General features: G+C 64.2%; 58 protein-coding genes. 31 read left to right on the top strand and 27 right to left on the bottom strand.

Annotation, left to right across the window (positions count from 1 at the left end; translation table 11 throughout):
* The first annotated feature begins 242 nt into the window (after positions 1-242).
* The 3 genes from FJ951_RS17550 to FJ951_RS17540 are packed head-to-tail and all read left to right on the top strand — an operon-like array spanning position 243 to position 3,968.
* Complete coding sequence (locus FJ951_RS17550) at positions 243-2,270, top strand: AAA family ATPase (RefSeq protein ID WP_181172250.1); 2,028 nt, start codon at positions 243-245, stop codon at positions 2,268-2,270.
* A complete protein-coding gene (locus FJ951_RS17545) occupies positions 2,267-2,911 on the top strand; it encodes a hypothetical protein (protein WP_140516285.1) in 645 nt (214 codons plus the stop codon). Before FJ951_RS17550 ends, FJ951_RS17545 begins: the two co-directional genes overlap by 4 nt.
* On the top strand, positions 2,898-3,968 hold the full coding sequence (locus FJ951_RS17540; RefSeq protein ID WP_140516283.1) for a hypothetical protein: 1,071 nt from the start codon (positions 2,898-2,900) through the stop codon (positions 3,966-3,968). Before FJ951_RS17545 ends, FJ951_RS17540 begins: the two co-directional genes overlap by 14 nt.
* On the opposite strand, the gene FJ951_RS17535 is transcribed toward FJ951_RS17540, so the two are convergent.
* Together FJ951_RS17535 and FJ951_RS17530 are read right to left on the bottom strand one after the other, a co-directional pair.
* The gene (locus FJ951_RS17535) at positions 3,961-5,247 is read right to left on the bottom strand and encodes a hypothetical protein (protein ID WP_140516281.1); all 1,287 of its coding nucleotides are present in this window, start codon (positions 5,245-5,247) and stop codon (positions 3,961-3,963) included. The two genes, FJ951_RS17540 and FJ951_RS17535, sit on opposite strands and share 8 nt — an antisense overlap.
* A gap of 226 nt (positions 5,248-5,473) precedes the next feature.
* Positions 5,474-5,953: a DOPA 4,5-dioxygenase family protein gene (locus tag FJ951_RS17530; RefSeq protein ID WP_140516279.1), complete on the bottom strand. Its 480-nt coding sequence runs from the start codon at positions 5,951-5,953 to the stop codon at positions 5,474-5,476.
* A 393-nt stretch (positions 5,954-6,346) separates the two neighbouring features.
* Here FJ951_RS17530 and FJ951_RS17525 point away from each other — a divergent pair, with 393 nt between their 5' ends.
* Positions 6,347-7,180 carry a methyltransferase domain-containing protein gene (locus tag FJ951_RS17525; RefSeq protein ID WP_246671745.1) on the top strand — a complete coding sequence of 278 codons (834 nt, stop codon included), beginning with the start codon at positions 6,347-6,349 and terminating at the stop codon, positions 7,178-7,180.
* Positions 7,181-7,381: 201 nt separating this feature from the next.
* Positions 7,382-7,525: a hypothetical protein gene (locus FJ951_RS28485; protein ID WP_181167671.1), complete on the top strand. Its 144-nt coding sequence runs from the start codon at positions 7,382-7,384 to the stop codon at positions 7,523-7,525.
* 9 nt (positions 7,526-7,534) lie between these two features.
* Here FJ951_RS28485 and FJ951_RS17520 read toward each other — a convergent pair whose 3' ends face one another.
* From FJ951_RS17520 to FJ951_RS17510, 3 genes are all read right to left on the bottom strand, one after another.
* Positions 7,535-9,742, bottom strand: coding sequence for a cation:proton antiporter (locus tag FJ951_RS17520; RefSeq protein WP_246671747.1), 2,208 nt, complete (start codon positions 9,740-9,742; stop codon positions 7,535-7,537).
* Positions 9,743-10,207: 465 nt separating this feature from the next.
* Positions 10,208-11,482: a DUF763 domain-containing protein gene (locus FJ951_RS17515; RefSeq protein ID WP_140516275.1), complete on the bottom strand. Its 1,275-nt coding sequence runs from the start codon at positions 11,480-11,482 to the stop codon at positions 10,208-10,210.
* 162 nt (positions 11,483-11,644) lie between these two features.
* On the bottom strand, positions 11,645-12,337 hold the full coding sequence (locus FJ951_RS17510) for a DUF2270 domain-containing protein (protein WP_140499219.1): 693 nt from the start codon (positions 12,335-12,337) through the stop codon (positions 11,645-11,647).
* Between the two features lie 228 nt (positions 12,338-12,565).
* On the opposite strand from FJ951_RS17510, the gene FJ951_RS17505 reads away from it, so the two are divergent.
* The 7 genes from FJ951_RS17505 to FJ951_RS17475 all read left to right on the top strand — a co-directional run bounded on the left by FJ951_RS17505 (position 12,566) and on the right by FJ951_RS17475 (position 15,867).
* The gene (locus tag FJ951_RS17505) at positions 12,566-13,297 is read left to right on the top strand and encodes a gamma-glutamylcyclotransferase (protein WP_140516273.1); all 732 of its coding nucleotides are present in this window, start codon (positions 12,566-12,568) and stop codon (positions 13,295-13,297) included.
* A 130-nt stretch (positions 13,298-13,427) separates the two neighbouring features.
* Positions 13,428-13,751 carry a metalloregulator ArsR/SmtB family transcription factor gene (locus FJ951_RS17500; protein ID WP_140516271.1) on the top strand — a complete coding sequence of 108 codons (324 nt, stop codon included), beginning with the start codon at positions 13,428-13,430 and terminating at the stop codon, positions 13,749-13,751.
* Entirely contained in the window at positions 13,748-14,179 is a 432-nt protein-coding gene (locus FJ951_RS17495) for an SRPBCC domain-containing protein (RefSeq protein ID WP_140516269.1), read from the top strand. The genes FJ951_RS17500 and FJ951_RS17495 overlap by 4 nt, the downstream gene beginning before the upstream one ends.
* Positions 14,180-14,252: 73 nt before the next feature.
* A complete protein-coding gene (locus FJ951_RS17490; RefSeq protein ID WP_140516267.1) occupies positions 14,253-14,645 on the top strand; it encodes a VOC family protein in 393 nt (130 codons plus the stop codon).
* Between the two features lie 34 nt (positions 14,646-14,679).
* Entirely contained in the window at positions 14,680-14,904 is a 225-nt protein-coding gene (locus FJ951_RS17485) for a hypothetical protein (RefSeq protein ID WP_140516265.1), read from the top strand.
* A gap of 11 nt (positions 14,905-14,915) precedes the next feature.
* Complete coding sequence (locus tag FJ951_RS17480) at positions 14,916-15,371, top strand: DUF1801 domain-containing protein (RefSeq protein WP_140516263.1); 456 nt, start codon at positions 14,916-14,918, stop codon at positions 15,369-15,371.
* A gap of 97 nt (positions 15,372-15,468) precedes the next feature.
* Positions 15,469-15,867, top strand: coding sequence for a DUF1801 domain-containing protein (locus FJ951_RS17475; RefSeq protein ID WP_140516262.1), 399 nt, complete (start codon positions 15,469-15,471; stop codon positions 15,865-15,867).
* A 73-nt stretch (positions 15,868-15,940) separates the two neighbouring features.
* On the opposite strand, the gene FJ951_RS17470 is transcribed toward FJ951_RS17475, so the two are convergent.
* The 5 genes from FJ951_RS17470 to FJ951_RS17450 all read right to left on the bottom strand — a co-directional run bounded on the left by FJ951_RS17470 (position 15,941) and on the right by FJ951_RS17450 (position 22,463).
* Positions 15,941-17,923: a glycoside hydrolase family 127 protein gene (locus FJ951_RS17470; protein ID WP_140516260.1), complete on the bottom strand. Its 1,983-nt coding sequence runs from the start codon at positions 17,921-17,923 to the stop codon at positions 15,941-15,943.
* 21 nt (positions 17,924-17,944) lie between these two features.
* Entirely contained in the window at positions 17,945-18,802 is an 858-nt protein-coding gene (locus FJ951_RS17465) for a carbohydrate ABC transporter permease (protein ID WP_140516258.1), read from the bottom strand.
* On the bottom strand, positions 18,802-19,728 hold the full coding sequence (locus FJ951_RS17460) for a sugar ABC transporter permease (RefSeq protein ID WP_140516256.1): 927 nt from the start codon (positions 19,726-19,728) through the stop codon (positions 18,802-18,804). The genes FJ951_RS17465 and FJ951_RS17460 overlap by 1 nt, the downstream gene beginning before the upstream one ends.
* A 374-nt stretch (positions 19,729-20,102) precedes the next feature.
* Positions 20,103-21,350, bottom strand: coding sequence for a sugar ABC transporter substrate-binding protein (locus FJ951_RS17455; protein WP_140516254.1), 1,248 nt, complete (start codon positions 21,348-21,350; stop codon positions 20,103-20,105).
* Between the two features lie 63 nt (positions 21,351-21,413).
* A complete protein-coding gene (locus FJ951_RS17450; RefSeq protein ID WP_140516252.1) occupies positions 21,414-22,463 on the bottom strand; it encodes a LacI family DNA-binding transcriptional regulator in 1,050 nt (349 codons plus the stop codon).
* Between the two features lie 730 nt (positions 22,464-23,193).
* On the opposite strand from FJ951_RS17450, the gene FJ951_RS17445 reads away from it, so the two are divergent.
* Positions 23,194-23,400 carry a hypothetical protein gene (locus FJ951_RS17445; RefSeq protein ID WP_140516250.1) on the top strand — a complete coding sequence of 69 codons (207 nt, stop codon included), beginning with the start codon at positions 23,194-23,196 and terminating at the stop codon, positions 23,398-23,400.
* Positions 23,401-23,405: 5 nt separating this feature from the next.
* The gene (locus FJ951_RS17440) at positions 23,406-23,597 is read left to right on the top strand and encodes a hypothetical protein (protein ID WP_140516248.1); all 192 of its coding nucleotides are present in this window, start codon (positions 23,406-23,408) and stop codon (positions 23,595-23,597) included.
* A 23-nt stretch (positions 23,598-23,620) separates the two neighbouring features.
* Here FJ951_RS17440 and FJ951_RS17435 read toward each other — a convergent pair whose 3' ends face one another.
* Positions 23,621-23,887: a DUF1488 domain-containing protein gene (locus FJ951_RS17435; RefSeq protein WP_140499190.1), complete on the bottom strand. Its 267-nt coding sequence runs from the start codon at positions 23,885-23,887 to the stop codon at positions 23,621-23,623.
* Positions 23,884-24,132, bottom strand: a complete 249-nt coding sequence (locus tag FJ951_RS17430) for a hypothetical protein (protein WP_140499188.1) — start codon at positions 24,130-24,132, stop codon at positions 23,884-23,886. Before FJ951_RS17430 ends, FJ951_RS17435 begins: the two co-directional genes overlap by 4 nt.
* 244 nt (positions 24,133-24,376) lie before the next feature.
* On the opposite strand from FJ951_RS17430, the gene FJ951_RS17425 reads away from it, so the two are divergent.
* From FJ951_RS17425 to FJ951_RS28480, 3 genes are all read left to right on the top strand, one after another.
* On the top strand, positions 24,377-24,691 hold the full coding sequence (locus tag FJ951_RS17425) for a co-chaperone GroES (protein ID WP_140516246.1): 315 nt from the start codon (positions 24,377-24,379) through the stop codon (positions 24,689-24,691).
* Between the two features lie 60 nt (positions 24,692-24,751).
* A complete protein-coding gene (gene groL, locus FJ951_RS17420) occupies positions 24,752-26,380 on the top strand; it encodes a chaperonin GroEL (RefSeq protein WP_140516244.1) in 1,629 nt (542 codons plus the stop codon).
* Positions 26,381-26,529: 149 nt separating this feature from the next.
* On the top strand, positions 26,530-26,688 hold the full coding sequence (locus FJ951_RS28480) for a hypothetical protein (protein ID WP_181171590.1): 159 nt from the start codon (positions 26,530-26,532) through the stop codon (positions 26,686-26,688).
* 17 nt (positions 26,689-26,705) lie between these two features.
* Here FJ951_RS28480 and FJ951_RS17415 read toward each other — a convergent pair whose 3' ends face one another.
* Complete coding sequence (locus FJ951_RS17415) at positions 26,706-27,119, bottom strand: NUDIX domain-containing protein (protein ID WP_140516243.1); 414 nt, start codon at positions 27,117-27,119, stop codon at positions 26,706-26,708.
* A gap of 75 nt (positions 27,120-27,194) precedes the next feature.
* Between FJ951_RS17415 and FJ951_RS17410 the strand changes: the two genes are divergently transcribed.
* The gene (locus FJ951_RS17410) at positions 27,195-27,692 is read left to right on the top strand and encodes a GAF domain-containing protein (protein ID WP_140516241.1); all 498 of its coding nucleotides are present in this window, start codon (positions 27,195-27,197) and stop codon (positions 27,690-27,692) included.
* Between the two features lie 94 nt (positions 27,693-27,786).
* Here the strand turns inward: FJ951_RS17410 and FJ951_RS17405 are convergent, their stop codons facing one another.
* The gene (locus tag FJ951_RS17405; RefSeq protein WP_140516240.1) at positions 27,787-28,851 is read right to left on the bottom strand and encodes a YeiH family protein; all 1,065 of its coding nucleotides are present in this window, start codon (positions 28,849-28,851) and stop codon (positions 27,787-27,789) included.
* A gap of 415 nt (positions 28,852-29,266) precedes the next feature.
* On the opposite strand from FJ951_RS17405, the gene FJ951_RS17400 reads away from it, so the two are divergent.
* From FJ951_RS17400 to FJ951_RS17380, 5 genes are all read left to right on the top strand, one after another.
* Positions 29,267-29,734 (top strand): GNAT family N-acetyltransferase, encoded by a 468-nt coding sequence (locus FJ951_RS17400; RefSeq protein WP_140516238.1) that lies wholly within the window; start codon positions 29,267-29,269, stop codon positions 29,732-29,734.
* 20 nt (positions 29,735-29,754) lie between these two features.
* The gene (locus tag FJ951_RS17395; RefSeq protein ID WP_140516236.1) at positions 29,755-30,138 is read left to right on the top strand and encodes an ACT domain-containing protein; all 384 of its coding nucleotides are present in this window, start codon (positions 29,755-29,757) and stop codon (positions 30,136-30,138) included.
* Between the two features lie 153 nt (positions 30,139-30,291).
* Positions 30,292-31,725: an aldehyde dehydrogenase family protein gene (locus FJ951_RS17390; RefSeq protein WP_140516235.1), complete on the top strand. Its 1,434-nt coding sequence runs from the start codon at positions 30,292-30,294 to the stop codon at positions 31,723-31,725.
* A 296-nt stretch (positions 31,726-32,021) separates the two neighbouring features.
* Positions 32,022-32,432 carry an MbcA/ParS/Xre antitoxin family protein gene (locus FJ951_RS17385; RefSeq protein WP_140516233.1) on the top strand — a complete coding sequence of 137 codons (411 nt, stop codon included), beginning with the start codon at positions 32,022-32,024 and terminating at the stop codon, positions 32,430-32,432.
* A complete protein-coding gene (locus FJ951_RS17380) occupies positions 32,426-33,124 on the top strand; it encodes an RES family NAD+ phosphorylase (protein ID WP_140516231.1) in 699 nt (232 codons plus the stop codon). Before FJ951_RS17385 ends, FJ951_RS17380 begins: the two co-directional genes overlap by 7 nt.
* 15 nt (positions 33,125-33,139) lie before the next feature.
* Here the strand turns inward: FJ951_RS17380 and FJ951_RS17375 are convergent, their stop codons facing one another.
* The 7 genes from FJ951_RS17375 to FJ951_RS17350 all read right to left on the bottom strand — a co-directional run bounded on the left by FJ951_RS17375 (position 33,140) and on the right by FJ951_RS17350 (position 37,898).
* Entirely contained in the window at positions 33,140-33,883 is a 744-nt protein-coding gene (locus FJ951_RS17375; protein ID WP_140499166.1) for an amino acid ABC transporter ATP-binding protein, read from the bottom strand.
* 25 nt (positions 33,884-33,908) lie between these two features.
* Complete coding sequence (locus tag FJ951_RS17370; RefSeq protein WP_140516229.1) at positions 33,909-34,583, bottom strand: amino acid ABC transporter permease; 675 nt, start codon at positions 34,581-34,583, stop codon at positions 33,909-33,911.
* A complete protein-coding gene (locus tag FJ951_RS17365) occupies positions 34,580-35,251 on the bottom strand; it encodes an amino acid ABC transporter permease (RefSeq protein ID WP_140516227.1) in 672 nt (223 codons plus the stop codon). Before FJ951_RS17365 ends, FJ951_RS17370 begins: the two co-directional genes overlap by 4 nt.
* 120 nt (positions 35,252-35,371) lie before the next feature.
* The gene (locus FJ951_RS17360) at positions 35,372-36,160 is read right to left on the bottom strand and encodes an ABC transporter substrate-binding protein (RefSeq protein WP_140516312.1); all 789 of its coding nucleotides are present in this window, start codon (positions 36,158-36,160) and stop codon (positions 35,372-35,374) included.
* Between the two features lie 110 nt (positions 36,161-36,270).
* On the bottom strand, positions 36,271-36,396 hold the full coding sequence (locus FJ951_RS29020) for a hypothetical protein (RefSeq protein WP_263486469.1): 126 nt from the start codon (positions 36,394-36,396) through the stop codon (positions 36,271-36,273).
* Positions 36,393-36,899, bottom strand: a complete 507-nt coding sequence (locus FJ951_RS17355; RefSeq protein ID WP_140499160.1) for an Lrp/AsnC family transcriptional regulator — start codon at positions 36,897-36,899, stop codon at positions 36,393-36,395. Before FJ951_RS17355 ends, FJ951_RS29020 begins: the two co-directional genes overlap by 4 nt.
* 126 nt (positions 36,900-37,025) lie before the next feature.
* Complete coding sequence (locus FJ951_RS17350; protein ID WP_140516225.1) at positions 37,026-37,898, bottom strand: LysR substrate-binding domain-containing protein; 873 nt, start codon at positions 37,896-37,898, stop codon at positions 37,026-37,028.
* A 171-nt stretch (positions 37,899-38,069) separates the two neighbouring features.
* Here FJ951_RS17350 and FJ951_RS17345 point away from each other — a divergent pair, with 171 nt between their 5' ends.
* Together FJ951_RS17345 and FJ951_RS17340 are read left to right on the top strand one after the other, a co-directional pair.
* A complete protein-coding gene (locus tag FJ951_RS17345; protein ID WP_140516223.1) occupies positions 38,070-38,282 on the top strand; it encodes a hypothetical protein in 213 nt (70 codons plus the stop codon).
* Between the two features lie 21 nt (positions 38,283-38,303).
* Positions 38,304-39,053, top strand: a complete 750-nt coding sequence (locus tag FJ951_RS17340; RefSeq protein ID WP_140516221.1) for a sulfite exporter TauE/SafE family protein — start codon at positions 38,304-38,306, stop codon at positions 39,051-39,053.
* Between the two features lie 36 nt (positions 39,054-39,089).
* Here FJ951_RS17340 and FJ951_RS17335 read toward each other — a convergent pair whose 3' ends face one another.
* Positions 39,090-39,539, bottom strand: a complete 450-nt coding sequence (locus tag FJ951_RS17335) for a universal stress protein (RefSeq protein WP_140499152.1) — start codon at positions 39,537-39,539, stop codon at positions 39,090-39,092.
* A 214-nt stretch (positions 39,540-39,753) separates the two neighbouring features.
* Between FJ951_RS17335 and FJ951_RS17330 the strand changes: the two genes are divergently transcribed.
* The gene (locus FJ951_RS17330; protein ID WP_140516219.1) at positions 39,754-40,335 is read left to right on the top strand and encodes a histidine phosphatase family protein; all 582 of its coding nucleotides are present in this window, start codon (positions 39,754-39,756) and stop codon (positions 40,333-40,335) included.
* 6 nt (positions 40,336-40,341) lie between these two features.
* Here the strand turns inward: FJ951_RS17330 and FJ951_RS17325 are convergent, their stop codons facing one another.
* The 3 genes from FJ951_RS17325 to FJ951_RS17315 form a co-directional block, all read right to left on the bottom strand.
* Positions 40,342-40,743 carry a VOC family protein gene (locus tag FJ951_RS17325; RefSeq protein ID WP_140516217.1) on the bottom strand — a complete coding sequence of 134 codons (402 nt, stop codon included), beginning with the start codon at positions 40,741-40,743 and terminating at the stop codon, positions 40,342-40,344.
* Between the two features lie 143 nt (positions 40,744-40,886).
* Entirely contained in the window at positions 40,887-41,618 is a 732-nt protein-coding gene (locus FJ951_RS17320; protein WP_140516215.1) for a pseudouridine synthase, read from the bottom strand.
* 125 nt (positions 41,619-41,743) lie between these two features.
* Positions 41,744-42,628 (bottom strand): aldo/keto reductase family oxidoreductase, encoded by an 885-nt coding sequence (locus FJ951_RS17315; RefSeq protein ID WP_140516213.1) that lies wholly within the window; start codon positions 42,626-42,628, stop codon positions 41,744-41,746.
* 95 nt (positions 42,629-42,723) lie between these two features.
* Between FJ951_RS17315 and FJ951_RS17310 the strand changes: the two genes are divergently transcribed.
* Positions 42,724-43,623 (top strand): LysR family transcriptional regulator, encoded by a 900-nt coding sequence (locus FJ951_RS17310; protein ID WP_140516211.1) that lies wholly within the window; start codon positions 42,724-42,726, stop codon positions 43,621-43,623.
* Positions 43,624-43,707: 84 nt separating this feature from the next.
* On the opposite strand, the gene FJ951_RS17305 is transcribed toward FJ951_RS17310, so the two are convergent.
* The gene (locus tag FJ951_RS17305) at positions 43,708-44,553 is read right to left on the bottom strand and encodes a helix-turn-helix transcriptional regulator (RefSeq protein ID WP_181167669.1); all 846 of its coding nucleotides are present in this window, start codon (positions 44,551-44,553) and stop codon (positions 43,708-43,710) included.
* Positions 44,554-44,643: 90 nt separating this feature from the next.
* Between FJ951_RS17305 and FJ951_RS17300 the strand changes: the two genes are divergently transcribed.
* A complete protein-coding gene (locus FJ951_RS17300; protein ID WP_140516207.1) occupies positions 44,644-45,534 on the top strand; it encodes an SDR family oxidoreductase in 891 nt (296 codons plus the stop codon).
* An 18-nt stretch (positions 45,535-45,552) separates the two neighbouring features.
* Here the strand turns inward: FJ951_RS17300 and FJ951_RS17295 are convergent, their stop codons facing one another.
* Positions 45,553-46,245, bottom strand: coding sequence for a RibD family protein (locus tag FJ951_RS17295; protein ID WP_140516205.1), 693 nt, complete (start codon positions 46,243-46,245; stop codon positions 45,553-45,555).
* Positions 46,246-46,563: 318 nt separating this feature from the next.
* On the opposite strand from FJ951_RS17295, the gene FJ951_RS17290 reads away from it, so the two are divergent.
* The 3 genes from FJ951_RS17290 (at position 46,564) to FJ951_RS17275 (ending at position 50,323) form a co-directional block, all read left to right on the top strand.
* On the top strand, positions 46,564-47,511 hold the full coding sequence (locus FJ951_RS17290) for a substrate-binding domain-containing protein (protein WP_140516203.1): 948 nt from the start codon (positions 46,564-46,566) through the stop codon (positions 47,509-47,511).
* Positions 47,512-47,744: 233 nt separating this feature from the next.
* Entirely contained in the window at positions 47,745-49,310 is a 1,566-nt protein-coding gene (locus FJ951_RS17280; RefSeq protein ID WP_140516201.1) for a sugar ABC transporter ATP-binding protein, read from the top strand.
* Positions 49,307-50,323, top strand: coding sequence for an ABC transporter permease (locus FJ951_RS17275; protein WP_140516199.1), 1,017 nt, complete (start codon positions 49,307-49,309; stop codon positions 50,321-50,323). Before FJ951_RS17280 ends, FJ951_RS17275 begins: the two co-directional genes overlap by 4 nt.
* Positions 50,324-50,425 lie beyond the last annotated feature (102 nt).

Raw genomic sequence — 50,425 nt, 5'->3', positions numbered from 1 at the left:
GTTGGGTGGGGGGTGAGGGGGGAGGCTGCCAGGACGTATGGTGTATAGAATGGCCGCTTCGCGCCTCATTTCGGCCGTTCAGACCGTCTCAGCGAACTGCTAGTAGCGGCTGTTACGCGGAACGTTCATGCAGACTACTTTTGAGGTGGGAAGCGGATCAGCCGTGGCTGGCAATACCGAGACATTCACCCGTTGCGATTTTTGATCTAAGCGCTACGATAGCATCGGGGGCTCGCACAGCATTGGTAGATTTTCCATCGTTCAGCACGCTTGAGGTCAGAAACTACCGGCTCTTCCCTGGAAGCGACGGGACAAACGGCATTAGCTTTTCCTTCAAATCGGGCATCTCGGTGTTTGCCGGCGTCAATGGTCTCGGCAAAACTACCCTCATCAACATCTTGTTTCGTCTTGTTGTCGGGCCCTTTGATCTTCCGAAGATTGAAAACGCGGCAAGGTTTGGTTCGACGGCACGGGTAAAAGAAATTCCATGGCCGGCCCGAAGAGATTACTTCTCACGCCGGGTGGCCGATAAAGCAAAAGATGCCACCGCGCGCCTAGAATTTGAAATCGGGGACGACGCCTACTCAGTTACCCGTTCGCTGGCAGACTGCCGTCTGCTAGCCGCCTCCAAGAATGGAACAGCTATCGCCGTCGGCGACGCGAATGAAGATCGGTACAAGGTTTCAGTCGTGGCGTCCGCGGGGTTGGGAAGCTTTATCGATTTCCTGACGGCTGTTAAATTTCTGACGTTCTTCAATGAAGAACGCCGTGACATTCTGTGGGATGATCAAGCCCAGAGGCAGTTCTTTCGTATCCTCTTCACTTCACCAGAGACTTCAGCCGCGTGGGTGAAGTTAGAAGCAGAAATCGGTAGTGCCGACAGCGCAGCGCGAAATGCCTCGACGTTTGCCAGTCGACTTGAGAACGAAGTCAGGCAGCTAGAAAGCCTACTCACAAACAATGTGGGCGTCACGGCCCAATTAGCTGCTGCCCAAGCGCTTCTAGATGCAGAGTTGCTCCGCCAGAAGGAGCTGGAGGAAACTGCCTTCGAAAGGCGATCCAGTGTGGCCAAGCTTGCCCGGCAGGTTGAGCGGTCTAAGTTGCGGGAAGACGACGCGCGCCGAGAGTTGGAAGAGCTGCGATATTCGGCGCTCGGTCGCCTCTTCCCCAAACTGGACGAAACTGCGCAATACGTCCTCACGCACCTGTTTGCAAATGGCGATTGCCTTGCGTGCGGAGCGGATGCCAAAGCAGAGATCGCACGGCTCGAACATGCCATTCATGTTGGAACCTGCGCGATATGTGGGGCACCGCCAGATAGGCAAGCCCGCCCTCAACAATCCGACCAAGTGGTTCCAGTACACCAAATCGAGCAAAAGAAACTTGATAAGGCACGTGCAGCACTCGACACAGCCAAAGTCGAACGAGAAGCGTCCGAGATTGCGGAAGCCAATGCGCGCGCGGACCTCATCGCGGTGAACGGTGAACTAGATGCCCTTGCTAAAAGCATTGATCAGCGGCGGCTCGAAAATGCAACGCTCCGGACAAGGCTGCCACCTGATCCACAACAGATCGCCGACAAGAAAAAGAACTTAGAGGGTGCGAGGAGTTATCAGCACGATCAAGAGCAGGAACGCGCAGAAGCGGAGCGAAGATACCAAATACTGCTGACGCAGACCGAGGAACAGTTCAGGCAGGCCGCAGTAGCCGTCTCACCAAAGTTTCAGGTACTGGCGACCGCCTTTCTTGAGGAAACCTGCGCCTTGAGCTTCAGGCTCGTCGAGGATCGCCCGAGTCAGAGTGGCGCGAGGTTCATGTATCCATCTCTCAAGTTCGAGATGTCTGCCGCGGCATTTGAAACGCCCCAGTTTCGAGAACGGCCAGATGATGTCTCCGAGAGCCAAAGAGAATTTGTAGACCTCGCCTTCCGGATGGCGCTGATCGAAGCCGCCTCTGAACGACAATCTGCGACGCTCGTAATCGAAACGCCCGAAGCCAGCTTGGATGCGATCTTTATGCGGAAGGCGGGCACTATGCTTCGACAATTTGCCAGTCAAGGGCGCAAGATCGTTGTCACGTCTAATCTCACCAGTTCGGTGATGTTGCCGTCACTGCTCGGCGACCAAACGGACGACGATCATGAGATCGAAGAGCGGTGGAGCCGAGTGCTCAACCTACTGAAAATCGCTGCCCCAAATGCCGCCGTTCGCCATTTTGAGGGCGAATATCACACATTCTTAGACAAGGGTGTCAGGGGATTAGGCGCGTGAACGACACGACAGTAGCCAAGCACCGCATTCGACTTCTTCAGTTGCTAGAGGCGTCGGAGCGGGCTGCACTTGCCCCAATCGGCACTGACAAGTTGCATTCCTTTGCCTATCTCTCGGATGTACTTAGCCAAGTTTGGGGGCTAGCGCCCTTTGATAACCGAATACTGAAGACAGGACGCTCCCCTTTCTACCCAGATCTCCAACGAGAGTTGGACGCCTTGGTAGCTATGGGATTAGTTGAAGTCACGAACCTGAGCTATCGACGATTACCTGATCAGTCGCTTGCGTTTTATGCCAGGTATGCGCTCAACTTTCACTCGGCCCATTGTAATGGGCTTCGTACAGCCCTCGCAACGGACCCCGATGCCCTACTAACGCAGAGCTATTTGGACGAATTGGCGCAGGCTCTCGCGTCGCTTCGTGATGAGGACATATCCGGGGCGGCGACCGAAGACGCTACCTATCATGACCCCAAAGTGGAAAGAGGGGATGTGATTTACTTTAACGATCCTAGGAGTTTGCGAACTACGTTGGCTACTGAAGCCTTTCGTGAGGTCTTCCCGGAAGTGGAGCTATCTCCGTCGCAACGCCTCTACATGTACGCGCATTATCTGGGGCAGAAAGTTCATGCCGCTGGATAAGAGTTTCGTGGACGGCCTACTCGAAGACGTAGCTTTTCGAGCGGGGGCAGCACAGGGTCTAATGCGATCCGCAGATGCCCCGGACAAGCAATCAGAGTTCTTTGAGAACGTTCGAAATACCCTGCTGAGATCCTTGGAAATCGACGTAGAGGAGGTTTGGGCTCCGGCGCTGTTTGTGCTGGCGGAGACGCCTCGCGTCACCGCCGGCAAGTATGGGCAGCCTACAAAATTGCAAGACCTGGATCTCCAATCGCCGCAGCAATGGTCTGGGAAGCTAGTCTTTGCAGCGCAGCACGGCTCAAACGGCTGGGCTGTGCCGATTCCAGAAGGCTCAGTGGCCGGCGCGGTAAATGCGCTCATTTCCGGAGGCGATGGCCATCATCCCGCAGTGACCTTTTACCCCGAGAAGCGAGTTCTTGGCTGTTCAGCGACAGGAGTGGGTTCAGAAGAGAAGACGCTTCGACTTTCATTGCCCAAAGCGTCGAGGCAGGTAACGCTGAACGATCTTCGTGAGGTCATGGAACTCGTTCGGCAAGAGGGCCTGTTGATCCCTGACATCTGCCCACCTCAAGTATGGCAGAAGCCCAACGGTTACGTTCCGGGACCCGAGACAGAGAGAGTTCTTCAGTGGTGCTTGGCAGCTGAAATGCGCGGTTACTTCCGACCGATCCTCATTCAACGCGAACAGGCAGTAAACGTTGGGCGGATCGACATCCTGTTTACCGATCCCACCGCTCAGCCAAACGCGAGACACCCTGCCGTCGTTGAGGTTAAGGTACTCAGGAGTTTCGGCTCCACGGAATTACCCATCTCACCTTCAACCAATCTCTACTCCCTGGTAAAGGGTATGGGGCAGGCGAAAGCATATCGAAGGGTCAAGAAGGCGAAGCTTGGTGCTCTTGCGGTCTTTGACCTGCGTAAGATTAAAACCGACCTTCTCGCTTCGGCCTTCGTTCAGAAGGCTGCGGATCGCTTCTATGATGAGCAGATGGAAACGATCATGCTGCCTATGTACGGCGTGGTCGAACACGCGCAGGCCGAAATGGCAGCTAACTAGACTTTTTCAGAGCGATCAGCGTTTCCGGAAGCTCCGGCCGACCGCCTTGTTGCGGAGATGCGCGCATCGAACGGAACGGATTAGAATAGAGCACGTCAAGACCGATGGTCGGACCCAGTTCACAAAGAATTTGAGCAACTGGAATGTCGATCCCCGCGTATCGGCTGTCACCCACCACCATGTAAATTCGGCCAGAGGTTGCGAGCAGGTTGTGGAGCGCGGTCATGATTGCGACCATGTCGTCAAAGTACGCCGAGACCATTTCTGGAATATCTCGGTTCCAAAGTTGTTTTCTGTTGGACGTGAGTCGGGCCACAATGTCGGCAAGAGTGGTATTGCTGACGCTCGAGGTCATGTCTCGCTTGATTTGGACATGGCTTCGTATAGTGGATTCTCGCAATGATCTGTTCGCTTCGGGCGTTGTCAAGTATCCGAGCACCCAGAGCTCGAGATTGTACACGTCGGTGTAGTCAAACGAATTTGGGTAAGGGGGGGAAAACACTGCCAGTTGAGCTTCGGCACACTCGCCAAGGCGCACGCGAGCATCGCCCCGTAGTACACGATAATCCCGTTGCATTCTATTTTCAAACCGCTTGAGATCAAAAAGAGCGGAGACGACTTTCTCCGAGAAAAGGCCATCAACTGACGCCGCACTTGCGCTCTTATTCACGCCCCCGCGCCGGTACCGCCGGCCCTTGCCGCTGACCACCACATTGCTAACCTGAAGCAATATGCCAGCGAGCAGAACCTTAAATAGGCGTTGGGCTTCCGAGTTCTCGAGGTTCGAAATGGCCGCCACATATGCATGCAGCCTTTGGGCGACTTCCCGGCTGAAGATGTAGCGTCCTGCTCTGCCCGGCTCAACAAACGTGTCGGGCATACCGGGTAACGGAGTTTGGACTGGCTTGGCCTCTGCGACGTCGGAGCAGATTTGTCCGAATGCATGCGAGACGGCATCAAGGTCGTACCGAGCAATCTTCGTTTCAATAAGATCAGAAAGGTAGGGATTTACTTCGATCGTGGTCGGCATGACGCCGAGAAACTGTGCGGCGAGCGCGCTCGTTCCAGATCCTCCGAAGGGGTCGACCAAGTGGCGAACGGGTTCACCCCTAGCAGCTGAGGTCTCGCTTACTGCCATTTCGATCAGTTCGGGCGCAAATGCCTCTTTGAATGTGCGCCAACCTTGAAAGGGTAAGTTTGAGGAGCCATGATTGGTCCCTATTACCTTCACAAGCCGGCCATTTGTCCAGCTCTGGAACGTAGTGAAATGCGAGTTCAACGATCAGCCTCTGCCCAATTTTTCCCACGCCGAGGGTATCGACACTTCGTAAACATTAAAGTGCGTCGAGGCCAGAGGGTGAATGAGCCTTCGCTGACCGCGTCGCTGGACAGCAGTTGTTCGTCAGATCAACTTTGAAATACCAACACTGCTGCTAATCGTTGAACGCTCAAAGCAGGAAACGTGCAGCTTATGGCCCTTCGTGGCAATTGGCACGCTCGAATACCTAACGTCCGCTAACGACCGGCCACTCTCCGAGACCTGACAGTCGGCTACCGGCCCAAAGGCTGATATTAATCTTCACCTCCAGCGCATCTTCCGCCTCATCCTCCTCGCCCAGAACCTCCCCGTGCACCGCCAGCGGCCGCCCGATCCAGATCGGGTCGACCAGATGGTCGCGTTTGGGGTTGGTCGTGTTGGGGTGGATGAGGATGCTCAGACCGTTGTGGTTCAGCATCAGCCAGGGCACCAGCGTGGCGAAAATTTCGATGGCGAAGGAGATTTGGTACATGGCCTGCTGATGCGGGCCGACCGGCTCGTCGCGCCAGTTGCCCAGGCGCACGCGGAAGCGCTCGCCGATGCGCAGGCGCAGCCATTCGGCGTGGCGCCGCTGCGCCTCTCCGTCATAGTAGATGTGGGCGTGATAGCTGGCGATCTCGGCGAGCGGCCTGGGCTGTCCGGCCGGTGTTGAACTGGCTTTGCCCATCCCGATGCTCCCCTCCGCCTGGTGTCCAGCGAAACTCTAGCCGAAGCACGGAGTTGTTGTCTGTAGCGGTGATCGGCCAGGGCGTTTCCAGCAGGCGATGACATGGCCCGGCTCGACCCCTTGGCCACGGGTCCGCCGTATGGCGGTGAATGCTCAGGCCGTGCGAGTTGCCGGACCAGACTGCGGATCGCTTGTAGCGCCTACAACGCGACGCCGCATTCAGATGCCTGTTTTGGGATCAACGTCGTTGTGGCCGACGCGCGACGCGTCCTGTCCATCCAACGTTCAAATGAAGAGAGCAATCACCAGCGTTGGTCCCACTTAGCTTCGTGGGCATTGCGTGATGCCGCTCGGTGCGCTTCTATCCGTGGCGCGCCATCGGGGGGTAATCATTTGTCTGCCAGGAACCAAACGTCGACCGGCCACGAGGCGAGCGAGGCCGGTTGGCTCGACCTTCATTTCGAATCGTCGCGCCCCGAATATGAGGCGGCCTTGCTCGATGCCGGCATCCGCCCGGGCTGGCGCGTGCTCGATGCCGGTTGCGGCAGCGGCGGCTTCCTGCCGCTCATCGCGAGCGCCGTCGGCCCCTCCGGCTTCATCGCCGCGCTTGACCTCGCGCCCGAAAACATCGCCCGGGTCGAGGCGCTCGCGGGCACGCTGTCCGAGGCACCGGAAATCGCCACGCATGTCGGCAGCATCCTGTCGCTGCCGTTCGCGGACGCATCGTTCGATTGTGTCTGGTCCGGCAATGTCATGCAGTATCTGACGCCGGCCGAGTTCGAGCTTGCCGTCGGCGAGGCCAGGCGCGTTTTGAAGCCGGGCGGCATCTTCGCGGTCAAGGACTTCGATTCGACCATCCTGCAGATCCTGCCGATGGACCGGGCGCTGCTGGCGCGCTTCATGGCGGCCAGGCTGCAGGGGTTTCGCGACCGGAGCGTGCTCGGCACCGATTGCGGTTCGACGCTTCCGGCGCGCCTGCGCCAGGCGGGCCTGGAGGTCGTCAGCCGCAAGGGCTGGCTGGTCGAGCGCTGGGCGCCCGCGCCTCGCTTCACGCGCGACTATGTTCGCGACCTGCTGGCCTATTTTGCAAGCGTCGCGCCGAGCTATGCCCTGCCTGATGCCGACCAGGCCTACTGGCAGGACCTGAAGCAGCGGCCGGATCGCCTGCTCGACGATCCGGACTTCTGCTACCGCGAGTTCTTCGTCATGGCGGTTTGCCAGACATAGCGCTCCGCCGCGACGGCCGAAGCCGCGGCGCTGCGCAAGGCCCCAGGCAAACCCGGTTCCGAGAACGAGACTGAGCCAAGCCGCATTCGCCAGCTCTCCGCTCAAATGGCCGGCTTTCGAGCGAATTTCTTCGCGAACCGTTAATTCGGCCGTGCTGTTAATAAGCATCTGCTAATGAACTGGTTCGCGCGGGGGTACGCAATGACCAAGAATCTCGGCAATGCACGCTACGTGCCGCCAAAGGAGCAGCAAGGCTCGGTGCTCGGCAAGGTCGCGCCGGCCTTGTTCCCACTGGCCGTTGTGGCGCTGGGCTATGTGATCGGCAGGCAGTTCTTCGGCCTTTAGACACAGCCATCAAGCGCCGGTTTCGGCTGTGGCTTCGGGCCTTGCTTCGGCGCGGATGCGGTCGCTTGCCACGAGCACGACCGGGCAGGGGACGGCGGCCAGCACCGCCATGGCGGTGTCGCCAAAGAACAGTTCCTCGCCCGGCCGCTGCGTGACGCCCATCACCACCATCGCCGCCCCCTTGGCCACTTCCCTGGCGATCGCCTTGTCGGGGGTGGCGCGGGCGCGGATGGCGGTGTCGACGGCGACGCCGTAGCGGTCGGCGAGGTCGACGACGTCCTTGAGCACCGCCTCCTCGCGGCGGTGCGAAACGGTGCCTTGCCGGGCGCCTTTGCGCGCCTGCGAGACATAGAGCACCTTGACCCGCGCCCGGTGCGGCCTTGCCAGCGCCAGGGCGAAATCGGCTGCGCGGCGCGACACTTCCGTGCCGTTGACGGGAACGAGGATGGTGGTTCCGGCGCGCAGCACCGGCATCTTGCCCCCGGCGCCGGCACCGTTCAGCACCAGGCAGAGCGGACCGTCGAAGCCGCTGGTCATGTCGTTGAGCGCCTCGGTGAAAGATCCCTTCTCGGTCAGCATGGCCTCGAGCCCGACCAGCAGCAGGCCGTAGCCCTTGCGCGCCTCCTCGGCGATCGTCCGTGCGGTCGCCTCGCGTTCGCTGCGGGCGGTCAGATGCACCTTCTCGACCGGCGTGTCCTCGGCCTTGCGAACCGCCCTGGCGCTCCTGGCGGCACCCTTCTTGACCTCCTTCAGGGCGCGCTCCGGGCCCTTGTCGCGGGCCGGGCCGGCAAGCCTGCCGTCCTTGAGGTGGAGAAGCGTGGTCGGCATGCCGCTGCCGCCGCCGACCAGGCCGGCGAGATAGGCGGTGAACTTGCCGACCGGGCTGTCGTCGACCAGCAGCAGCAGCCGCTCCAGCTTGGAGACGAAGCCGCGCTCGTCGAGCAGCTCGCGGTCGACGCGCTGCTTCTCGGCGTCTTCGACGGGCAGCCGGCCGAGCGCCCAGCGCAGCATGGGCGGCATGGCGAGCGTGGTGATGACAGCCATGGTCACGATCATGGTGAACAGATTGTGGGACAGGATGTTCATCGACAGGCCGATCGAGGCGACGATGACCTCGGTCGAGCCGCGCGCGTTCATGGCGCTGCCGACGGCGGTCGCCTCCTTCAGCGTCATGCCGGCGAAGCGGCCGCCGATGAAGGCGCCGCCGAACTTGCCGATGCTGGCGATGAGCACCAGCGCCAGCGTCAGCAGCGCCAGCGTCGGGTCGGCGAGTACGGTGAGGTCGGCCGAAAGCCCGGCCATGCCGAAGAAGATCGGCATGAAGAGCGCGGTGATGACGCCGCGCAGCTGGCTCTCGATGTGGCTGGACAGGATCGGGGATTCGCCGACCAGTATGCCGGCGACGAAGGCGCCGAGCACGGTGTGGACGCCGATCAGGTTGGTGATCAGGGCCATAACGCCCATGATGATCAGGATGACCGATATGACGGCGTATTCGCTGCGGAAGGAGTCGTTGCACCAGCGGATCAGCGTGAACACCAGCCGGCGCCCGATGGTGAAGGAGAACACCATGAACAGCGCCACTTCGGCCACCGTTACCACCAGCGGCACGATTTGGAGGCTGCCATTGGTGGCGATGCCGAAGGTGACGGCGATGATCAGCCAGCCGATCGTATCCTCGATGATGGCCGAGGAGATGATGACCTGGCCGAGATTGCGGCGCATGAAGTTCATCTCGCGCACCACCATGGCGACGATCTTGACCGAGGAGATCGACAGGGCCGTGCCAAGGAAAAGCCCGGCGACGATGCGCTCGCCGGGGTCGGGCAGCAGCGTGTCGGGCAGGAACTGCGCCAGCGCGAAACCGCAGGCAAAGGGCACGACGACGCCGGTGACCGAGATCGAAAAACACGCCGCGCCCACCCGGCGCACCAGGCGCAGGTCCGTCTCCATGCCGGTGAGCAGCAGGAGCAGCAGGACGCCGAGCTGGGAGACCGCCTCGATCATGCTCTTCTGCGCGGGGTCGCTCGAGAAGATCAGCTGCTGCGCGCCGGGCCAGAGCCAGCCGAACAGCGAAGGCCCCAGCAGGATGCCGCCGATCAGCTGGCCCATGATCGCCGGCTGGCCGTAGCGCTGGAAGATTTCGCCGAGGCCACGACCGACCAGAAGCAGAAGCATGATCTCGGCGACGAAAACGCCCTCCGCCGAGCCGCCCATGCCCGCGGCGTGGCTGCTTGCCTGGGCGGCCCAGGCCGGGCCTGCTAAGGCAAGGACGGCGGAAGGGATGAGAATGGCAGGAAGAAATCTCGTTTGCGGCCAGTGCCTAGTCATCCAACTCCTCAACGCGGATCAAGTCCGCTGCGCATAAACGTGCAATGCCGCGCAAGGTTGCGGCAGGTCGGGCCAATCTGTTCGGGCCAATCTGTTGGGGTAAGTGCCGACGTAAAAGACAGCCCTCTTCTCCCCGTCTCTATACGGGGAGAAGGTGCCGGCAGGCGGATGAGGGGCAGCGCCGACATGGGAGAAATACAGGATCCAGATGCTATTTGCCGAAAGCTTGGCGCCGCCCCTCATTGTCCTGCCGGACATTTCTCCCCGTATAGTGACGGGGAGAAAGGCCCATACCGGCTGGACGCCGCCCGCGGATTGCTTCGCCAATCGTCGCTGGCCGCGATCGGCGATCTAGCCCGACTTCTTGGCGCGCTCCGGCAAAGCACCCTCAGGCGGCGGCTCCGGGCCGAAGACGCTGCGGCCGCCGAGCAGATGCGACTGGTCGAACTCGCCGGCGACGATCTCCTTCAGGCTCGGGCCGGTGACGTAGCGCTCCAGTCGCCGCGCCTGGCCGTCGAGCCGCTGCAAGGCGGCAAGCTCCTCCTCGCGGCCGAGCTTGGCCTTGGCGACCGCCGACTTCATGACGGCGATGGTCTCGTCATAGACCTTCAGCGGCACCGGAAAGGGGTGCCGGTCCTTGCCGCCATGCGCCAGCGAGAAGCGCGCCGGGTCGGAAAAGCGGCACGGGGCGCCATGCACCACCTCCGCCACCATCGCCAGCGCCCGCACGGTGCGGGCGCCGACGCCCGGAACCAGCAGCAATTCGGGAAAGTCCGTCGGGCCGCTCTCGATGGCGGCGGAGATGTTGCCGTGCAGCCGGCGCATGACGATGTCGCTTTCGCGCACGTCATGGTGCGCCGGCATGACCAGATTGGGCAGCATTGGTTGTGCACTGTCGCGCTTTGCTTCAGTCGCCGCAGGTTCGATGGCGGCGAATTCGTGCACGATCCGGTCGGGACCGAGCTGGCGCAGAAGATCGAGCTGGCCGCTGCGCGAGGCCTCGGCGCGATGGTCGGTGAGGTTGACGATCTCGCCCTGCCGCTCGCCCTCGATGGCCGCGTGCGGCTGGTCGACGAAACTCTTCAACCCTTCCGACAGCCAGTGGTAACGGCGCGCCTGCCTTCTGTCGCCGTTCATGCCTTGCTGGACGACCACCCAGCGGCTGTCGTCGGTGACGATGAAACCATGCAGATAGAGGTCGAAACCGTCCTGAACGGCCGCGCTGTCGACCTTGGCGACCAGGCGGCTGGCGGTGGCAAGGGCCGCGCCGTCGAAGCCGATGCGTTCGCCGATCATCTCCAGCTCATGCGGCGTCTTGCGCGAATGGGCGCCGCGGCCGCCGCAGACATGGATGCCGAGCTCGCCCGACAGCGGCGTCAGCCCGCGCTTCAGCGCGCCGATGACGCTGGTGGTGATGCCGGACGAATGCCAGTCCATGCCCATCACCGCACCGAAGGACTGGAACCAGAAGGGATGCGCCAGCCGGCGCAGCAGCTCGTCGCGGCCATAATGGTGGACGATCGCCTGGCACAGCACCGCGCCGAGCCGCGTCATGCGGTCGCCCAGCCATTTCGGGACCCGTCCGCCATGCAGCGGCAGGTCGGCGCTGCCGCTTCGCTGCGTCACTTGTTTCGATGCTCCGTGGCCGGCCGCCCGAGGACCGGATCTGTCCCTCTAGATGGCATCCATGCGGCTATTTTCCAAGCCGGCACGCAGGCGCTCATTCGCGGTTTGATTCAGGATGGCGCCTCACCCGGTTGTTCGCAAAGCGTTTTTGTCCATCGCGGACTAGACATGCACGTCTCCGAAGGAGAGTTCGCCGTTGTCGTCGGGCGTCAGTAAGGCGACGGCCAGCAGGCCGGCAAAGAGGATGGCGACCAGCGTGACGATGACCAGGCCGGGCACGGGACCCAGGGCGGCGGCGCTGACGGCCTCGCGCAATGTGCCGACGAAACCCACCGGCGCGGCCCGATCGAGCAGGCTCGGCGTCGACAGTTTGAGGATCCAGGCGAGCAGCAGGATCAGCATCATATGGATGTAGTTGCGGCGCAAACGGCGCGCCAGCGCCACCCGCTGCGAGACCAGGAATTTCGGCGTGCGCAGGCTTTCGCCAACGATCAGCAGCCAGTCCGAGGCGAAGTCCGGCTGCGGCGAGAATATCTGCGCGAAATAGTGGCGCTCGAACTGGCGCACGCGGGCGCGGTAGACATCGAAGAAGCGGTAGCGCCGCGCCTCGATCCACAGCAACAGCAGCACCAGCAGCATGGCGAACAACAGCACGCCGTGGTGGGCACTGGCCGTCGACAGCGACACCGACAGCATCGCGGCCACGACGGTGATCGCCCAATTGCTGGTCCTGTCGATACGGTCGCGCCATCCCGCCATGCGCGCAATCTCGGCGCGATGGAAATGCGACATCACGGTGACCATTTCGCTGGGCGAAAGCGTCCTGCCGATGGGCGTTGCCGGCGCATCGTTCATAGTTCCCTCCCAACCCAATGAAACGCGTCGAACGCGATCTCGTTCCGCCGGCGGCGGATGGCGCCGACCCAGGCGGACTTTCGGCCACTTCTGTCGCGACGGCGGTGCGCCGAGGCTTTTCAAACGCTTGGGCAGGTCCGCTCAGCTTCTGAGTCAGCGTCCGAGTGGCCCTGGCTCTTGAGAATCCCTTTGCCTTGGGCAACATGGCGGCAAGGCTGGAGTACGAAGATGAACAGTCCGATATCCGCCGCACGTTCACAGTCCACGTCGCGAACCGCGGCGATGGCGCTGACGGAGGCGCTGGTCGCCCGCACCTTGCGCGCGGTCGAGGATGCCGGGCCGACGCCGGGCATGGTCTACATGACCGATGCCGACTATGCGCGTTTCAGCGACGAAATCCTGGCCGATGCGCCGGCCGGGCCGCTGAAACTGTTCGCCTATGGCTCGCTGCTGTGGAAGCCGGCGGGCGAGGTAAGGGGAGGTGAGCGCGCGGTGGCGACCGGCTGGCACCGCTCCTTCTGCTTCACCGTGCAGCGGTTTCGCGGCACGATCGAGCAGCCCGGCCTGATGATGGCGCTCGACCGTGGTGGCCAATGCCAGGGCATGGTGTTCGAGATCGCGGAGCCGGTTGCCGACAATCTCGAGGCGCTGCTGCGCCGCGAGATGACCATCCTGCCCGCCGTCAACGTGCCGCGCTGGCTGCGGGTCAGGACCGAGGGCGGCATGTGCCGCGCGCTCGGCTTCGTCGTCGATCCCGCCAATGCGCGCTATGTCGGCAGGCTGGACAAACGGGCGATCGCGGCGACGCTGGCCCGGGCCGCCGGCCATTGGGGCTCGGGCGCGCAATATCTGTTCGAGACCATCCGCCACCTCGACGCCTGCGGCATTCGCGATCGCAACCTTTGGCAGTTGCAGGCATTGGTGGCCGAGGAGATCAACCGCGTCCACGCCACGGTTTAGCGATCGGCGTTCCCAGCGCAGCGCGACCCGAAAGTTTCCGGACGCTTTCCCGCCCCTCCAAATCTTCCGCTTGACGAATACATATCCCGACAGTTATACGTTAATCAATAGCCAACGGGTTATCGATTAAATGCCGGATGCTCATGATGCGCTCTTCAGGACGCTCGCCGACCCGACACGGCGCGCCATCTTCGAACGGCTGTGCCGCCAGGGAGAGCAGACGGTGGGAGCGCTGACGATCCAGTCGGGGGTCTCGCAGCCGGCCGTGTCGAAGCATCTGAGCGTGCTGAAGCAGGCCGGGCTGGTGCGCGACCGCCATGAAGGCCGCCAGACGCATTACAGCGCGCAGCTCGGCGCGCTGGCGCCGCTGATGGACTGGACGCGTGAGATGGCCGGGTTCTGGGAAAGCCGGTTCGACGATCTCGAGGATCTGCTCAAAAGGATGGACCAGTGAACGACAGTGCCGCCGAGACCCGCACTGTCGTCGTCGAGCGGCAGATTTCGCATCCGCCGGAAAAACTCTGGCGCGCACTGACGCAACCGCATCTGATTGAGGAGTGGCTGATGAAGAACGATTTAAATCCGGTCGTGGGCCATCGCTTCAACCTCAGCACCGCCTGGGGCGGCGTGCTGGATTGCGAGGTGCTTGCCGTCGAGCCGCACAAGACGCTGTCCTACACCTGGAACCTCGCGCACCAGGACCCGGCCTTCGATCTCAGGAGCGTGGTGACCTTCACGCTCACCCCGACGCCTGCCGGGACCCATCTGCGCATGGAGCAGTCCGGTTTCCGGCCCGAGCAGAGGCGGGCCTATGGCGGCGCCAAGATGGGATGGCCGAAATTCCTGGAGAAGCTGGAAGAGCTCCTGGCACGGACGGACTGAAGTCCGCCGGCCGGGGTTCATGGCAAGGCTGTTCGAAGGCGGCCGCCGCAACAAAACCTATGGAGGACATGCGATGAAGATCAAATTGACCCGCGTCTATGTGGACGACCAGGAGAAGGCGCTTGCCTTCTACACCGACGTGCTGGGCTTCACCAAGAAGGCCGATTTCAGCAACGGGCCGTTTCGCTGGCTGACCGTGGCTTCGCCGGACGAGCCTGAGGGAACCGAGCTGCAGCTTGCGCTGAACGACAACCCCGCGGCCAAGGCCTACCAGCAGGCCTTGTTCAAGCAGGGCCAGCCGGCGCTGATGCTCTTCACCGACGACATCAAGGCCGATCACGAGCGCATCAAGGCGCGGGGCGCGGCCTTCGCCATGGCGCCGACCGAAGTGACCGGCTCGACCATAGCGCAGCTCAACGACAGCTGCGGCAACCTCATCCAGATCACGCAGCTGGCGCGCTGGTAAGCGGCGTTTCGTTCATTTTCCAGGAGGAGATAGCATGGATTGGAACAAATGGGTCCGGCAAACGCATCGCTGGCTGTCGATCATTTTCACGGGGACCGTCCTCGCCAACTTCGTCGCCATGGGCTTGGGGCAGCCGCCCGCCTGGGTGGTCTATTCGCCGCTGCTGCCGCTGTTCCTGCTGCTGTTCAGCGGCCTCTACATGTTCGTGCTGCCATACGCCGCCAAGCGGCTTGACGGGCGGCAGCGCGCGAGCCAGTAAGGACGGGATGGATGGCGAAGAGGCAGGGGCAATCAGCCAAAGGCGCCGCCAGGCCTGCAACCGCCGGTCCGGTCCTGCTTTCTGGCGGCAATCCGCAGATCGCCAAGGGCGAAGGCAACGCGCCCGTCCAGGCCTATATCGCGGCCATGCCGGGCTGGAAGAGCGAGGCCGGCGGCGGCCTCGACGCGCTCATCGAGCGTGCCGTGCCTGATGTGCGCAAGGCCGTCAAATGGAACTCGCCCTTCTATGGCGTGGAAGGCGAGGGCTGGTTCCTCAGCTTTCATTGCTTCACGAAATACATAAAGGTAGCCTTCTTCCGCGGCATGTCGCTGGACCCGGTGCCGCCTGGCCAGTCCAAAAGCAAGGACACGCGTTACCTTGACATTCATGAGGACGACCAGTTCGACGAGGCCCAGTTCACCGAGTGGGTGAAACAGGCGAGCCGATTGCCCGGCGAACGAATGTGAGATTTGTACGCCGGGCCCGGATTTGCCGCCCGCGACAGAGCGCCTATGATCGGGCGGACGGGGCGGTGACCGCCCCCAAGCCTGAAGGAGAACGGACATGACGAAGAGCGGGTCGCCAGAAGGCAGGTCTCCTTCGCAGCTCATAGACGGCAGGATCGAGGAACTCGGCGACTGGCGGGGCGAGATGCTGAGCCGGCTGCGCGGCCTGATCCGGCAGGCCGACCCCGAGATCGTCGAGGAGTGGAAATGGCGCGGGGTCCCGGTGTGGGAGCATGCCGGAATGATCTGCACCGGCGAGACCTACAAGAACGTCGTCAAGCTGACCTTCGCCAAGGGTGCGGCGCTGCCCGATCCGTCGCGCCTGTTCAACTCCAGCCTGGAAGGAAACACCAGGCGCGCCATCGATTTCCAAGAGGGCGAGGAGGTCGACGAGGAAGCGTTCAAGGCGCTTATCCACGCCGCCGCCGCTCTGAACAAGTCAAAGGCCCGGCGATAGGCTCCGTGTGACTGGCACCGAAGACGCGGCGGGCAGAACGAAACCTGTCGCGCTCCTTCGCGCCCTTCTGGCCTCATCCGTCCCTCAGCCACACCAGCATCTCGCCGGGCTCGCGGTTGTCCCAGGCGAAATAGGGGATGGCGGTCAGCCGCGTCTGTCTGGCAGCGGGCGGGTCGGTGCGGTAAAGCCCGTTTTGCCAGCCCTCATCGGTGTCGGCCAGCGCTGTGGTCGAAAGCGCCACCACGCCGCCCAGCAGGTCCGGCTCGTCATGCGCCTCGATGCTTGCGGTGCGCGGCAATGCGATGCGGTGCAGGCTGCCGTCATTGTCGGTCGCCTCGACGCAGTAGATCAGCGGGCCGCGCGACAGCGCGACGCGGCCGGCGTCCTGGCGCACCTGCGGGTTGGCGTAGAGCCGTTCGATCGGCATTTCGAGATCGAGGCGGACGCTATCGCCCTTCTTCCATGTGCGCCGGATCGCCGCGTAGCCATCGCTGGTGACGTCCTCGAGCTTCACCGTCTCGCCATTGACCTTGAGCGCCGCGCCGGCGCTCCATGCCGGCACGCGCAGATGCAGGGTGAACGCGACCGGCGCCTGCGGCTCGATGGTGATGGCGACCGCGCCGTCCCAGGGGTAGCGGCTCGCCTGCGTCAGTGCCACCGGCACGCCCGCTATGTCGAAACGAGCGGTGGAATCGCCATAGAGATGGACGGCAAGCGCGTCGTCCGCCAGGCTGTAGAAATAGCTGCCGATGGAGGCCACCATGCGCCCGATATTGGGCGGGCAGCACGGGCAGCGGTGCCATTTCCATCTGTTGTGCCGGCCCCGGCTTTCCAGCGGGTTTTCGTAGAAGAACAGCGAGCCGTCGAGCGACAGGCCCGAGATCGAGCCGTTGTAGAGCGCCCGCTCCATGATATCGGCGTAGCGGGCGTTCGGCCCCATGCCGAGCATGCGGCTGGCCCAGAACACCAGGCCGACGGCGGCACAGGTCTCGGCGTAGGCGCTCTCATTGGGCAGGTCGAAATCGCTGGTAAAGCCCTCATTGTGCGCCGACGGCCCGAGCCCGCCGGTGATGTAGAGGTTCTTGCTGGTGAGATCGTCCCACAGCCGGTCGAGCGCCACCCGCAAGCTGTCGTCGCCATATTCGGTGGCGATGTCGGCCATGCCGGAATAGAGATACATCGCCCTGACCGCATGACCGACGACCTTGTCCTGCTCGCGCACCGGAATGTGCGACTGGCTGTATTCATAGGTCTTGAAATGATAGGCCTTGGGATCGGTGCCGCGGGCGCGCGCCTCCTCGTCGAAATAATGCGGTTGCTGGCCGCGCTGGTCGATGAAGTATTTCGCCAGCTCCATGTATCTGTTCTCGCCAGTCACCCGCGCGAGCTTCACTAGCGCCAGCTCGATCTCCTCATGGCCGCAATAGCCTTTCTTCTTGCCCGGCTCGGGCCCGAGCACCGAGGCGATATGGTCGGCATAGCGGCACATGACGTCGAGCAGCTTGCGCTTGCCGGTCGCCTGGTAATAGGCGACGGCGCCCTCGATCAGGTGGCCGGCGCAATAGAGCTCGTGGCAATCGCGCAGATTGGTCCAGCGCAGGCCGGGCTGGATGCGCTGGTACCAGCTTGAGAGATAGCCGTCCGGCTGCTGCAGCTTTTCGTAGAGGTCGATGACGGCGTCGATCTTCTTCTCCAGCTCCGGGTTCTTGGCGCGGTAGAGCGAATAGGCCGCCGTCTCGATCGTCTTGCCCCAGTCGGAGTCCCAGAACATCTGCGTCGTCACCGTCGAGCCGGTGAAGCCGGGGGAGGCCGCCTCGTCGGGCGAAGGGGAATGGAACGGGATGACGACGCCGGGCGAGGGCCGGTCCGGATCGATCTGCTCCAGCATGCCCGCCTCGACGCAGCGGTCGTAGAGGATATCGGCGGTGCGCGCGGCGACGGCGTCGGCACGGTCGCCCCAGAAGCCGTGCACGTCGACCTGGGGCACCGGTAGCGGCCGGAAGGCGAGTTTGGGCCTGGAGGCGCTGGCAGGCCTGGCGGAAGACGATGCGGTCATGAACTTACTCCATTCGATCGATCACTTGACGGCCCCGGCCATCAGGCCGCGGATGTAGAAGCGCTGCAAAGCCAGGAACAGGATCAGGCACGGCACCATCATCACGGTGACGCCCGCCTGCACCGCGCCCCAGTCGATGGCGCCGAAGCGGCCGGACTGGAGTGCGGTCATCATCACCGGCAGCGTGAACTTGGACTGGTCGGTCATCAGCACCAAAGCGGCGAGGAACTCGTTCCAGGCGCCGAGAAAGGCGAACAGCGCGATGGTGACGACGCCCGGCCAGACCAGCGGCAGCATCACCTTCAACAGCATGGTGGGGTTTCCGGCGCCGTCCATGCGCGCGGCCTCCTCGATCTCGCGCGGCACCGCGTCGAAGGCGTTGCGCATCATGAAGATCGAGAACGGCAATTGCAGCGTCACATAGACGCCGACCAGCCCGGTCAGCGTGTTGTGCAGGCCAAGCTTGGTGAGCACCAGGAAGATCGGCGTCAGGATCGACTGGAATGGAATCATGATCGTCGACAGGATGAGGACGAAGAACAGGTCCTTGAGAGGAAATCGGAAGCGCGAGAAACCGTAGCCGGCGAGCACGGAGACAACGACGGAGACCAGCACCGTCATGACAGAGACGTAGATGCTGTTCTGCGCCGAGACCCAGAGCCCGTCGCCGAACGTGTTGAGCGTGGCGTAGTTTTCCAGCGAGAAGCCTGTCGTCGGCCAGGGCGGCAACGGCGGCTGGCGCGCCTCCTGCGCCGGCTTGAAGGCCGACAGCGCGGCCCACACGATCGGCGCCACGAACAGCACCGAGGCGATGATGCCGGTGGAGTGTCTGACGACGCTGGCGGCGAGTTTGCCTTGAGCGGACATTGCCTGCGCCATCAGTCGACGCCCTCGGGCTTCCTCAGCAGCCAGAGCTGCACGAGGCTGAGCGCCACAAGGATCACCAGCAGGACCATGGAGAGCGCCGCGCCATAGCCGAGCTTGAACGACACGAAGGACTGGTTGAAAATCCAGTACACCGCCGTCAGCGTCTGGTTGCGCGGGCCGCCGCGCAGGATGATGTAGAACTGGTCGAAGGCGAGGACCGAGCCGGCCACCGACAGGATCAGCGCCAGCGCCAGCGTGCGGCGCATCAGCGGCAAGGTGATGGCCCGGAACCTCGCGAACGGGCCGGCGCCGTCGATGACGGCGGCCTCCTGCAAATCCTGCGGGATCGATTGCAGGCCGGTCATCAGGATGATCATGGTGAAGCCGGCGACCTTCCACACCACCATGGCGATGATCGACCAGAAGGCCGGCTGGAAGGTGGCCAGAAGGTTGAATTTCCTGTCGATCAGGCCGAGGTTGTAGGCGGCCGGGCTGAACAGGCCGGAATCGACGTTGAGCAGCCATGACCAGAGCAGGCTCGCCGAGGCGAAACCGACCACCGCCGGCATGAAGAAGGCGGTGCGATAGAGATTGGTCAGCGGGCGCGGCCGCTCGATGAAGATGGCCAGCGGGAAGGCGACGGCGAAGATCGCGATGGTGACGATCACAGTGTAGTAGCCGGTGAATTTCAGTGCGTTCCAGAACCTGGTGTCGCGCAGGATCGCGGCATAGTTGTCGAGGCCGATGAAGGAGTGCCCGCCCATCAGCGGCCAGTTGTGCAGCGACATCCACGCCGTCATGCCGAGCGGGATGACGAAGAACACCATGACCAGCGCCACGGCCGGCGCGACGTAGATGAGACCGATCCATTGCCGTCGCCCGGCGCCGACGAGTTTTCGGGCGCGGGGCGGGGCGGTGGTTGCTGTGATGGTGGTCATGGCTGGCCCGCTTTTCCTTCTCCCCTTGTGGGGTGAGCGGCCGGTTCGCCGGAGGCGAATTCATCGTGCCAGTGGCACGATGAAAGGCCGGCGAACACCGGGACGCTGCGAAGCAGCGGGGACCCGGCAGAGTGGATCGGCCACCACCCGGCCCTTCGCAGGCTCAGGGCGTTCGAAGCTCGAAAAGCCAAGCAGTTGGCTTTTCGTCCGCTGCGCGGACCGCTCCTCACCCCACAAGGGGAGAAGGGGAGGCGAAGTGCGCTAGGTCCCAAGCTGTCGATGCTAGTGAGTCTTCTCAACGCGATAGCCCTGTATCTGAACCAAACAATATCCGGCCACCCGCTCAGGGAGACAGGCGGGCGGCCGGCAGGCGCCTATTTCTGCGGCGCCTGGTCGATGATCGACTGCATAGTCTCCTGCGCATTGGCGATGGCGCCGTCGACGTCGTCGCCGAAGAACACCTCGTTGACCATCTGCGTCCACGGGCCGTTGGCGGAGTTGATCAGGTCGTTGAAGACCACCGAATAGGGCGTCTTGCCCTTGGCCATGGCCTCGGCTGCGACCTGGTAGCGCGGGTCGAGGTCCTTCAGCGCGTCCTTGGCGATGTCGCCGCGCACCGGCAGGCTGCCATATTTGGCCAGGATCGTCTGGCCCTCCAGCGAATAGGCGAAGTCGAGGAACTCCTTCACCACATCGATCTTCTTGGTGCCCTTGGTGACGACGAAATTGTCGCCGCCGGCAAAGGACGACCAGCCGCCATCCTTGCCCGGCAGGAAGGTGATGCCGTAGTCGATGTCGGGATACTGGGTGTTGAGCGCGCCGATGGCGAAGGCGCCCGAAGGCGAGATGCCGATGTTGCCGCCGGCGAAGGCGGCGAAGAAATTGGCGCCGGTGTCGGTCTGGGCGCCTTCCGGCACCAGGCCCTTCTTGACCATCGAGCGGTAGAGATCGATGGCGCCACGCAGCTGCGGGCTGTCCAGCGTCGCCTTGGAGCCGTCCTGTGAGAGAATATCGCCGCCCGAGGCCCAGACCAGCGGCGTGAAGGTGAAGATGTTGCAGCCGCCGCAATTGCCGGAGAAGTAGAAGCCCTTGATGTTGCCGCCGAGCGCATTGACTTTTTCGGCGTCGGCTTCGATCTCGGCCCAATTGGCCGGGCCCTTTTCGGGGTCGAGGCCGGCCTGCTTGAACAGCTTCTTGTTCCAGATCAGCACCGAGGCGTCGGCGGAGAAGGGCAGGCCGTAGATGCGGTCCTTGTACGTGCCGGTCTTCACATGAGCCGGCGACAGGCTGGCGAAATAGGGGAGCGACTTGGCCCAGTCGGTGATGTCCTCCAACTGACCGGCGGCAGCAAAGGAGGGCGTGTAGATCAGGTCGAGCGACAGCGCGTCGGGCGCCGTGCCGCCGGCGGCGGCAGCACCGTATTTCGGAATGATCTCGGCGTTGGGGATGATGTCGAGCTTGATCTGGTTGGTGTGGCCCTTGTTGTAGGCATCGACGATGCGCGGCATGAAGTTCGAGCCGTCGGCGCGCACCCAGATGTTGGCGGTCTCGGCGGCGGCAAATTGCAGCCCGCAGCCGAATACGGCGGCCGTCAAGGCCAGCCTGGCAATCAAAGTCCTCATATTCTCCTCCTCCACGTTTTGGCCGCGATGCGCGGCTTGCCGCCGATTGCGGCGTTTGGTTCTTCAGCCGTCCGGCAGGCGGCCGCAGGACTGACGCACCACCAGCCGGCACGGCAGTTTCCGGATGCCTGGCGCGGCGGGCTTGCCGCCGACCAGGGAAAGCAAGGTCAGCCCCGCTTCGCGGCCGAGCGCAGCCAGGTTCATGTCGACCGAGGTCAGCGGCGGGCGCGTCGCTTCGGCCACGATCTCCCAATTGTCGAAACCGATGACGCCGACATCGCCGGGCACGTCGAGACCGCGCTCGCGCAAGGCATCGATGACGCCGCGCGCGATCTGGTCGTTGCCGCAGAAGACGGCGTCCGGCCTTTCGCTTGCGCCGTCGGCCGCGCCGTCGAACAGCCTCGCCACGGCTTCGTGTCCCCAGGCCTCCGACCACGAGCCGAGCAGCGGCTCGGTGCCCGACAGGCCGTTCTCGGTCAGAACATCGCGATAGGCCTGCGCCCTGGCGTGCACCACGGCAAAGCTCGCCGGTCCCGAGACATGGGCGATGCGCCTGCGGCCGAGCCGACAGAAATGCTCCACTGCCAGCCGCGCGCCGCCGGCGTCGTCGGAGACGAAGGCGACGGCGTCGGGATCGGGCTGGGTGAAGGCATAGATCACCGGAATGCGCAGATTGGACAGGTCGACCGGCAGATGACGGTCGATGCGCTTGCCGGTGGCGATGATGCCGTCGACGCGCTTGTCGAGCATGGCCTCGACATGGAGCTGGCCGAGACGCGGATCCTCCTCGACATTGCACAGGAACACCGAGACGCCGGCGTCGACCAGCGCGTCGGAAATGCCCGACATCAGCGGCAGCGAGAAGCGGCCATAGGTATCGTTGGTGAGCAGGCCGACGGTGAAGGAGCGTCGCCGCAGCAGGCTCTGCGCCAGGCTGTTGGGCCGGAAGCCGAGGCGCTGCGCGGTCTCGCGAATGCGCTCGCGGGTCTCGGCGGTCATGCGGCCCTGATCGTTGAGCGCCTTCGAGGCGGTGGCGACGCTGACGCCAGCCTCGGCCGCTACGTCACGCAAGGTGACGGGCTTGGGAAAGGCTGGCTGATCGTCCAATGCCATTGCGGCGAAAATCCCGATTGGGAAAAGGTTTTCTCTTACAGGCCGGAATGAGACCCGGCCGATGGCCGAGTCCGATCGGAAATGTTTGAAAAAACCTTTTCTCAACCCAAACTAGGCCAGATCCAGAGGCTGTTCAAGAGGAAAAGTGGCTGGTCCTCCGGTGGCGCGAAGTGGCCGCCGGAGGGCGGGCTCACGGGCTCGGCGCCCGGCGAGTTCATCAGGCGAATTCCTGATCGGCAGCCGTCAGTGCTGCCCACGGCGCGAGCCGGCCAAAGCAGCAATCGGCGACATGTCTACAAACGACTCTTCGGTCTTAACGCTTGCGCAAATATTATCGGTTAGTTCGCTAGTCATGGCCTCGTGGCGGAGCGGCTACGCTGGAGACGGCAAATCTCTGAAGCCTCGGTTCGATCCCGAGGCGAGGCCTCCAAAAAATCATATGACGTAGAGCCTGCGTCGGACCGTCAAGGGCGATGGGTCTTGCCAGCTTGCATTTGCGGCCTGGGCCGGACAGGTCCTCGTCTTCGTTGTGACGCTGACGTGCCGGCAAGAAGACTGCTACCCAGCCGACTTGCGCGCTTTCAGCATCTGACGATCGGGGTCACGTGGCATGCGGCCGGCGTTAAAGCAGCCTATTTGCATTTGGCATGCAGGGCACTCGCCAAAAGAGTGCTATGGAAGGGCAAGAGCTTGCCCGCTCCGACTTTCCCCGACATTCGAGGCCATTTTCGTGCGTGAACCGTCGCTGTTGCCCGTCTTTGGAAAATTTGGCGCCAAGGGACCCCGTGTCGTCGCGGTGGAACCGGTCCCGTCGGCAGGTATCGCCCCGCGGCTGCGGGAGGCTCTGGCCGCCCATGGCGGCATGGTGCTGAAACTGTCGGTCGTCGCCTGGACGATATCGGTCCTGAGCATGGTCTTCTTCATGTTGCAGGGCTGAGGCAAATGGCCAACCGCTACGCACTGCGCATGGACTTGCCCCAAAGCTGGGCCATCATCGACGTCTTCACCGGCCAGCCCGTCGTCGTCAGGCAAAGGGCGATGGTCGGCATGAGCCCGCGCGACGCCAATGCCATGGTCGGTCAGATGAATGTCCGGGACGTCAAGCGCCGGGAGAAGGCGGAGCGTAAATCCTGATCCAGCGCCGTCCGCCTGTCGTCTCAGCGGAAGTCGTCGGCCGTCAGCACATACATGCTCTTGCGCGTGCGGTCATAGGCCTTTGACGCTACATCGCGGATAACACTGCTCTCGGTGTCGAAGGTGGCGAGATACCCGGCTTCATTGGCTGCCGTCGCCGGCTGCATCCTCGTCATGGCATCGGCGGCGACCGAGAAGGAAATCTGGAACATGCCGTCATAGCCGACGAAACGGATGCGCTTGCCGGCCTCGTCGTAGCTGCGGCTGCGGTTGGGGAAGGTCAGGCTCATGATTTTGCCTCCGTCGTTTTCTTCACCGCGCGTTTCTTCTTCGGCGTCGGGTTCAGGGCCTCGGCCACGCGGTCGGCTTCTTCCTTGGCCAGCCGCAATTGCCTCAGCCTTGCCGTCTTGATCTCCCTGGCCCTCGCTTCGGACATATATTCGGCTGTTGCCTTGTTGCGCTCCGCCGTCTTCTTCTGCTTGTCGACAAAGCGCGCTTCAGCTTTTTCCATGATCGTCTGGTTGCCGTCGGCCATCGAGGAAATCTCCCTTGCGTCTGAAATCGTGAAAATGAACTTGTCCGATAAATAGGCACTCTGCCGGAAAATTCAAATTTTTGAAATATTTGCTCGTCTTCCGACCCGATGAAACCGGGTGCCGAAATAATACTATGGTTATTCAATATCCGCTCGGAATAAATTTTGGCACTCCTATCTATCGAGTGCCAAAGAGCCTATAGAAGGGGGCGGCCGCCTATGCCGGCCCCAGAAAGAAGTTCTCATGAAATTTCGGCCACTCCACGACCGCGTCGTCATCCGGCGCGCCGAAGGCGATATCAAATCCAAGGGCGGCATCATCATTCCCGACAATGCCAAGGAAAAGCCGCAGGAAGGCGAAGTGATCGCGGTTGGTCCCGGCGCCCGCGACGAAAACGGCGCACTTGTTCCGCTCGACGTCAAGGCCGGCGACTTGATCCTGTTCGGCAAATGGTCGGGCACGGAGGTCAAGATCGACGGCGAGGATCTTCTGATCATGAAGGAAGCCGACATCATGGGCGTTATCGAAAAGAGCGTCGAAGCCAAGAAGGCCGCCTGACTGAAGCGCCGCGCCTCTGCGCGGTGACGGCTCCACTCCAAATGCGAACTGGATAAAATCATGTCTGCCAAGGAAATCAAATTCTCCACCGATGCGCGCGACCGTATGCTGCGCGGCGTCGAGATCCTCACCAATGCGGTCAAGGTCACGCTCGGCCCCAAGGGCCGCAACGTCATCATCGACAAGGCCTATGGGGCGCCGCGCATCACCAAGGACGGCGTCACCGTCGCCAAGGAAATCGAGCTTGCCGACAAGTTCGAGAACATGGGCGCGCAGATGGTGCGCGAAGTGGCCTCGAAGACCAACGACCTCGCCGGCGACGGCACCACCACTGCCACGGTGCTGGCCGCCTCGATCCTGCGCGAAGGCGCCAAGCTGGTGGCCGCCGGCATGAACCCGATGGACCTCAAGCGCGGCATCGACCAGGCCGTCGCGGCCGTCGTCGTGGAAATCAAGGCGAAGGCCAAGAAGGTCAAATCGTCGGCCGAGATCGCGCAGGTCGGCACAATCGCCGCCAATGGCGATGCCAGCGTCGGCGAGATGATCGCCAAGGCGATGGACAAGGTCGGAAATGACGGCGTCATCACCGTCGAGGAAGCCAAGACCGCGAACACCGAACTCGACGTCGTCGAAGGCATGCAGTTCGACCGCGGCTATCTCTCGCCTTATTTCGTCACCAATGCCGACAAGATGCGCGCGGAGCTGGAAGACCCCTATATTCTCATCCACGAGAAGAAGCTCGGCAATCTGCAGGCAATGCTGCCGATCCTCGAAGCGGTGGTGCAGAGCGGCAGGCCGCTGCTGATCATCTCCGAGGACGTCGAAGGCGAGGCTCTGGCGACGCTGGTCGTCAACAAGCTGCGCGGCGGCCTCAAGGTCGCGGCCGTCAAGGCGCCGGGCTTCGGCGACCGCCGCAAGGCGATGCTGGAAGACATCGCGGTGCTCACATCCGGCCAGATGATCTCCGAGGATCTCGGCATCAAGCTGGAGAACGTCACCATCGAGATGCTCGGTCGCGCCAAGCGCGTGCTGATCGAAAAGGACACCACCACGATCATCGACGGCGCCGGCACCAAGGCGACCATCCAGGCGCGCGTCGCCCAGATCAAGGGCCAGATCGAGGAAACCACCTCCGACTATGACAAGGAGAAGCTGCAGGAGCGGCTGGCCAAGCTCTCCGGCGGCGTTGCCGTCATCCGCGTCGGCGGCGCCACCGAGTCGGAAGTCAAGGAAAAGAAGGATCGCATCGACGACGCGCTGAACGCCACGCGCGCGGCGGTCGAGGAAGGCATCGTGCCAGGCGGCGGCGTGGCTCTGCTGCGTGCCAGGACGGCGCTTGCCGGCCTGGGCGGCGCCAACGCCGATGTCACCGCCGGCATCTCGATCGTGCTCAGGGCACTCGAAGCGCCGCTCCGCCAGATCGCCGAGAATTCGGGCGTTGAAGGCTCTGTTGTCGTCGGCAAGCTCTCCGACAGCAAGGACCACAACCAGGGTTTCGATGCCCAGAACGAGGCGTATGTCGACATGATCAAGGCGGGCATCGTCGATCCGGCGAAAGTGGTGCGCACCGCGTTGCAAGATGCCGGCTCGATCGCCGCGCTTTTGATCACCGCCGAAGCGATGATCTCGGACATTCCGGCCAAGGATGCCGCGCCTGCGGGCAGCGGTGGCGGCATGGGCGGCTACTAGGATTCGACCGGCTCGCGAAGATGGTTTCATAAAAGCCGTCTTTCAGGCCTGATCCGTATCTCGCCGAACCGGCCTTTGCCGCAGGCGAGACGACTATCGCCGGGGGATTCTCCCCCGGCGCGCAGGCCTCTGGCCCAGGAGATCGATCCATGATCGTGTTCGTGCAGAAGCCACAGACGGTCGTCACGACCGAAACGACAGAGGAAAGCCGCTTCGACCGCATCCGCAGGATTGCCGCCGACAAGCACAAGAAATCCGAGCCCGACCCGGCAACACCACAAAACGGCGAACCCAAGCGTCCGATGTAATAGCGGCGCCGCCGCCGCTACATTCCGCTCAACCTCAGCACCACATCGCGCGTCAGCGGCGCGAGTTCGACGGAATTGGTCGAGCCGGGCTCAAGCCAGATGATCTCCTCGATCTCGGCGGCGGCTATCGGCTGGCTGTCGATGGAGAGCGCGAACAATTCCGCCTCGACCGTGCTGTCCGGCTCGTTGGCGGCCTTGGCCGAGAACAGGCCGAGCCGGGAGGTGGTGGCGGGGTCGATCGCCAATCCGAGTTCCTCGCGCAGTTCGCGCATCAGGGTGTCGAGCGGCGCCTCGCACGGCTCGATCTTGCCGCCGGGCTGCATGAAGGCGCTGGTGCCGCGCTTGCGCACCAGAAGCAGCCGGCCCGACGCATCCGCGATGACGCCGGCGGCGGCCCTTATCTTGCGGCTTTCGTGGCGGGTAGGATTCACGGTAGACTGTTCCGGCGGTCGTTCGGTGCAGAGCCTGCGGAAACGGAACCGCGATTCTCAGTTCGGAGACAAGCCATGTTCGCAGCCAAGGCCATCGACACTTCGGACAAGGCCGCGTTCTACCGCGATCTTGCCGCGCAACTGAAGGCGCTGCTCGAGGGCGAGGGCGACTCGATCGCCAATGCCGCCAACACCGCGGCGCTGATCTTCCAGATGGTGCCCGATCTCAACTGGGCGGGCTTCTATTTCCTGGCCTCGGACGAGGAATTGGTGCTGGGTCCGTTCCAGGGCAAGCCGGCCTGCGTGCGCATCGCCGTCGGCAAGGGCGTATGCGGCACGGCGGTCGACCTCGGCACTTCGATGCTGATCAAGGACGTGCACGATTTCCCCGGCCACATCGCCTGCGACGCCGATTCGCGTTCGGAACTGGTCGTGCTTCTCGAAGACGATGAAGGCGTCTTCGGCGTGCTCGATCTCGACAGCCCGCTGCCCGGCCGCTTCGACAAGGCGGACCAGGCCGGCATCGAAACACTGGCCGCGATCTACGTGGCGGCGAGTTCGTTCGAGGATTAAGGCGCTCAGCAAAAAGACCGACGGTCGGCCGTCGAGTTCCTTCGCCCCCTCTGTCCGGCAGGACAGGGGCGCCGTAGAGCGCTACCTTTGGGGCTCAGGCCAACTTCACCAGCATCAGGCTGAAGCCGCCGATGAATAGGAAGGCCGAGAAGGCGAGCGCCAGCGGGCGCAGGCCGCGCGAGCGCAGCTGCGAGATATCGGCCTGCAGGCCCATGGCGGCCAGCCCCATGGTCAGCATGATGGTGGTGGCGAGCGTCATCGCCGACTTCACTTCGGCGGGTATCGCGACAAGGCTGTTCAGAGCCACGACGGCGACGAAGGCGGCGACGAACCATGGCATGGGCGGGCGCGCCGCCTGCTGGTCGCTGCTGCTCTTGCGGCGCGCCATCAGGCCCAGCGCGATGACCATCGGCGCCAGCATGGCGACGCGGGTGAGCTTGGCGACGGTGGCGATCTCGCCCGACTGGGTGCCGTTCTGGAAGCCGGCGCCGATGACCTGCGCCACCTCATGGATCGAGGCGCCCACCCACAGGCCGAAAGCATGCTGGTCGAGGCCGAGCAGCGGCGCCAGCAGCGGGAAGCCGAGCATGGCGACGGTGCCGAACAAGGTGATCGAGGCGACGGCGTAGGTGACGTCCTCGTCGCGCGCGTCGGTGACGATGTTGGTGGCCACGATTGCCGAGGCACCGCAGATCGAGGTGCCGGCGGCGATCAGATGCGCCAGTTTCGCGTCGACGCCGATCAGCCGGCCGAGTGTGATGGTGAAGACGAAGGTGGCGCCAAGGGTGGCTGCCACGATGCCGACACCTCCGGCGCCGATCGACACCACCTGGCCGAGCGTCAGCTGGAAACCGAGCAGCACGATGGCGAAGCGCAGCAGCCGGCGCTGCGAAAACGCGATGCCGGCCTTGGCGTGCGCCGGCGTGCCGAGCACGTTGGAGTAGATCATGCCGGCGACGACGGCTATTATCATCGGGCTGAACAGGGCAAAGCCGGAGACGTTGTGGGCCGAGAAGGCCACCGCAGTGATCATCGCGACCAATATCACACCGGGCACGGGTCCGGCCTTGGTCGAGTCGAGCGCCTTGCGGCGCTGCGCGGGTTCGGCGGAAATCAGGCTTTTTGGAATATCGTTCGCAATGTGGGATAAGGAAGACAACGTCATGCTCCAGGCGACTTCGCCCGGGGAATGCCATTCCCCAACTAATCTTTCCAATGAATTATTTTCGTTAGAATGATCGATTTTTCAGGACGGTTTCCGGCTTGCGGACCAAAATGCCGTTGCAGGCCAAGGCCGGTATCGGCATGCAACTAATTGCGGCTGGTGACGCAGCGCGGCAAAGAGGCCTGGCACCGCCAGAAGATGGCTTGGCATTGGCTTGACGGGCCACTCATGCTGCGCCAGCTTGGCGCCATGTTCGTTCTTCCCCGCGCCAATGTCATGCGACGCCGAACCTGTACACTGCGAGGCGGCATGATTGCGCGACGACGAGGAGTGGCCCGTTAATTCCGGTTCGTTCTTCCCAGCCCCGCCCGCGCAACCGTCGGCGGGCTGTTCATGTCTGGAGCCCTCGATGAGCATCAATCCTTCCATCCAGTTCCGGCAGGCCGGGCCGGCGGACGCCGCAGCCATCCGGGACATCGTGCGCTTGGCCTATGCCAAATGGGTGCCGCTGATCGGCCGCGAACCGCTGCCCATGCGCGCCGACTACGACATAGCGGTTGCAGAGCATGAGTTCGACCTTGCGACCGAGCAGGGCGAAATCGTCGGCGCGATCGAAACCATGCCAGCCGACGATCATGTCTGGATCGAGAATGTCTGCGTGGCACCGCATGCGCAGGGAAGGGGGATCGGCCGGCTGTTGCTGGAGCGGGCTGAACGCAAGGCGGCCGAAGCGGGCCGCAACGAACTTCGCCTGCTGACCAATGGCGCCTTCGCGGCCAATGTGTCACTTTACAAGAGGCACGGCTATAGGATCGACCGGGAGGAGCCGTTCATGAACGGTACGACTGTCTATATGAGCAAGAGGCTCGCTGGATAGACCGCAATCGGAGTTCGACAATGGCTGCCAAAATCAGGCTGAAGCAACTGCCCGGGCTGTACGCGATTTCGCGGCTCGAGCCTGGAGCGAGCGTTCCCGGTTGGGCGGACGGGCCAGGCTTCGTCAGCATCACCAGAACCGAGGATGAACTTTCGATCGTCTGTCTGCAGGATCGCGTTCCAGATGGCGTCAAGCGGGATGACGAGTGGGTCGCCTTCAAGCTCCAAGGACCTTTCGCCTTCGACGAAACCGGCATCGTGTTGTCGGTCATCAGGCCACTGTCGGAAAACGAGCTGGGCATTTTCGTGGTGTCGACTTTCGACGGCGATCACCTGCTGGTGAAAGCCGCCGATCGGGTCGCGGCGACACGGCTTCTGGGCGAAGCCGGGCATACTCTGCTTTAACTCGTTCTATTCCAGCTATCGCCCGCCCGGCTGGTTCAACCGCTCGCGGCTCGCTCACCAGTTCGGGGTTGCGTTTGACAGTGCCGGTCGCGCATCGTTATTTCTAACCAGATATCACGCCGGACGGCTGTGCGGCGCCCCTCAGGAGAAATCATGTCACACAATCTGCAGTTCTACATCGATGGCGCGTGGGTCGATCCTGTCGTGCCCAACACGATCGATGTCATCGATCCGTCGAACGAAGATAGCTTCGCGCAAATTTCGCTTGGTTCCAAGGCCGACGTCGACAAGGCGGTGGTCGCCGCGAAGCGGGCCTTCGGCACATTCGGCTTCACCTCGGTCGAGGAACGGCTCGACATCCTCAACCGCGTCATCGAGGTCTACAAGAAGCGCAGCCAGGACCTTGCGCTCGCCGTGTCACGCGAGATGGGCGCGCCGCGCCGGATGGCGCTCGACAGCCAGGTCGGCATCGGGCTCGCGCATCTGGCCAAGATGGCGGAAGTACTGAAGAGCTTCCAGTTCCGGCAGGTCAAGGGCTCCTCGCTGATCGTCAAGGAGCCGATCGGCGTCGTCGGCCTGATCACGCCATGGAACTGGCCGCTGAACCAGATCACCTGCAAGGTGGGTCCGGCGCTTGCCGCCGGTTGCACCATGGTGCTGAAGCCATCCGAGATCGCGCCGCTCGACGCCATCATCTTCGCCGAGATCTTCGACGAGGCCGGCGTGCCGAAGGGCGTGTTCAACCTCGTCAATGGCGACGGCCCCGGCGTCGGCCAGGCGCTGTCCAGCCATCCCGATATCGACATGATGTCGTTCACCGGCTCCACCCGGGCCGGCATATTGGTGGCCAAGGCCGCCGCCGATACGGTCAAGCGCGTGCACCAGGAGCTTGGCGGCAAGTCGGCCAACATCCTGTTCCCGGATGTCGACCTCGCCACCGCCGTGACCAAGGGCGTCGCCGGCTGCTTCAGCAACAGCGGCCAGTCCTGCAACGCGCCAACCCGTATGTTCGTGCCACGCGACCGTCATGACGAGGCGGCTTCCTACGCCAAGGCGGCGGCGGAAAAGTTCGTGGTCGGCCCGGCCGACGCTCCCGGCACCAAGCTCGGCCCTGTCGTCAGCCAGGCCCAGTTCGACAAGATCCAGGACATGATCCAGAGCGGCATCGACGAGGGCGCCACGTTGGTCACGGGCGGCCCAGGCCGTCCGGCCGAACTCAACCGCGGCTACTATGTCAGGCCGACCGTGTTCGCCGATGTCACCCACGACATGCGCATCGCGCGCGAGGAGATTTTCGGGCCGGTGCTGGCGATCATGCCCTACGACACGGTCGAGCAGGCGGTCGAGCAGGCCAACGATACCGTCTACGGCCTTGCCTCCTATATCCAGGCCAAGGATATCCAGAAGGCGCGCGACGTCGCGGCGCGCATGCGCTCCGGCAACGTCTACATCAACTATCCCCAATGGGACGCCGGCCTGCCCTTCGGCGGCTACAAACAATCCGGCAACGGCCGCGAATACGCCGAATACGGGCTGGAGGATTTTCTGGAGATCAAGGGTATCGCGGGGTATGAGGCGGCGGAGTAGGCGGACAAGAGCCGCCCTCACAGAACCAGGGTTCCTCGCCCCCGCAAAGCGGGGGGAGGTGGCCGCGAAGCGGTCGGAGAGGGGGCTGCGGCGATGGAGGGTTTTCACGGCATATCCACGCCGCGCCATTCCCCCGCTCCGTCTCGGCTTCGCCGAGCCACCTCTCCCCCACCTTCGTAGGGGCGAGGAACCCTGGTCTGTTATGCCGCGCCACCTTTTTAGGTGGCCGCTCTGGCCCTGTTTCCTTGCCAATTGGCAAATACATGCTATATGTCTGCCAATAGCGGGAGCAGAAAATGCAGCTTCAGTCCATTGTCACCACGCCGGCCGCGGTCGGCAGCGCCATCTCGGATGAAGAGGCGGGCGCCCTGGCGCGCACCACGGTCAATCTGTTCAAGGCGTGGGGCCTCACCGACCTCGATGCCTGCATCCTGCTCGGCGGCATGTCGGCGCGCACCTGGGCGCGCTGGAAGGAAGGCGGCATCGGCCGGATCGACCGTGACCTGCGCACCCGCATGGCGCATCTGATGGGCATCCATAAGGGCTTGCGCTATCTCTTCACCGAGCCGGCGCGCGGCTATGCCTGGATCCGAAAACCCAACGCCACGTTCGGCGGCCAGTCGGCGCTCGACCTGATGCTGCGCGGCGAAATCTCCGACCTTGCCGCGATGCGCGAATGGCTCGACGCGGAGCGTGGTGCATGGTGAGTGGGCTCGCGGTCCGGCGCCGCGTCCACTGGCCCCAGACCTTCCGCATCATCCGCTCCATCCATCCGCCTATCGACCTCTTCGAGGACATTGCCGACCCGCGCGATTGGGAAGCGCTGGCCGCCGTCGAGGAGAAGACCAATCCGCGCATCCGGCTGGAACTCGGCGACCTCGGCAAGGTTCCTGCCGAAAGGCGGGTGTCCGGACCCGGCGCAAGTTTCGTGATGGCGCCCTTCGTGCATTGCTCGACCTTGCGGCCCGGGCGGTTTTCCGATGGCAGCTACGGCATCTACTATGCCGGCGACAGCGAGGAGGTGGCGCTGGCCGAAACCATCCACCACCACCAGAATTTTATGCGCGCCACCAAGGAGGAGCCGGGCTGGACCGCGGATTTCCGCGTGCTGATCGGCAGCGTCGATCGCGACCTCGATGACGTCAACGCGGTGCCCGGCGCGCTCGACCCGGACGACTACACCGCCTCGCAGGCCGAAGGCCGCGCCTTGCGTGCGGCCGGCAGCGACGGGCTGGTGTGGAACAGCGTGCGCATGCCAAGCGGGCAGTGCATCGGCATCTTCTGGCCGGATGCAATCACCGTTCCCGTCCAGGGGAGGCACTACAGCTACCACTGGGACGGCCGCCGCGTGGATTTCGTGCGCCAGCACGATACAGGCAAGGTGCTGGCGGTCACTTGAAGGCGGCGGCGCCGGTCAGTGCCGCAGGATCTTGCTCAGGAAGGCGCGGCTGCGATCGGTCCTGGGGTGCGAGAAGAACTCGTCGGGCGTGCCGCTTTCGACGATGGCGCCGGCATCCATGAACACCACGCGCTGGGCGACCTTGCGGGCAAAGCCCATCTCATGCGTCACCACCATCATGGTCATGCCTTCCTCGGCAACCGCGACCATGACGTCGAGCACTTCCGAAATCATCTCGGGGTCGAGCGCGGATGTCGGCTCGTCGAACAGCATGATCTTGGGGCGCATGCCGAGACAGCGGGCGATCGCCACGCGCTGCTGCTGTCCGCCTGAAAGCTGCGCAGGATAGGCGTTGACCTTGTCGGCAAGCCCGACCTTGGCCAGCAGTTCGCGGCCGGCCTGCTCGGCCTCGGCGCGCGGGATCTTGCGGACATGGATCGGCGCCAGCGTGACGTTTTCGAGCGCGGTCTTGTGCGGGTAGAGGTTGAAGGACTGGAAGACGAAGCCGATCTCGGTGCGCAGCTTCGTCATGTTGGTGGCGGGGTCGCCGAGCCGCTGGCCGTCGACGACAAGGTCGCCGTCCTTGATCGTCTCCAGCCCGTTGATGCAGCGGATAAGCGTGCTCTTGCCCGACCCGCTCGGGCCGCAGACGACGACCACTTCGCGCGGCTCGACGCTGAGCGTGATGTCCCTCAGCACGTTGAGCGGGCCGAACCATTTGTTGACGCCGCGAAAATCGATCATGCCCGTTTTGGTCATGTGGTCAGAACCTTTGGGTTCGATGTCATATCTGCACCTCGCCATGGGCGGCACCCATGCGCCGTTCGAGCCGGCGGGCGAGCATGATCAGCGGATAGCAGACGATGAAATAGCCGACGCCGACGAGGAAGAACACCAGCAGGCCGTTCGGCACGCGCTGCACCACCAGCCAGCCGACGCGGGTGAGGTCGGTCAGGCCGATCGCCGACACGACCGAAGAATCCTTGATCAGCAGCACATATTGCCCGACCAGCGGCGGCAGCACGATGCGCATCGCCTGGGGCAGCACCACCTGGCGCATGCGCTGCCAGCGCGACAGGCCGGACGCCAGTGCCGCCTCGACCTGGCCCGTCGGAACCGAACGAATGCCGGCGGCGACGATCTCGCAGATGAAGCAGGCGGCGAGGTTGGTCAGCGCGATGATGCCGGCGGTGAAGGCGTCGAGCTCGATGCCCAGCTCCGGCAAGATGAAGAAGATCAGGAATATCTGCACCAGGAACGGGGTGCCCCGGATGAGGTCTACCCAGGCACCGATCACGCCGGAGATCAACCGGTTGCCGCCGGTCCGCAAGATGCCGAGGCCGAAGCCGAGCAGGGTGCCCAGCACCAGGCTGATCAGCGACAGCACCACGGTCATGCCGAGGCCGCGCAGCGCCAGCGGACAGCTGCCCGCAAGGCTTTGCAACTGTTGCCAGATCATATGGGCGCTCCCGCCGAGCCGAGCCAGCGGCCGGAGAGGACCGCCAGCCCTTTGAGGCCGTAATAGAGCATGAGGTAGAAGGCGGCGATGGTGAGGAATCCTTCCGCCGGCATGAAACGGTCGGAGGCCAGCAACTGGCCGGCGCGCGTCAGCTCGGCAACCGAGATCAGCGACAGGAGCGCCGAATCCTTGACCAGCACGATCGCTTGTCCCAGTAGCGGCGGGATCGTCACCTTGAACGCCTGCGGCAAGACCACCAGGCGCATGCGCTGGACATAGGTCATGCCCGAAGCAACACTGGCCTCAACCTGGCCGCGCGGGATCGACAGGATGCCGGCGCGAATGATTTCAGCGACATAGGCGCCGCTGTTCAGCGATAGCGCGAGGATCCCGACGACGAGTTCGGGCAGCACGAAACCGAGGCGCGGCAGGCCGAAATAGAGAAAATAGAGCTGCGCCAGCAAGGGCGTGGCGCGTACGGCGTCGATATAGGCCTTGGCCGGCACCCGAAACAGCCAGCCGCGCTGCAGGTTCATCGCGCACAACAGGATGCCGACCGCGAGCGCGCCGAAAAAGGACAGCGCCGACAGCCACACGGTCGTGACCAGGCCCTGCCCGAACAGGGGCAGGTATTCGACGATGGTGCGGAAGCTGAAATTCTCGAGCATGGCCGTGAATGGTGGGTAGGGAATAGTGAGTAGTGAGTAGTGAGTAGGCAGGCGGATCCGGAATTCCCTATCCACTACTCACTAATTCGCTACTACTAATCCCTAATCCCTAATCCCTAATCAGTGATCTTTCTTCCAGTCTTCCGAATTGACCCAGTAGTCGAGGTTCTTCTGCAGGCGGCCGTCGATGGTGACCTGGTTGAGGAACAGGTTCATCCAGATCAGGAGATCCGGCTCGTCATAGCGGGTGGCGAAGGCAAGCGGCTCCTTCGAGAGGAGGTCCGGCATGATTGTGAAGGTCCCGGCCGGATAAGCCGTCGACTGGCCCTTGACCGCCGAGACGTCGTTGACGCCGCAATCGGCCTGGCCGTTGTTGACGGCGTCGAGCAGCAGCGGACCGCCGCCCTTGTAGCTCTTGATGTCGGCATCGGGGAAGGCTGCCTTGGCTTCCTTCTCGCCGGTGGCGCCGAGCAGCACGGCGATCTTGGTGCCCTTGGCCTTGCAGTCGTCGGCGGTCTTGAACTTGCCGTCGGCCTTGGTGAAGACGGTGCTGCCCGTATACATGTAAGGCGTGGTGAAGGCGACCTTCATGCCGCGTGCCAGCGTCGGCGTCATGTCGGCGACCAGAAGGTCGGCCTTGCCCGAAAGCAGCGCCGGGATCAGGCCGTCCCAGTCGAAGTCGAGGAAGGTGATCTTGACGCCCATTTCCTTGGCCATCAGTTCGGCCAGTTCCACCGAGCTGCCGGTGCGTTCGCCATTGGCGCCGACCAGCGAGAAGGGCGGTCCCTGTGTCTGCACGGCGACACGCAGTTCGCCGCGCTTGGTGATGTCGTCGAGCGATCCGGCGCTGGCGGCGGCGGTGAGGCCGGCCAGTGCGAGGCCGGCGATGAAAAGCTTGGCAATGTTCATTGGTTTCATTGGGCATTCCTCCTTTTGTCGTCTTGTTGTCCACCCTACAGGGTGCTTTTTGAGCGGCGGCGCCGTTGCCGGCGGCGGCCACCGTTCGAAAATCCGTCTCCTTAGTGCCGGGCCGCCGTTTCGGCGACCGCGATGCCGCGGCTGGCCAACGCGTCGAAGAAAGGCGCGTCCGGCACATGCAGCAGCGGGTTGAGCAGGCCGAGGCCCCCGAGAACCGCTATCCTCATGCCGGCTCCTTGCGAATGCTGTCGTCGGACCAGCAGCCTTCCGGCAAGCTGACCCATTTGTTGCAGGACGCCATGACGACGAAGGTCTCGCTGCGCACGACCTCGCCCGGCTCGCCGGCGCCCGGGATCAACTCGCTGGTGACGCGGTAGAGATCGGCGACGTCGCCGGCCACCGTCACGTCGACGATGATGTCGAAGCGCCCGGTGACGACCGAGGCCGAGTTGACGAAGGGCAGTTCGGAAATGCGCTGCGCCAGCTCGCGGGCGCGGCCGCGCCCTTGCGCGTTGATGCCGACGATGGCCGAGATCAGTTCGGGCCGCTCCGTCAGGTTCAGGAGCCCGACGATCTTGAGCAGGTTGCGGTCGAGCAGGTTGCGCAGCCGCGTGCGCACCGTCGGCACCGAGATCGCCAGAATCTCGGCGAGGCGGTTGATGCCCGGCTGCGCGTCCTGCGACAGCTGTTTGACCAGCCGTCGATCGGTCAGATCGAGATGTTCCCGCAAGTCCCCCGTCTTTCATAAAACGAAAAAAGCTAGGCGATTTTTTTGCCTATGTGCAAACAAGCTATTTCATGGACTCCTTAAAGGCAAGGCATGATTCCACGCGAATTCAGCATGTGGGCGGCGGCTTCACACCAGTGCGGCGACCAGCAGCTTGGCCTGCGGCGTCAACGTGTCGAAGCGGCGGGCGCAGAGATTGAGCTGGCGGGTTCCCCAGTCGTCCGTCAGCCGCAGGCTACGCAGGCTGGGCGCCGAGCGGCGCACGATGCTTTCCGGCACGATGGCGACGCCCGCGCCCTGGGCCACCAGCCTGCAGACATTGTCGAGGCCGGGCACGCGGATGCGAAAATGCATATGACCGCCAAGGCGCGCGGCCTGGCGGGAGATGTGCTCCTGCAAGGGATGGCCGGCGCTCAGGCCGACAAAGGTTTCACCGAGAATGTCGGCGAGGCCGGTCGCGCGGCCTTCGAGGCCGGGGCGGTTGCGCGAGGCGATCACCACCAGCCGGTCAACGAAGAACGGTTTCTGCTCGAGATGGGAAAGGCCGGCCCAGGTCGCGGCAATGCCAAGATCGGCGGCGCCGCTCGCCACCGCCTCGGCGATCTCGTGGCTGGGGCGCTCATCGAGGTCTATGTCGATGCCGGGATGCGCGACCAGAAAGGCCGGCAGCCTGTCGCGCAGAAGTTCGCTGGTGGCGGCCGTGTTGGCGAGCAGGCGGACCCGCGCGCGCAGGCCCGTGGCATAGGCGCCGAGCTCGCCGGCCATCGCCTCGATCTGGTTCTGCACCGCGCGCGCGTGGTGCAGCAGTGCCTGGCCGGCGGCGGTCGGCACCACGCCGCGCCGGCGGCGCTCCAGAAGCGGCGCGCCGAGCCTGTCCTCCATGCCCTTGATGCGGGCGCTGGCCGAGGCCAGCGCGAGGCCCGCGAGCTCGGCGCCATGGGTGATGCTGCCGCGCTCGGCGACCAGCAGGAACAGCCGGAGATCGACGAGGTCGAAGCGCATCTTTTTCCTCCCGCAAGACAGCCCGGGCGATGGCCGCTATCACGCGATCGATGGCGCAGCGGGCCGACCGGCTTGCGGCGCCAGCCTTCGCCTCAGCCGAAGGCTGGCGCCGCGATTTCCACATTGTGGGTGACGGCGAATTTCGTCAAACAGTTTCGGTGGAGGTCCAGGATGAGAAAACCAGCATCGAACCGGCAAGGGCTCGGCATCGCTGAAAGCGCGGCGATGCTGCTGGCGGTTGCCGTCGCCCTTCTGGCCGTGGCGCGCTCGGATTCCGGCATGCCAGGATGCGCCATGACATCTGCCCCTGTCAGCAGCGCCGCCGCCGGACCGGCGGGGCCGGCAGCGGGGATCGAGGCTGCCGACATGCTGCTCCATGATTGAGCCGCTGCCGGACACGCCATCATGCTGAGCGCCGCCGCCGTCGCCTGGATCTGCGCCGTCTTCCTTGCCGCCGGCTTCGTCAAGGGCGTGGTCGGGATGGGCCTGCCGACGGTGGCGATGGGCCTGCTGGCGGTGACCATGGCGCCGGCCGAGGCGGCCACGCTTCTGCTGATCCCGTCGCTGGCTACCAACCTGTGGCAATTATTCACCGGTCCTTCGTTCGGCGGGCTCGTCAGGCGGCTATGGACGATGATGGCCGGCGTGGTGATCGGCACCGTTGCCGGCGCCGGCGTGCTCACCGGCGCGCATACGGCGGCCGCGTCCGGCGCGCTCGGCGTGGCACTGATACTCTACGGCCTTCTCTGCCTCGCCAAGGCCGGCTTTTCGACGCCGCCACGCCACGAGGCCTTGCTATCGCCGCTGGTCGGGGTGGCGACCGGCCTGGTCACCGGCGCCACCGGCGTCTTCGTCATTCCGGCGGTGCCCTACCTGCAATCGCTGCGGCTGGGCAGGGAAGAACTGATCCAGGCGCTCGGCCTGTCCTTCACCGTGTCGACGGCGGCGCTGGCCATCGGGCTGTTCAGGGCCGGCGCCCTGGCCTCGCCCACGGCCGGGCTGGCGGGTTCGATCGCGGCGCTGGCGCCTGCGCTCGCCGGCATGGCTGTCGGCCAGGCGCTGCGCCGGCGCATGAGCGTCGAGACTTTTCGCAAAGTGTTCTTCGCCGGGCTCTTGGCGCTTGGATTTTATCTCATGGCCGAGGCGGCGTTCTGAGCGCCGCTTGCAGAGCGCCGACTGGCCGGACCCGGCCTACCGCACCACCAGGACCGGGATTTCGCTGTAGGATACGACTTCCGCCGTCTGGCTTCCCAGAAGCAGCCTGCCCAATCCGCGGCGGCCGTGCGAGGCCATGACGATCAGGTCGCAGCGTTCGGTCTGCGACAGTTCCAGGATCGCCTCGGCGGGCCTTCTGTCCTCGATGTGCACGACCTTGGCCGACACGCCCAGCCCCTCGGCGGAAGCCTTGCATTTGTCGAGCACCTCCTTGCCGTATTTGCGGGCTTCTTCCTGATAGGCGGCCAGCTCATCGCCCGCGGCGTAGCCGGCCATGGCGCCGCCCCAGGCGAAGATCGGGAATTGTTCCGAGACGGTGACGAAGGTCACGGCGGCGCCGAGGCCCTTTGCCAGCCCGAGGCCGTGGGCAACGCCCTTGTCGGCCAGTTCCGACCCGTCGGTGGCGATGAGCAGATGTTTGTACATGATGATCGTGACCTATCGTGCTTGGTGAACTATGGACCACACATAGTTATGCCCGGCGCCCAGTCATTGTGCCAATGCGGCGGGGATCAGGGCCAGGGAATGTGGTGGGCATTTCATGGACCGCACCCAAACGTTCCACCCCGGACTTTCGCGCCAGCTGGATTCCCCTTCGCCGCATCGTCCTCTAAGGTGCGGCAACTTCGAAAGGCCCGTCATGAGCAGTGCGTTTCCTCAAATCCATCTGGTCCGACATGGCGAGACGGCGTGGAGCCTGTCGGGCCAGCACACCGGCCGCACCGACATGCCGCTGACGGCAGCCGGCGAGGCGGCCGCGCGGGGTGTGGCGGATCGGCTGAAAGGCCTGCCGTTTTCGGCCGTGTGGTCGAGCCCCTCGCAACGCGCCTACAACACCAGCGTGCTTGCCGGATTCGGGGCGCAAAGCGTCAAGATGGACGACCTGCAGGAATGGGACTACGGCGCCTATGAGGGGCGTACCACCAGGGAAATCCTGGCCGAACGGCCGGGCTGGAACGTCTTTCGCGATGGCTGCCCGCAAGGCGAAACGGCGGCCGATGTGGGCGCCCGCGCCGACAGGATCATCGATCGCCTGCGCGAGGCCAACGCCGACACGCTGATCTTTTCCAGCGCGCACTTCCTGCGCGTGCTCACCGCCCGCTGGCTCGACTTGCCGCCGCAGGACGGCGCGCTGTTCGTGCTCGACACGGCCAGCATCAGCGTGCTCGGCTACGAGCATGACCTCGGCGAGCCGGTGGTGCGCAAGTGGAACGGGAAGTAGGGCGGCCTAGCTGTCGAACTTCCGGATCGCCTCGGCGGTTACCGGCGTGAAGAAATTCACCAGATTGCAGTCGGGGTCGCGGAACAGCAGCGAGCGGTTGCCCCAGGGCATGGTGGTAGGCTCCTGGACAATTGCGCCCTTGATTGTTTCCGCCAACTTGGCAAATTCGGCATCGACGTCGCCGACTCGGAATTCGATGATGGCCGTGCGGTTGTCGGCTGGGCGGGCGATGTCGCTGCCGAACAGCATCAGGGTGCGCGTGCTGCCGATCGCCAGCGTGCAGGCCGGCGTCGCCAGTTCGGCGAAATCCTCCGTGTACATCGTCACCGGCATGCCGGTGATCTCGCCATAGAAGCGCACGAGGCGCTGGACATCGGACGTGATGATGCGGACAGAGACGAAATTCATCGCATTGGCTCCCTGATCGTCGAAGCCGCGGCTGGGCTCCCGGCCTTCTATATGCCGGGGCTCCTGACAGCTTTCCGTCAGGAGACGGAAGTGCCGGCGCGATTTTCAGATATGTCGAACGACAGTGCCAACCCTGCGCCTATTCACCCCGCCAGCAGCGCCAATTCATCGGGCGTCAAATGCCTCGCAGTACCCTTGGCGAGATCGCCGAGCGGCAAGCGGCCAATGGCCACGCGGATCAGGCGCTTGACCTCGATGCCGTGGGCGGCGAGCAGGCGCCGGATGTGGCGATTACGGCCCTCGTCGAGCACGATCTCCAGCCAGGCGGTGCGGCCGCCGCTGCGCAGCAGCTCGATCGAGTTGGCGCTCAAGGTCTCGCCGTCGATACGCGCGCCGGCGCGCAACGCTTCCAGCACCGCCGCGTCGGGCACCGTGGCGATCTGAACATGATAGGTCTTGGGCAGGTGCGAGGCCGGGTCCATCAGCCGGTTGGCGAAGCGCGTGTCGTTGGTCATCAGCAGCAGGCCTTCGCTCGCCTTGTCCAGCCGGCCGACCGGCGAGACGAAAGGCAGGTCAAGCCCTTCAAGACAGGCATAGACGGTGTCGCGCTCGAGCGGGTCGTCGCGGGTCGTGACCAGCCCGCGCGGCTTGTTAAGCATGAGATAGACCTTGCGCTCAGCAACGATTTTTTCGCCGTCGACGGCGATGCGGTCGCGATTCATATCGACGCGCAGGGAAGCATCGCGCGCGACCTTGCCACCGACGCGCACGCGGCCCTCGGCGATCAGCCGCTCGGCCTGGGTGCGCGAGCACAGGCCGAGCTTCGACAGCGCGCGGTTGAGGCTGACGCCGGGTCGTGGTGGTCGTGGAGCCATGCTGCTTCGGATCGATCCGTTGTACCGGACCAGATGCCATGGCCGGCGACGGCTGCGCAAGCCGCCGCCGAGGTCGGGATCTTGCCGGACAGCGGTGCCGCCCGGCAAGCGCTAGTCGCGCCGGCTTAGGCTGCTTGCTCGGTCTCGTCCGCGATCCCGTTCAGCACGGAAAGCGCGTCGGCTGGCAGCTCCAGCTCCGCCGCCGCCATGTTTTGCCTGAGATGCGCAATGGACGAGGTGCCGGGGATGAGCAGGATGTTGGGCGCGCGACGCAGGAGCCAAGCGAGCGCCACCTGCATGGGCGTGGCGCCGAGTTTTTGCGCGACATCGGCCAGCGTGCTGGATTGCAGCGGCGTAAAGCCGCCGAGCGGGAAGAACGGCACATAGGCGATGCCGGCCGCGGCAAGCTCGTCGATCAGTGCGTCATCCTCGCGATGCGCGATGTTGTACTGGTTCTGCACGCAAACGATGTCGACGATGCCGCGCCCCTGCGCGATCTGGGTTGATGTGACATTGCTCAAGCCGATATGGCGCACCAGACCCTGACGCTGCAGTTCGGCGAGCGTATTCAGTTGGGGTTCGAGCGAGCCTTCGGCCGGGCCGTGTATGCCGTGCATGGAGCGCAGGTTGACGACCTCCATCGTGTCCAGTCCCAGATTGCGGAGATTGTCGTGCACGGCCTGCGTCAGTTCCTGCGGCGACATTGCGGGGATCCACGATGCATCGGCGCCGCGCCGGGCACTGACCTTGGTGACAATGGTGAGATTGGCGGGATAGGGGTGCAGCGCCTCGCGGATGATCAGGTTGGTGACGTGCGGACCGTAGAAATCGCTGGTGTCGATATGGTCGATACCGCTCGCCACCGCCTCGCGCAGCACGGCGAGTGCACCGTCATGGTCTTTCGGCGGGCCGAACACGCCGGGTCCGGCCAATTGCATGGCGCCGTAGCCCATGCGCTTCACGATGCGGTCGCCAAGCTTGAATGTTCCGGCCTTGCTGATGTCAGTCATGGTCTCAATCTCCTGTGGATCGGCCCAGATATAGACAATGCCCGCTTGCGCGATAATATGGCGCAATCGGCACAGGCTGTGCGGAAAGGCGAACAATGGCGGATCTGGGCGACCTCCAGGCATTCATGGCGGTGGCGCGCGCCGGCGGCTTTCGCGAGGCGGCCAGGGTCAGCGGCGTCAGCGCCTCCAGCCTCAGCGAAACGGTGCGGCGGCTGGAGGCGGGGCTCGGCGTGCGGCTCCTCAACCGCACCACGCGCAGCGTCGCACCGACCGAGGCCGGCGCACGCCTGCTGGAGCGGCTGGGCCCCGCGCTCGGCGAGGTCGAGGCAGCACTCGATGTCGTCAACGGCTTTCGCGGCCGCCCGGCCGGCACGCTGCGGCTCAACGTGCCTGTCGTGGCGGCGAAACTGGTTCTGCCGCGCCTTCTGCCGCCCTTCCTTGCCGCCTATCCCGACATAAGACTGGAGGTGACCGCCGAGGACAGTTTCGTCGACATACTGGCGAGCGGCTGCGATGCCGGCATTCGCTATGACGAGCGGCTGGAGCAGGACATGATCGCCGTACCGATCGGCCCGCGCCGGCAGCGCTTCGCCACCGCTGCCGCAACGGTCTATCTCGACCGGCGTGGCCGGCCCGACCATCCGCGCGACCTCCTCGATCACGCATGCCTGCGCGGCCGCTTCGCCAGCGGCCTGACGCCGCCCTGGGAGTTCGAGCGCGACGGCGAGATAGTGAGCGTCGAGCCGACCGGGCCGCTGCTGGTCAGCACCGGCACCGCTATGGCGCTTGCGCTCGATGTGGCGGTCGCCGGCGGCGGCATCGTCTCGCTGTTCGAGGACTGGCTGCGCCCCTATTTCGACGATGGCCGGCTCGAACCGGTACTGGAGCCCTGGTGGCAGGAGTTTTCCGGCCCGTTCCTCTATTACCCGGGCCGCCGGCTCATCCCGGCGCCGCTGCGGGCATTCATCGACTTTGTCGGCGGGATGCGGTGGTAAGGCGCCCCGATGACGGTTTCATGGGACGCATGGCAGGACGCAACCCGCTGCGCATTTCTGGAATGTTCCAGGAACGAGCGGGGATCATCGCGGCGGGTCCAATGACACCTTGGCGCGCTTCGCCAGCTCGCGAATCCGCTCCGCGACCGCGCTGTCGACCGGATTGTAGACGGTCAGGCTCAGATCCGGGCGGCCGTCGACCGCGAATCCCGAATATTCCAGCTCGATGTCGCCGAGCACCGGGTGCTTCAGTCGCTTGGTTCCGTCGCCATGGCTGAGCACGTCGTTCTCGCGCCACAGGGCGGCGAATTCGGGGCTGGCGCTGCACAGTTCGTCGACGAGTTCGCGTACCTCGGACACCGCGCCGGCACGCGCCGCGTCGGCGCGGAAGGCGCCCACCACGAAACGGGCGAGGTTTTCCCAGTCGTGCTGCTTTTCGCGGATGGCCGGGCTGCGGAACATGAAGCGCAAAATGTTGCGCTGGTCTGCGGGCAGGGCGCTGTAATCGGTCAGCACGACCTGGGCGGCGCGGTTCCAGGCAACGACATCCCAGGTAGCGGTCCTGACCAAGGCGGGGCTCGATTCAAGCGTGTCGAGGAGGCGCTGCAGCCGGGGGCTGATGCCTTCCGCGCCGATATAGCGGACCTCGGGCGGGCGTCCGAGCCCGAGCATGAAAAGGTGCTCGCGCTCGGCCTCGGTCAGCATCAGCCCCTTGGCGATGCGGTTCAGCACATCGGCCGAAGGCGCGCCGCCACGACCCTGCTCCAGCCATGTGTACCAGGTCGGGCTGATGTTGGCGCGCTGGGCCACTTCCTCCCGGCGCAGCCCCGGCGTGCGCCGGCGCCCTGAAAATCCGAACGAGGCCGGATCGAGCCGGGTGCGCCGGTCTCTCAGAAACGCCGCGAGCGAACCGGCGGAATTGGTGGGCATCCTGTTAGCCATTATACCACGATAAGATCACTACTTTAATGGAATAATAGACCGGCGATACTGCGCAGGCAATCGTGCAGGAGAATTCGCATGCGTATCTTTTTGACCGGCGCGACCGGTTTCATCGGCTCGGCGCTCGTTGCCGAGCTCATCAAGGCGGGCCATCAGGTGGTCGGCGTCACCCGCTCCGAAGCGGGGGCCGAAGCGCTGGCGGCGGCGGGCGCCGAAGTGCATCGGGGAACGCTCGAGGATCCAGAGGGCCTGCGCGACGGCGCGGCGAAGGCGGAAGCGGTGATCCACACGGCGTTCGACCATGATTTTTCGCGGTTTGCCGAGAATTGCGAGAAGGATAGCCGGGTCATCGCGGCACTTGGCCAGGCATTGGCCGGATCCGACCGGCCGCTGGTGATCACCTCCGGCGTCGGCGTGGGCAGCCCCGGACATGGCGAGCTTGCCAGCGAGGACGTCTTCAACGCCAGCCATCCCAATCCGCGCATCGCCTCGGAGCTCGCCGGCAATGCCTTGCTGGAAGCCGGCGTCAACGTCTCGGTGGTGCGGCTGCCGCAGGTTCACAACCCGGTCAGGCAAGGGCTCATCACGCCGCTCATCGAAATCGTGCGCCAGAAAGGCGTTTCGGCCTATGTCGGCGAGGGCCGCAACCGCTATGCGGCGGGCCATCTCCTGGACGCGGCGCGCCTCTACCGGCTGGCGGTGGAAAAGCGGCAGCCCGGCGCGCGCTATAACGCGGTCGGCGAAGAAGGCGTCGAAGTGCGCGCGATCGCCGAGGTGATCGGGCGGGGCCTCAACGTGCCGGTCGTTTCGATCGCGCCGGAACAGGCGGCGGAGCATTTCGGCTGGATGGCGATGTTCGCACCGATGGATCTGCCGGCCTCCAGCGCGCTGACCCGGGCGCGGCTCGGCTGGCAGCCGACCGGCCCGACGCTGATCGCCGATCTCGAGGCCATGCGGTACGACGCATGATGCGCCGATAAAGCGTCGTCAGCCGACGGCGTAGCGCAAATGGACGAGCCCGTGGGCGAGGGCTTCGCAGCTTTTGAGCGACAGTTGCATCTTGCCCGCGAGGCCGGTTTCGCCGAATTCGACGAAACCCTGGTTCGCCGCCCGCCCATCAAGAGCGGGAGCGACGAGAAGGCTGAGCTCATCGACAAGGCCGTCCGCGAAGAAGGAGCCGTTGATGCCGGCGCCGCCCTCGAGCAGCAGCCGGCGAATAGCGAATTCGCGGTTGAGAACTTCGAGCATCCGGCCGAGATCCATGTCAGCCGTTTCCGCCACGATATAGGACACGCCGTCGGCGGCGAGCTCGGCCAGGTGGCTGTCGGCGACATCGTGCCCAAGCAGCACCACGACATGGTCGCCGCCAATGTCGGGTTTGGAAAAGTGGAGCTTGCCCGATGGATCGAGCGCCACCGCGTAGCTTCCCGTACCGGTTTGCGCGACATGATAGGGTCGGTCGACCTTGCCCGCATCGGCCGGCGGGTGCGCGCCGGCCTTGCTCATCTCGGCCATGGTGACGCGGCCGACGATCCAGCCGTCGCCCGCAAAATCATTATGGATATGCTCGTAGAGGCTCGACCATTCGGCCCGGGTTCCGTCCGGGCTGGCCGTGTAGCGGCTCGGGTGGAGACTGCCGTCCAGCGACGCGATCATATGGCAGATGATGTGCGGTTTCATGCGGGTTCCTCCAGGGAATGGGCTCAGGCGCGGTTCAAACTAGGGCCAGCGCCGGAGAATGGAAGCTGGGCACCCGGCTCATCCAAATTCCGACCATTGCCGACTGGGCCTGTTATATCGATGTTGCACAAATGGTTGAGCCTGGGCTAGCATCCGTTTGCTGGTGCCGACGGGAGGCAGTTTTTGCAACGGCGATCAGCTGGAGCGGCATGCGTTAGCAAACGCAAGGAGGATGCTCCAACACTTTGAACCGACGCATGATCCTTCCTGAAACCGTCCCGGTTTCCGGGGCCGTGCGTTCTTGTGGAGGAGGATCCCATGAACAGACGTGAATTCCTGATGACGTCCGTGGCCGCGGGCGCGATGGTGCTTGCCGCGCCCTCGGCATTTGCGCAGGACAAGCTCACCATTCTCGGCTCGGTGCCCAGTCTCGGCTTTCCGTTCTTCGTGCACATGCTGAACGAGATCAAGGCGGAAGCCGCCACGCAAGGCGTCAACCTGACCGAGAGCGATGGCCAGAACTCGGCCACCAAGCAGACCGCCGACATCGAGGCGGCCCTGGTGCAGAAGGTCAACGCCATCGTGATCTCGCCGCTCGACGTCAACGCGCTGGCGCCGGCCATCGAGGAAGCGGTCAAGGCCGGCGTTCCCGTGGTGACGATCGACCGCCGCGTCGACGGCGTCGAGGGCATCCTCGCCCATGTCGGCGCCGACAACGTCAAGGGCGGCGAGGCGGAAGCGCAGGCCGTGGTGGCGGCGTTCCCCAACGGCGCGAAACTGTTCCACCTCCAGGGCCAACCCGGCGCCGGGCCGGCGATCGACCGCAACAAGGGCGTGCACAATGTGCTCGATCCCTTGAAGGACAAGTACCAGATCGTCTTCGAGCAGACCGCCAATTTCGCCCGCGCCGAGGCGCTGTCGGTGACGGAAGCCGGCCTTGCCGCCAACGGCAAGCCGGACGCGATCGTCTGTGCCAATGACGACATGGCGCTGGGCGCGCTCGAAGCCTGCGCGGCGCGCAACTTCACCGACGTCAAGATCTACGGCTTCGATGCGCTGCCGGAAGCGCTGGTCGCGGTCCGCGACGGCAAGCTCGCCGGCACGGTCGAACAGTTCCCCGGCCAGCAGTCGCGCACCGCCGTGCAGATCGCCGTCGCCTACGCCAGGGACAAGACGGAGCCGAAGGAGAAGCTGGTGCTATTGACGCCGATCGTCATCGGCAAGGACAATCTCGACAAGGCCGAGAGGTTGAACGAGACGAAGTGAGCTCGCATGGAGAGGTCGGCGGGGCAGCACCCCCTCTGGCCTGCCGGCCATCTCCCCCGCAAGGGGGGAGATCGGCAGTGTCGATGTCCGCATTCTCATTGCGGCGTTGAAAATTGGCGAATGCGGAACAGACAGCCAATCTCCCCCCTTGCGGGGGAGATGTCCGGCAGGACAGAGGGGGGTGTTCACGCGCCGACGGGTCCGGAAACTGCATCGAGGGAAGCACCCATTCCATGGCTGAAGCCGCACCCGTCCTGCTCGCCGTCGAGGGCGTCACCAAGCATTTCGCCGGCGTCACCGCGCTTCGCGATGTCTCGCTCGACATCAGGCCCGGCGAAATTCTCGGCCTGCTGGGCGAGAACGGCGCCGGCAAGTCGACGCTGCTCAAGATCCTGTCGGGCGTCATGCCGCCGTCGGGCGGGCGCATCAGCTTCGACGGCGCCGACTACCGGCCGTCGAGCCCGCAGGATGCCAAGCGGCTAGGTATCGTCACCATCTACCAGGAGCTCAGCCTGATCCCGACGCTGACGGTGGCGGAGAACATCTTCATTGGCCGCGCCCCGACCGGTCCGCTCGGCCTCGTCTCCTGGCGCAAGATGGAGCAGGACTCCCGCACCATCATCGCCCGCGTCGGCCTCACGATCGATCCGATGACGCCGGTCTCGGCGCTTTCGGTGGCCGAGCAGCAGCTCGTCGAGATTGCACGGGCGCTGTCGCTGAAGAGCCGGCTGATCATCATGGACGAGCCGACATCAGCGCTGACCGAGACAGAGGTGCAGCGGCTGCTGTCGATCATGGACAGGCTGCGCAAGGACCATGTCGCCATCATGTTCGTCACCCATCGGCTGGAGGAGGCCGCCGCCATCTGCGACCGCATGACGGTGCTCCGGGACGGCAGGTTGGCCGGCAATCTCGACCGCGAAGGCGGGCCGATCCGATTGCCGCGCATCATCGAGAAAATGGTCGGCCGCGCGGCGTCCGAGCTCTATGCGCGGCCGGCGCAGCGCACGGTGGCCGGCGACGTCGTGCTGTCGGTGCGCGGGTTGCGCACGGTGCGCGATCCCGAAGCGCCGCACGCCATCGTGCTCGACGGCGTCGATATCGACCTGAAGGCCGGCGAGATCCTGGGTGTCGCCGGCCTCGTCGGCTCGGGTCGCACGGAGCTGGCGCGCGCCATCTTCGGCGCCGACCGGATCGCGGGCGGCACGATCACGCTCGACGGCAGGCCCATCGCGCCGGCCTCGCCGGCGGATGCCATAGCGCTCGGCATCGGCCTGGTGCCTGAGGATCGCAAGCATCAGGCGATCTTCGCCGCGCTCGGCATCCTGCCGAATTTCTCCGTCGCCTCGCTCGGGCGGTTCAGCAATGGCTTCGGCTTCATGGCCGAGCGGCGCGAGCGCGATGCGCTGGCGGGGTTCCGGAAAATGCTATCGATCCGCATGGCGTCGGCCGAGCAGGCGATCGAGGGCCTATCAGGCGGCAACCAGCAGAAGGTGATCCTGGCGCGCTGGCTGGCGCGCGACCCCAAGGTGCTGATCGTCGACGAGCCGACGCGCGGCGTCGATGTCGGCGCCAAGGCCGAGGTGCACCAGATCCTGGTGCAATTGGCAGCGCGCGGCATAGCGGTGATGATGATTTCGTCCGAGCTGCCCGAAGTGCTGGCTGTGTCCGACCGGATCGTGACCATGCGCAAGGGACGCATCACCGGGCAGATGCCAGGCATCGAGGCAAGCGAGGAAAAACTGATGGAACTGATGGCGCTCGACCAGCCGGGAGCGGTTGAGGAGGAGGCACGATGAGTGTGGCCGAGGAACAGAGCCGGCGTGGCGGCATCAGCATTGCGCGGCTCTTGATGAATTTCGGGCCGCTGCTATTCCTGGCGGCGCTGGTGGTCGTCTTCACCGTGCTGAAGCCGAGCTTCATCGATCCGATCAATCTGTTCAACATCACCCGCCAGATATCGATCACCGGGCTGATCGCGCTCGGCATGACCTTCGTCATCCTCACCGCCGGCATCGATCTTTCGGTCGGCTCGCTGCTCGCCTTCTGCGGCATGGTGGCGGCCGTGGTCGCCAAGGGCGGCACCGCCAACACGCTGTCGCTGTCGACGTCGGGAACGCAGGGCTATGGCTGGTTCGCGGCGCTGCTTGCCGCCGTGGTGGTGGGGGCGGTGGCCGGCGGTGTTCAGGGCTTTGCCATCACCAGGCTGAAAGTGCCGCCCTTCGTCGTCACGCTTGGCGGGCTCACCGTGTTTCGCGGCCTGACGCTGACCATCTCCAATGGCGGCCCGATCTCGGGCTTCGACGCTTCTATGCGCTGGTTCGGCACCGGGCTGATCGGCCCCGTGCCGGTGCCGGCGATCATCTTCGCGGCGGCCGCCATCCTGTGCCACATCGTGCTACGCTACACGCGCTATGGACGCGCCGTCTACGCCGTCGGCGGCAATGCCGAGGCCGCACGGCTGTCGGGCTTGCGCGTCGACCGCATCCTGGTCTCGGTCTATGTCATCGTCGGCTTCTTCGCCGGGCTCGCCGCCTTCGTGCTGTCGGCCAGGCTGAATTCGTCCGAAGCGGTGGCCGGCATCGGCTACGAGCTGACGGTCATTTCGGCCGTCGTCATCGGCGGTACCTCGCTGTTCGGCGGCATCGGCTCGGTGGGCGGCACCGTGGTGGGCGCCGCCCTGATCGGCGTGCTACAGAACGGGCTCCAGTTCAACAACGTCTCGTCCTACACGCAAAGCATCGTCATCGGCCTAATCCTGATCCTGGCGGTGGCGTTCGATCGCTGGCTGAAGTCGCGGGTGAGGCGCTAATTCTTTCTCCCTTGTCGTCGGAGAAGGGGAAATCGCCGCTCTGCCATAGGCAGGAGAGCTCGCTACCTTTCTTGCAAAACAACCCCCCTTTGCTAGAAGGAT

This window comes from Mesorhizobium sp. B2-2-3, from assembly GCF_006442405.1.
In the GTDB taxonomy this organism is placed as follows: Bacteria; Pseudomonadota; Alphaproteobacteria; order Rhizobiales; family Rhizobiaceae; genus Mesorhizobium.
Note: the sequence above shows the minus strand (reverse complement) of the source record. Positions and strands in the feature narration are given on the sequence as shown.

Excerpts from the sequence above, each read along its gene's own strand:
- FJ951_RS17340 (WP_140516221.1), top strand. The coding sequence starts at position 38,304 with ATGCTGAGCGCCGCCGCCGTCGCCTGGATCTGCGCCGTCTTCCTTGCC.
- FJ951_RS17295 (WP_140516205.1), bottom strand. The coding sequence starts at position 46,245 with ATGAAACCGCACATCATCTGCCATATGATCGCGTCGCTGGACGGCAGT.
- FJ951_RS17275 (WP_140516199.1), top strand. The coding sequence starts at position 49,307 with ATGAGTGTGGCCGAGGAACAGAGCCGGCGTGGCGGCATCAGCATTGCG.
- FJ951_RS17290 (WP_140516203.1), top strand. The coding sequence starts at position 46,564 with ATGAACAGACGTGAATTCCTGATGACGTCCGTGGCCGCGGGCGCGATG.
- FJ951_RS17360 (WP_140516312.1), bottom strand. The coding sequence starts at position 36,160 with ATGAACATTGCCAAGCTTTTCATCGCCGGCCTCGCACTGGCCGGCCTC.
- FJ951_RS17440 (WP_140516248.1), top strand. The coding sequence starts at position 23,406 with ATGGCCAACCGCTACGCACTGCGCATGGACTTGCCCCAAAGCTGGGCC.
- FJ951_RS17540 (WP_140516283.1), top strand. The coding sequence starts at position 2,898 with ATGCCGCTGGATAAGAGTTTCGTGGACGGCCTACTCGAAGACGTAGCT.
- FJ951_RS17335 (WP_140499152.1), bottom strand. The coding sequence starts at position 39,539 with ATGTACAAACATCTGCTCATCGCCACCGACGGGTCGGAACTGGCCGAC.
- FJ951_RS17310 (WP_140516211.1), top strand. The coding sequence starts at position 42,724 with ATGGCGGATCTGGGCGACCTCCAGGCATTCATGGCGGTGGCGCGCGCC.
- FJ951_RS17435 (WP_140499190.1), bottom strand. The coding sequence starts at position 23,887 with ATGAGCCTGACCTTCCCCAACCGCAGCCGCAGCTACGACGAGGCCGGC.
- FJ951_RS17485 (WP_140516265.1), top strand. The coding sequence starts at position 14,680 with ATGGATTGGAACAAATGGGTCCGGCAAACGCATCGCTGGCTGTCGATC.
- FJ951_RS17460 (WP_140516256.1), bottom strand. The coding sequence starts at position 19,728 with ATGACCACCATCACAGCAACCACCGCCCCGCCCCGCGCCCGAAAACTC.
- FJ951_RS17500 (WP_140516271.1), top strand. The coding sequence starts at position 13,428 with ATGCCGGATGCTCATGATGCGCTCTTCAGGACGCTCGCCGACCCGACA.
- FJ951_RS17300 (WP_140516207.1), top strand. The coding sequence starts at position 44,644 with ATGCGTATCTTTTTGACCGGCGCGACCGGTTTCATCGGCTCGGCGCTC.
- FJ951_RS17465 (WP_140516258.1), bottom strand. The coding sequence starts at position 18,802 with ATGGCGCAGGCAATGTCCGCTCAAGGCAAACTCGCCGCCAGCGTCGTC.
- FJ951_RS17385 (WP_140516233.1), top strand. The coding sequence starts at position 32,022 with ATGCAGCTTCAGTCCATTGTCACCACGCCGGCCGCGGTCGGCAGCGCC.
- FJ951_RS17370 (WP_140516229.1), bottom strand. The coding sequence starts at position 34,583 with ATGATCTGGCAACAGTTGCAAAGCCTTGCGGGCAGCTGTCCGCTGGCG.
- FJ951_RS17455 (WP_140516254.1), bottom strand. The coding sequence starts at position 21,350 with ATGAGGACTTTGATTGCCAGGCTGGCCTTGACGGCCGCCGTATTCGGC.
- FJ951_RS17365 (WP_140516227.1), bottom strand. The coding sequence starts at position 35,251 with ATGCTCGAGAATTTCAGCTTCCGCACCATCGTCGAATACCTGCCCCTG.
- FJ951_RS28485 (WP_181167671.1), top strand. The coding sequence starts at position 7,382 with ATGACCAAGAATCTCGGCAATGCACGCTACGTGCCGCCAAAGGAGCAG.
- FJ951_RS17305 (WP_181167669.1), bottom strand. The coding sequence starts at position 44,553 with ATGCCCACCAATTCCGCCGGTTCGCTCGCGGCGTTTCTGAGAGACCGG.
- FJ951_RS17315 (WP_140516213.1), bottom strand. The coding sequence starts at position 42,628 with ATGACTGACATCAGCAAGGCCGGAACATTCAAGCTTGGCGACCGCATC.
- FJ951_RS17490 (WP_140516267.1), top strand. The coding sequence starts at position 14,253 with ATGAAGATCAAATTGACCCGCGTCTATGTGGACGACCAGGAGAAGGCG.
- FJ951_RS17410 (WP_140516241.1), top strand. The coding sequence starts at position 27,195 with ATGTTCGCAGCCAAGGCCATCGACACTTCGGACAAGGCCGCGTTCTAC.
- FJ951_RS17480 (WP_140516263.1), top strand. The coding sequence starts at position 14,916 with ATGGCGAAGAGGCAGGGGCAATCAGCCAAAGGCGCCGCCAGGCCTGCA.
- FJ951_RS17380 (WP_140516231.1), top strand. The coding sequence starts at position 32,426 with ATGGTGAGTGGGCTCGCGGTCCGGCGCCGCGTCCACTGGCCCCAGACC.
- FJ951_RS17450 (WP_140516252.1), bottom strand. The coding sequence starts at position 22,463 with ATGGCATTGGACGATCAGCCAGCCTTTCCCAAGCCCGTCACCTTGCGT.
- FJ951_RS17320 (WP_140516215.1), bottom strand. The coding sequence starts at position 41,618 with ATGGCTCCACGACCACCACGACCCGGCGTCAGCCTCAACCGCGCGCTG.
- FJ951_RS17510 (WP_140499219.1), bottom strand. The coding sequence starts at position 12,337 with ATGAACGATGCGCCGGCAACGCCCATCGGCAGGACGCTTTCGCCCAGC.
- FJ951_RS17345 (WP_140516223.1), top strand. The coding sequence starts at position 38,070 with ATGAGAAAACCAGCATCGAACCGGCAAGGGCTCGGCATCGCTGAAAGC.
- FJ951_RS17390 (WP_140516235.1), top strand. The coding sequence starts at position 30,292 with ATGTCACACAATCTGCAGTTCTACATCGATGGCGCGTGGGTCGATCCT.
- FJ951_RS17425 (WP_140516246.1), top strand. The coding sequence starts at position 24,377 with ATGAAATTTCGGCCACTCCACGACCGCGTCGTCATCCGGCGCGCCGAA.
- FJ951_RS17280 (WP_140516201.1), top strand. The coding sequence starts at position 47,745 with ATGGCTGAAGCCGCACCCGTCCTGCTCGCCGTCGAGGGCGTCACCAAG.
- FJ951_RS17330 (WP_140516219.1), top strand. The coding sequence starts at position 39,754 with ATGAGCAGTGCGTTTCCTCAAATCCATCTGGTCCGACATGGCGAGACG.
- FJ951_RS28480 (WP_181171590.1), top strand. The coding sequence starts at position 26,530 with ATGATCGTGTTCGTGCAGAAGCCACAGACGGTCGTCACGACCGAAACG.
- FJ951_RS17475 (WP_140516262.1), top strand. The coding sequence starts at position 15,469 with ATGACGAAGAGCGGGTCGCCAGAAGGCAGGTCTCCTTCGCAGCTCATA.
- FJ951_RS17395 (WP_140516236.1), top strand. The coding sequence starts at position 29,755 with ATGGCTGCCAAAATCAGGCTGAAGCAACTGCCCGGGCTGTACGCGATT.
- FJ951_RS17400 (WP_140516238.1), top strand. The coding sequence starts at position 29,267 with ATGAGCATCAATCCTTCCATCCAGTTCCGGCAGGCCGGGCCGGCGGAC.
- FJ951_RS17430 (WP_140499188.1), bottom strand. The coding sequence starts at position 24,132 with ATGGCCGACGGCAACCAGACGATCATGGAAAAAGCTGAAGCGCGCTTT.
- FJ951_RS17350 (WP_140516225.1), bottom strand. The coding sequence starts at position 37,898 with ATGCGCTTCGACCTCGTCGATCTCCGGCTGTTCCTGCTGGTCGCCGAG.
- FJ951_RS17505 (WP_140516273.1), top strand. The coding sequence starts at position 12,566 with ATGAACAGTCCGATATCCGCCGCACGTTCACAGTCCACGTCGCGAACC.
- FJ951_RS17470 (WP_140516260.1), bottom strand. The coding sequence starts at position 17,923 with ATGACCGCATCGTCTTCCGCCAGGCCTGCCAGCGCCTCCAGGCCCAAA.
- FJ951_RS17375 (WP_140499166.1), bottom strand. The coding sequence starts at position 33,883 with ATGACCAAAACGGGCATGATCGATTTTCGCGGCGTCAACAAATGGTTC.
- groL (WP_140516244.1), top strand. The coding sequence starts at position 24,752 with ATGTCTGCCAAGGAAATCAAATTCTCCACCGATGCGCGCGACCGTATG.
- FJ951_RS17325 (WP_140516217.1), bottom strand. The coding sequence starts at position 40,743 with ATGAATTTCGTCTCTGTCCGCATCATCACGTCCGATGTCCAGCGCCTC.
- FJ951_RS29020 (WP_263486469.1), bottom strand. The coding sequence starts at position 36,396 with ATGAGGATAGCGGTTCTCGGGGGCCTCGGCCTGCTCAACCCGCTGCTG.
- FJ951_RS17520 (WP_246671747.1), bottom strand. The coding sequence starts at position 9,742 with ATGGGCGGCTCGGCGGAGGGCGTTTTCGTCGCCGAGATCATGCTTCTG.
- FJ951_RS17530 (WP_140516279.1), bottom strand. The coding sequence starts at position 5,953 with ATGGGCAAAGCCAGTTCAACACCGGCCGGACAGCCCAGGCCGCTCGCC.